The following is a 54,091-nucleotide window of genomic DNA, read 5'->3' as shown; positions in this document are numbered from 1 at the left end:
GCCGAAACCGGTTGACGCGCGCGGAGCCGGCGCTGTTGGGTCCTCTTGGGGAAGGCACCGGTCGTCGGAGGGGGCGAGGACGTGGCGAACGTCGTCGAGTTGCTGTACTACCCGGTCAAGGGATGCGCCGGGATCTCGGCGAGCGAGGCGGTGGTGACACCGGCCGGGCCGGCCCACGACCGGGCCTTCATGGTGGTGAGCGAGGACGGGGTCTTCCGCACGCAGCGCCGGCACCCCCGGCTGGCGCTGATCCTGCCCGGCCTCGACGCCGCCGGCGAGCGGCTGACGCTGCGGGCGCCGGACCACGGCGAGGTGGCCGTCGACGTCGACACCACCGGGGCCCGCCGGCCGGTCGACCTCTTCGGCAAGCCGTACCGGGGCATCGACCAGGGCGACACCGCGGCCGGGTGGCTCTCCGAGGTGCTCGGCGTGCCGAGCAGACTGGTGCGGGTGCCGCCGGACCACGACCGGGTGACCGACGGCAGGACCCCGGGCACCGCGGGCTGGGCCGACAGCGGCGCCCTGCACGTGCTGTCGCGGTCCAGCCTCGACCTGCTCAACGAGAGGATCGCCGAGCGCGGCGGGGAACCCCTGCCGATGAACCGGTTTCGCCCGAACATCGTGGTCGGCGGCTGGGACGTCCCCCACACCGAGGACCGGGCCCGGCGCGTCCTGGTCGGCGACGCCGAGCTGGCCTACGCCAAGCTCGCCGTCCGCTGCGCCGTGACTCTGGTCGACCAGGAGCGCGGCGCCAAGGCCGGCCCGGAGCCCATCCGCACGCTCGCCGGATACCGGCGCGGCGCTGTCGGCACCGTGTTCGGTGTGAAGTTCTCCGTGCTGCGGCAGGGCAAGGTGGCGGTCGGCGACGAGGTCGACGTCAGGGAGTGGGGCGAGTCCGAGGCGCGGTTCACGGCGCCGTGACCGGGGCGACCCCGGTCTGTCGGAGGGGCCGACCATAATGGAACGCCTCACCGACTCCACCTGGAGGTACCGTGTCCGGTTTCCGTTCCCCGAGCTCCGGGCTCCGCGCGCTGCGGCCCGCGGCCTTCGGTGTGGATCCGAGCGGTGAGCGCCTCGCGCGCATCCGTAGATCGCCGAACTTCAAGGACGGGGTCTTCCAGAACCCCGGCGGCGTGGCCCGGACCCGGCCGTCCGGCTCGATGGTGGAGTTCGCCAAGGTCTTCCTCGACAAGGACGAGCGGCCCCGCCGGTCCCCCGGAGGCCGGATCCCGGTGCACCCGACCACCCTCGCCGACATCGCCCGGCCGCCCGCCACCGGGCTGCGGCTGACCTGGATGGGCCACTCCAGCGTGCTCGCCGAGATCGACGGGCAGCGGGTGCTCTTCGACCCGGTCTGGGGCGAGCGCTGCTCCCCGCTCCCCTTCGCCGGCCCCAAGCGGCTCCACCCGGTGCCGCTCCCGCTGGCCGCGCTCGGCCCGGTGGACGTGGTCGTCATCTCCCACGACCACTACGACCACCTGGACATGCCCACGATCAAGGCGCTGGCCGACACGGACACCCTGTTCGCGGTGCCGCTCGGCGTCGGAGCCCACCTCGAGCACTGGGGCGTCCCCGCCGACCGGCTGCGCGAGCTGGACTGGCACGAGGCCACCAAGGTCGGTGGCCTCACCCTCACCGCCACCCCGGCCCGCCACTTCTGCGGTCGCGGCCTGCGCAACACCCAGCACACCCTCTGGGCCTCCTGGGTCGTCGCCGGCGAGGAGCACCGGATCTACCACAGCGGTGACACCGGGTACTTCGAGGGCTTCAAGGACATCGGCGCCCAGCACGGCCCCTTCGACGCCACGATGATCCAGATCGGCGCGTACAGCGACTTCTGGCCCGACATCCACATGACCCCCGACGAGGGCATGCGCGCCCACCTCGACCTCCAGGGCGGGCCCGCGGCCGGTCCGCTGCTGCCGATCCACTGGGCCACCTTCAACCTGGCCACGCACGCGTGGGCGGACCCGGGGGAGGGCACGCTCGCGGCGGCCCGCAGGGAAGGGGCCCGGGTCGCCCTGCCCCGGCCCGGCGAGCCCTTCGAGCCCACCGCCGAGACCGTGCCCGGCGAGCCGTGGTGGCGCGGGGTCGCGGCCGCCCCGGCGGGCGGGTGGCCCGCGGACGGCGTGGTCGCCGCGATGGCACCGCCGACCGACACGGCCCGTGACCTTCCCGGTGCCGCCACCGCGGGCACCGGGGACCCCGAGACGGTGCCCGCGGGCTGAGCGCGAGCCTCGCAACGGCCGACGTCGAGGGCCGGGGAGCAGGACGCTCCCCGGCCCTCGCCGTTTGTTCGTGACCGCTTCTGACCAGGTTCGATCGGAGTCCGGCCCTTACGGAACAGGTAGTCGCGGGGCTTATCGGGCTGTCGTACGAAGCCTCATACCAGAGCGGGACGCTCTCCGTACGAGTTTGTCAACTGCCCGCCGCACGTGATGCCGTGCCGACTACTGTGAGTGTCCGTCGAGCGACGCAGCGCCGAATTCCCGGCGCTCTCGACCGACGCCGCGATGGCGCATGCCCTGAGGGAGCGCCACGAGGATCAGACCGGATCAGACCGGATCAGGGAGCGGGGTCTGGTACGTGCAGCCGCGAGCCGGAGGAGGGAGTCGACGCGATGGGGAGCCCCCCAGCTCGACCGCAACCGGGCACCGGGGGAAGCCGGTGACCGACGACCGCGTCGGAGCGCGCCCCACCAGGAGCGAGCGCACCCGGCAACCGGCGGGAGCGCGCCCCGGGCCCAGGGAGCCCGGCCGCGGACACCCGAGCCCGCCCGGCGACCCGGCCCGACGGACCACCAGTACGAGGACACCGATGTCTCAGCTCCGCGCACCGGCGCCCCGCGCAGACCGCCGCGAGGGTGGCCGGCACGGAAGGCCGACCGCCCGGCCCGCACCCGCGCTGCCCGAGACCCACATACGGCCACAACTGCTGCGACTGGCCGTCCTGCCCCCCATCGCGGTCGCCCTCAGCGCCTCGGCAGCCGTCCTGTTCACGGTCCGCTCCACCGGCGCACAGCCCGGACTCACCCTGTGGGGCGTGCTCGCGGGCGCCTTCTCCGTCACCCTCGCGGGCATTCTCATCGCCGCCGTGGCCGCCGACCGCGCCGCCGGGGCGGTCAGCGACCGCATCGGCGCGCTCCGGCGCACCAGCGCGCGCGACGAGGCCGACCTCAAGGCCCTCGTCGAGGCACTGCGACGCGGCGAGGGCCCACCCGCGCGCAAGCCGCGCGGCGGCCCTCCCGAGGACGCCGACGACTTCGACCTGCTCGCCGCCGACCTGACCCGCGCCCACGACGGCGCCGTCACCGCGGTGGTCCAGGCCGCCCAACTCTCCAGCCAGGCGGGCAGCGAACAGAAACTCGAGGTCTTCCTCAACCTCGCCCGGCGTCTGCAGTCGCTGGTCCACCGCGAGATCTCCATCCTCGACGAACTCGAGAACGAGATCGAGGACCCCGACCTCCTCAAGGGCCTCTTCCACGTCGACCACCTCGCCACCCGCATCCGGCGGCACGCCGAGAACCTCGCCGTGCTCGGCGGCGCCGTCTCCCGCCGGCAGTGGAGCAACCCCGTCTCCATGACCGAGGTGCTGCGCTCCGCCATCGCCGAGGTCGAGCAGTACTCCCGCGTCAAGCTCGTCCCGCCCATCGACGGCACCCTGCGCGGGCACGCCGTCGCCGACGTCATCCACCTGCTCGCCGAACTCGTCGAGAACGCCACGGTGTTCTCCGCCCCGCACACCCAAGTCCTGCTGCGCGCCAACCTCGTGACCTCCGGGCTCGCCGTCGAGGTCGAGGACCGCGGCCTCGGCATGCCGGTCGGCGAGCAGAACAAGATGAACGCCCTGCTCGCCGACCCCGACCAGGTCAACGTCGGCAGCCTGCTCGCGGACGGCCGGATCGGCCTGTTCGTGGTCTCGCAGCTCGCCCGGCGGCACGGCATCAACGTCCGGCTCCAGACCAACATCTACGGCGGTGTGCAGGCCGTACTCATCGTGCCGCAGGCCCTGTTGGGCGCGGACCAGGATGTGCCGGGTGCCGTCCCGCGGTCACCGTCGCCGCCGCAGACGGGCACGGGGGCACCGGCGGGTCCGGTGGGCGGGGCGGGGACCGCCGTACCACCGCAGCAGTACCCGTATGCCGGAGCCGGAGCTCAGCCCGGAGCCGGGGCCGTCGGTGACACCGGGCCGCAGCGCGTCGTACCGTTCACGCCTCGCCGCCCGGCACAGGCCCCGCGGGCCACGGCCCCGGAGCGCGGTGACGGTGGTCCGGTGCCGCTCCCCGTCCGCGGCACCCACCAGGAGCGGCCCAACCCGGCGGAGGCCGTTCCCGGCATCCGCCCCGACGACCGGCAGCACGTCGCCGAGACGACCGCCGCACCGCCGAGCCCGCGCACCGGCACCGTGCGCGGCACCATGGGCAAGCCCCAGCTGCCCCGCCGCCGCGCCCAGGAGCACATCGCGCCCCAGCTGCGCGACGGCCCGGCGGCACCCCGCCCCGAGAGCGAGCACCTCGTCGGTCACGACCCGGGTCTGATGGCGGCCTTCCAGCGCGGCATCGGCCTCGCCGAGGCGCGGCAGCACCTGGAAACGGAGCACACCGGGTCGGTCCCGTCGGTCGGCGGCGGCCACCCCCCGCACCTGGAGGCGACCCGCTTCGACACGGACCGGACGCCCTCCTCGTACCTCGACGCGACGTACCCCGCCCCGGAACCCCCGGATGGCACGCAGCCGGACGCCCCCCGCCGGGACGCGCCGGCCCACGACGTCCCCGCCATGGACCCGGCCCGTGCGGCCGAGGTGCGCGGCGCGCACGACGGCCTGTCCGCGGCCCAGCCCGAACACACCCCCACCCGGCACGACGGGAGCGCGACAGCCGGATGACGACCCCCCTTTCCACCCCACCCCCCAGCGCTCCCGCAGACCTTCGTACCTCAAGGAGTCGATCCCCCATGGCGAGCGAAGCGCCGACCGGCCAGGTATCCGATCTCGACTGGCTGATGAGCGGCCTCGTGCAGCGCGTACCGCACACCACCAGCGCCGTACTCCTCTCCTGCGACGGGCTCGTGAAGTCGGTCCACGGCCTCGACACCGACAGCGCCGACCACATGGCCGCCCTGGCGTCCGGCCTGTACTCGCTCGGCCGCAGCGCGGGGGTCCGGTTCGCCGACGGCGGAGACGTCCGCCAGGTCGTCGTCGAACTGGACTCGACCCTGCTGTTCGTGACCACCGCCGGCTCCGGTACCTGTCTCGCCGTGCTCGCCGGCCGCGAGGCGGACGCCGCCGTCCTCGGCTACGAGATGGCGATGCTGGTCAAGAGCGTGCGCCCCTACCTGGTGACCGCACCCCGGCAGCACGCAGGCGAACCGACGGCGATGAGGCGTTGAGCGTGGCGGCGGCCGGTGACGGGCCCTGGCTCGACGACGCGGCCGGACGCCTGGTGCGCCCCTTCACGGTCAGCAACGGCCGCACCCGGCCCACCATCGCGCTCGACCTGCTGTCGCAGGTGATGGTCACCGGAGCCACCCCCCTCGGCTATCTCGGCCTCGAACACACCCAGGTGCTCGACCTGTGCCGGGCGCCTGTCTCGGTGGCCGAGATCGCCGCCCATCTGAAGCTGCCGGCAGCCGTCACCAAGGTGCTGCTGTCCGACCTCGTCGACTGCGGGGCGCTCACCACCAAGCCCCCCGAGTTCACCCACAACCCGACTGACCGGGCCCTTCTGGAGGCAGTGCTCGATGGACTACGACGACAGCTCTGATCCCTTCCCCACCGCACTGAAGATCCTGGTGGCGGGCGGGTTCGGGGTAGGCAAGACGACCTTCGTGGGCGCGGTCAGCGAGATCGCCCCGCTCAGCACGGAGGAACTCCTCACCACGGTCAGCGCCGCGACCGACAACCTCGAAGGGATCGAGAACAAGGTCGAGACGACCGTGGCCATGGACTTCGGCCGCATCACCCTCGACCCGGAACACGTCCTCTACCTGTTCGGCACGCCCGGACAGCAGCGGTTCTGGTTCATGTGGGACGAACTGTCCGAGGGCGCGCTCGGCGCGGTCATCCTCGCCGACACCCGGCGGCTGGAGGACTGCTTCGCCGCCGTCGACTTCTTCGAACAGCGCGGCCTCGGATTCATCGTCGCGATCAACGAGTTCGACGGCTCGTACCGCTACGACCCGGAGGAGGTCCGGGCCGCCATCGACCTCTCCCCGGAGGTCCCCATCGTGCGCTGCGACGCCCGGATCTCCAGCTCGGGCGTGCAGACCCTGCTGACCCTCGTACGCCATCTCATCGCCCATGCCCCCGCACCCGCGCCGAGCCATGGCGCCCACATGTGATGTCCGCACCCACCGCCACGGAGCCGCACATGACCGACACCCGCAGCGACGGAACCCGCCGATGAGGTACGACCCGGCGCGCCCGGCCGGTCGGCTGCTGCTCACGCCCGAGGACAAGGAGGCGCCCGCGCGGGCCCGTCGGCTGCACGGGCTGGGGCTCGGCGTGCGTCCGGAGCCCGTGCTCGACGACTTCGCGGACCGGCTCGCCGCGCGGACCGGGGCGCCGTACGCCATGGTCAACTTCATCGACGAGAACCGGCAGTTCTTCGCCGGCCTGCACACCCCGGACGCCCGGCCGGTGGTGACGGGCGAGAAGACCAAGCCGGAGCTCGGCCGCCATCTGGAGCGCGACCACGGCTTCTGTCCGCATGTGGTGGTCCGGCGCAAGGCACTGGTCCTGGAGGATGTCTGCGACTATCCGCGGTTCGCCGGCAACCCCGTCGTCGACGAGTTCGGCATCCGTTCCTATCTGGGCGCACCGCTCGTCGACAGCACCGGCATGGTGCTGGGCACGGTGTGCGTCGTCGACGTGGAGCCGCGGCCGTGGGGGAGAGGGGGCCTGGAGACCATCAAGTCGTCGGCTGCGGAACTGACCGCCAGGCTGGAGCGGATGGCGGCGGACGGCCTCCCGCTCTGAGGCCCCGGCCGTTGGGGCCCCAGCCGTTCGGGGGGCCTCAGACCCCGCCCCGCCAGATGTTGTCGAACGCGGAGTTCTCTATCGCCCGTCGCTGCCGCACGCCCTCCAGTTCCATCACCGCGTCCCCGACGGCCGCCAGCACCGCCGTGACGGTGTCGTCGGTGAGGTCGTCCGGAGCCTCCGCCGGCTCCTCCTGGAGCCCGGCGGCGGTGGCCAGTGCGGCGAGGACGGGCTCGGCGGAGGCCCTGCGCTCCTCCGCGCGGGTCCGCTCCGGGGAGTCGAGCAGCACGGTCCATCCGGTGCGCACCGGGATACGGCGGCCCCGGGCCCGGGTCGCCAGACCCTGCGACTCCAGGGCGGCGGCGTAGGCCGCGGACAGCCCCTCGCCCCGGCGCCACAGCCAGTCCTCGACCGACTCGTACGGCTCCTGTCGTACGAGAGTGGCGGCGGCCTCGTCCAGCAGGGCGTCCCCGGTCCGCGGCGGCGCCCCGGGCACGATCCGGTCGGAGTCGACGGTGAGCGCACCGGCCTCCACGAGGTCCAACAGCTCGGCACCCGCGAGCGCGAGCGAGACGTCACCCTGCTCGACCGGGGTGTCGGGCGCCGCCGCCAGGGCGAGTACTGCGAGATCACGTGCGGTGTTCATGTGCGGCTCCCCGTCGGTCCGGTGCGTCCCTGCGCATACCAACGGGCATCCCCCGTCCGGTGTTCCCGCCACGTGCGGCGGGCGTGAAGCGGAGCTGCGGCGCGGGTTAAGAAAACCTCGATGGACCCGGGGCGGTGCCGTACGGCAGATTGCTACGCGATCCCACCCTCTTCCCGGACGCGGGCCGCTTCGGCGTGCACGCGCGCGGGACCGCACCCACAGGAGCCGTAGCGTTGAAGGCGCTGGTCAAGGAGAAGGCGCAGCCCGGGCTGTGGCTCGCGGACGTCCCCGAACCCGTCGTCGGACCCGGCGACGTACTGATCAAGGTGCTGCGCACCGGGATCTGCGGCACCGACCTGCACATCCGGTCCTGGGACGGATGGGCGCAACAGACGATCAGTACCCCGCTGGTGCTCGGCCACGAGTTCGTCGGCGAGGTCGTGGAGACCGGGCGGGACGTCGCGGACATCGCCGTCGGGGACCGGGTCAGCGGCGAGGGCCACCTGGTGTGCGGCAAGTGCCGCAACTGTCAGGCCGGACGCCGCCATCTGTGCCGGGCGACCGTCGGGCTCGGCGTCGGCCGGGACGGTGCCTTCGCCGAGTACGTAGCGCTGCCCGCCGGCAACGTCTGGGTGCACCGCGTCCCCGTCGACCTCGACGTCGCCGCGATCTTCGACCCGTTCGGCAACGCCGTGCACACCGCGCTGTCGTACCCGCTGGTCGGCGAGGACGTGCTGATCACGGGCGCCGGGCCGATCGGGCTGATGGCGGCCGCGGTGGCCAAGCACGCCGGTGCCCGCAACGTGGTGGTCACGGACGTGAGCGAGGAGCGGCTGGAGCTCGCCCGCAAGATCGGCGTCAGCCTCGCCCTGAACGTCGCCGCATCCACGATCGCCGACGGTCAGCGCTCCCTCGGTCTGCGCGAGGGCTTCGACATCGGCCTGGAGATGTCCGGCAACCCCGTCGCGATGCGCGACATGATCGCCAACATGACGCACGGCGGCCGGATCGCCATGCTCGGCCTGCCCGCCGAGGAGTTCCCGGTCGACTGGGCCCGGATCGTCACCTCGATGATCACCATCAAGGGCATCTACGGCCGTGAGATGTTCGAGACCTGGTACGCGATGTCGGTGCTCCTGGAGGGCGGCCTCGACCTCGCCCCCGTGATCACCGGCCGCTACGACTACCGCGACTTCGAGGCCGCGTTCGCGGACGCCGCGAGCGGTCGCGGCGGCAAGGTCATCCTCGACTGGTCCGCTTGATTCTTCGGCTCACTCGCCCTTACGTCCCTCTTTGGAGCCCGAGATGTTCGATACCGTCCGCAACGACCTGCGCGCCACCCTCGACGAGATCCGCGCCGCCGGTCTGCACAAGCCCGAGCGCGTCATCGGCACCCCGCAGTCGGCGACCGTCGCCGTCACCGCGGGTGGCCGACCCGGCGAGGTCCTGAACTTCTGCGCCAACAACTACCTGGGTCTCGCCGACCACCCCGAGGTCGTCGCCGCCGCCCACGAGGCCCTGGACCGCTGGGGCTACGGCATGGCGTCCGTGCGCTTCATCTGCGGTACGCAGGAGGTGCACAAGGAGCTGGAGGCGCGGCTCTCGGCGTTCCTCGGGCAGGAGGACACGATCCTGTACTCCTCCTGCTTCGACGCCAACGGCGGTGTCTTCGAGACCCTCCTCGGCCCCGAGGACGCGGTGATCTCCGACGCCCTCAACCACGCCTCGATCATCGACGGCATCCGCCTGTCCAAGGCCCGCCGCCTGCGCTACGCCAACCGTGACATGGCCGACCTCGAAGCCCAGCTGAAGGACGCCTCCGACGCGCGCCGCCGGCTGATCGTCACCGACGGCGTGTTCTCGATGGACGGTTACGTGGCGCCGCTGCGCGAGATCTGCGACCTCGCCGACCGCTACGACGCCATGGTCATGGTCGACGACTCGCACGCCGTCGGTTTCGTCGGTCCCGGCGGCCGCGGCACCCCCGAACTGCACGGGGTGATGGACCGGGTGGACCTGGTCACCGGCACCCTCGGCAAGGCGCTCGGCGGTGCGTCCGGCGGCTATGTGGCCGCCCGCGCGGAGATCGTCGCCCTGCTGCGCCAGCGCTCCCGCCCGTACCTGTTCTCCAACACCCTCGCCCCGGTGATCGCGGCGGCCTCCCTGAAGGTCCTCGACCTGCTGGAGTCCGCGGACGACCTGCGCGTCCGCCTCGCCGAGAACACCGCCCTGTTCCGCCGCCGGATGACCGAGGAGGGCTTCGACATCCTCGCGGGCGACCACGCCATCGCGCCCGTGATGATCGGCGACGCGGCGAAGGCGGGCAGGATGGCGGAGCTGCTGCTGGAGCGCGGCGTGTACGTCATCGGCTTCTCGTACCCCGTCGTGCCGCAGGGCCAGGCACGCATCCGCGTCCAGCTGTCGGCCGCGCACTCCACGGACGACGTCAACCAGGCCGTGGACGCCTTCGTCGCCGCGCGGACGGAGCTGGACGCGGAGGCTGCGGCGGGGTCGGCGGGCTGAGCCGGAGTACACGGGGGCATTTGAGACAATCGATCTCATGATCGAAGCGCGGCGGCTCCACATCCTGCGTGCGGTGGCCGACCACCGCACGGTGACGGCGGCTGCCGCCGCGCTGTACCTCACCCCCTCCGCGGTCTCCCAGCAGCTGACGGCCCTGGAGCAGGAGACGGGACATCGTCTGGTCGAGCGCGGCGCGAAGGGCGTACGGCTCACCGCGGCCGGCGAGATCCTGCTCAGCCACACCAACGCCGTGCTGGCCCAGCTGGAGCGCGCGGAGGCCGAGCTCGCCGCGTACGGCTCGGGGGAGGCGGGCACGGTCACCGTCGCCTCCTTCGCGACCGGCATCGCCCTCGTCGTCGCGCCCGCGGTGTCCCGCCTCGCCGACACCGCGCCCGGCATCCGTATCCGGGTCCAGGACGCGGAGGGCGACGCCAGTCTGCCGATGGTGCTGGACCGGCAGGTCGACGTGGCGGTGGCGGTGGAGTACCGCGGGGCGCCCCCGGCCGACGACCCGCGCCTGGCCCATGTCCCGCTGTACGCCGAGCCCTTCGACGCGGTCGTGCCCGTACGGCACCGGCTGGCCGAGGCGGAGGAGGTGCCGCTCGCGGAGCTGGCCAAGGACCCGTGGATCGGCCCCTACCCGGGCAACCCCTGCCATGACGTGGTGGTCCTGGCCTGCGAGAGCGCCGGCTTCCAGCCCCGGTTGGAGCACTCCTCGGACGACTTCCGCGCGGTCGTCGCCCTGGCCTCGGCCGACGCGGGCGTCGCGCTGGTCCCGCGGTCGGCTCTGATCGGCATGGACCTGGCCGGTGTGGTCGTACGCCCCGTCGACGGGACCGCCCCCACCCGCCGGGTGTTCGCGGCGGTACGGCGGGGCGCCGAGGAGCACCCGCTGATCCGCCCGGTCCTGGAGGCGCTCGCCGAGGTCGCCCGGGCGTAGGGGGCCGCCCACCAGGGCGGGCGCCGGAGGGCGCCGGTCCGCGTCCGGCCGGCTTTCGGAGGACGGGAGCAGGCGGAGTCACAGCGAAGGGTATCTCGAATCTGGGATAGCATCCCGAATATGAAACAGGATGTGGTCGACACCGGACCCGACCCCGTCGACACCCGGCTCGGTGCCCGCCTCGCCGAGCTGCGGGCCGAACGGGGCTGGTCGCTGGGCGAGTTGGCGGAACGCAGCGGGGTGAGCAGGTCGACGCTGTCGCGGGCCGAGCGCGCCGAGATCAGCCCGACCGCCTCCCTCCTGAACCGCCTGTGCGGGGTCTACGGCCGGACCATGTCCCAGCTGCTCAGCGAGGTCGAGGCCGAACCCGCGCTGCTGGTACGGGCCGCCGAGCAACCGGTCTGGGAGGACCGGGCCTCCGGATTCGTACGCCGGTCCGTGTCACCGCCGCACGCCGGGCTGCGCGGCGAACTCGTCGAGGGCCGGCTCACGGCGGGCGCCGACATCGCCTACGACCGGCCGCCCGTGCCCGGTCTGGAACAGCACATCTGGGTCCTGGAAGGGGCACTTGAGGTGAGCGCGCAGGACACCGCGCACCAGCTGGAGGCCGGGGACTGTCTGCGACTGCGGGTGTGGGGGCCGACGCGGTTCCGGTGCGCCGGGCCGGAGCCGGTGCGGTACGTGCTGGCGGTGGTGCTGCCGTGACCGCGACCCTGACGCGCGTGAGCGCGACCGGCGTACTGGACCGGCTCGACGCGCTGGCCGACCTCATGGTCGACACCGTGGACGGGGGCGCCTCGATCGGTTTCCTCGCCCCCCTCGACCACGCCGGGGCCACCGCCTGGTGGAAGGAGCGGGCCGCCGGAGTGGCCGCCGGGACGCTCGCGATCTGGGCGGCGCACGCCGGTGACCGGACGGTCGGTAGCGTCAGCCTGGCATTCCCCGACAAGCCCAACAGCCGCCACCGCGCCGAACTGGTGAAGCTCATGGTCCACCGGGACGCCCGTGGTCAGGGTCTCGGTCGCGCGCTCCTGAGAACTGCCGAGGAGTCCGCAGCCGAGGCCGGCGTCACCCTCCTCCACCTCGACACCGAGACCGGCAGTCCGGCCGAGCACCTCTACGCGACGGCCGGCTGGACCCGTGCCGGAGTGATCCCGGACTACGCCGCCGACCCGGCCGGGGTGCTACGGCCGACCACCCTCTACTACAAGCAGCTTGGGACGAGCCCTCCCACCAGGTGATTGTCAGTGCGAGCGGCTACGGTGCCTGCCATGCCGGATGCCGAAGACGTACGCCGTATCGCCCTGTCCCTGCCGGACACCACCGAGAAGATCGCCTGGAGCATGCCCACCTTCCGGGTCGCGGGCAAGATGTTCGCCACGCTGCCCGAGGAGGAGACCTCCCTCGCGGTGCGCTGCCCGAAGGAGGAGCGGGACGAACTGGTGCTGGCCGAGCCGGAGAAGTTCTGGATCGCCGAGCACGAGGCGCAGTTCGCGTGGGTCCGCGCCCGGCTCGCTGCGATCGAGGACGAGGACGAACTGCGGGACATCCTCGCCGACTCCTGGCGCCAGGCCGCCCCGCCCCGACTGCTGGAGTCCTACCCGGAGTTGGGGCGGCCGGAGGCGGGCTGAGCGGAGCGGGGCGGCTCATGAAGCGGCTCGTGCGGCGGCTCATTGAGCGGCTCATGAGGCGGCTCCCGGGGGCTGGGAAAATCGCTCGGGGGTGATCGGTGGCCCATGGCATGATCCGGGCCGTGAAGCCGTGAAGCTGTGAACCCGTGAAGCGGTGAGGGCCGGGGGAGCCGCGGGTGCATGGGCGGGAGGAGCGCCTCGGCTGTCGCGGGCGCGTGCGGGGCGGGCGCAGGGGCGAGAGGCCGGGGTGGGCCGGCACGTGGGACTCATGGGGGCCGGCGTCGGCCGGGGAGGGCGTGAGAGGTGAGCGGTTCGTGACCGGGACGTCGTCGCGCGCCGACCGCGTGGTCGGCCGTCCGGGCCGGGAGGCGGTGCCGTCCGCCGTGTGGTCGCGGGACTTCGCCCTGTTCTTCGCCGCCCGGGCGGTCGCCGGACTCGGCGACACCATGCTCCCCGTCGCCCTCGCCGCGGGCCTGCTCCAGCACGGCCACGGCGCCGGTGCGGTGGGTCTGGCGATGGCCGCCACGGCGTCGGCCTTCGCGGGGCTCGTCGTCTTCGGCGGTGTCTTCGCGGACCGTTTCGACACCCGCCGACTGATGATCGGCGCCGACCTGGTGCGCGTGGGCACCCAGGCCCTGGCCGCCGCGCTCTTCTTCTCCGGGCATGTGGTGCTCTGGCAGATCTGCGCCATCGGCTTCGCCAACGGCGTGGCCGGCGCCCTGTTCCAGCCCGGCGTCGCGAGCACCGTGCGCAGCCTCGCCACCGACGTCCAGGGCGCGAACGGCGCGATACGTGTCGCCGAGGCCGGTGCCCAACTCGCCGGCCCCGCCCTCGCCGGGGTGCTCGTCGCCTTCGCCTCGCCCGGCGGTGTCTTCGCGGCCCACGCCACGACCTACGCCGTGAGCGCCCTGTGCCTCCTGCTGCTCCGGCTGCCCGCACGCGTCCCGGACGAGCGCCCGGTGCCCCGGGCGAGCAGCACCTACCGGGCCGATCTGGCCGAGGGCTGGCGGGAGTTCAGATCCCGCACCTGGCTCTGGGGTGTCATCGCCATCTGGGGCCTGTACATGATCGCCGTCTCGGGCCCGACCGTGCCGCTGGTCGCGACCGAGGTGATCCGGGAGCACGGGCCGCGCGTCTACGGCCTGGTGAACTCCGCCCTCGGCGCCGGCACGGTGATCGGCGGGCTGCTCGCCCTGCGGCTGCGCCCCCGCCGGATGCTCCGCGCCGGAGCCGTCGCCCTGGTCGGCTTCGGCGCCTTCCCGGCCAGCGTCGGCGCCGGACTCGGCGTACCGGCGATGATGGCCGGGGCCGCGGTCGCCGGGGCGGGGATGGCGTTCTGGAGCGTGATGTGGTCGACCAGCGTCCAGACCCAGGTCCCGGCCGACGCCCTCAACCGCATCCACGCCTACGACGTGGCGGGCTCCCTGGCCCTCATGCCGGTCGGCCAGGCCCTCGCCGGCCCGTCCGCCACGGTGCTCGGCGCCGACCGCGTCCTCCTCGTCGCCGGCGCGACCAGCCTCGTGGTCTGTGCCTGCCTCCTCTCGGTGCCCGCGATACGCGACCTCGTACGCGCCGACGCCGGGCCCCGGACCGTCGGCCCCCGCGGGCCCCGGACCGCCGACCCGAGCGAGCCCCGGACCGTCGCCCCCGAATAAAGGTGTGCGCGACCACCGACCCGAGTGCGGTATTGTTTCCCTGCACGTTCGGCCGGGGGAAACCCCAGGTCAGACGGACACCGGGACGTGGCGCAGCTTGGTAGCGCACTTGACTGGGGGTCAAGGGGTCGCAGGTTCAAATCCTGTCGTCCCGACGGTGTCGAAGGGTCTTCGCAGGCGAGAGCCTGTGGGGGCCCTTTTTCGTGTGCCCCGAACGCTTCCGTTCGGTGAGGTGAGAGTCGCCGCGCGCGCCCGGTCGCCTCGTCGGTGACACGGAGATCACCGACGAGGCCGTCCCGCGGAGGATCAGGAGGGGAGCCTCACGGGCTGGGGGTCGTCACTGCTGGGCCTTGCGGCGGCGTACGACCAGGATCGCGCCGGCGCCCACGGCGACGGCCGCCGCGGCCGCGCCCGCGAGGGGCAGTGTGGCGGAGGAGCCGGTGCTCGCCAGGTCCCCGTCGACGGTGGCGCCGGAGGTGCCGGTCGTGGCGGAACCGCCGGTCGAGGAGGTCGTGGAGCCGCCGCCGGTGGAGCCACCGTCCGTCGAGCCGTCACCACCGGTCGTGGAGCCGCCCCCGCTCGTCGAGCCGCCGCCATCGGTGGAGCCGCCCCCGCCGGTCGAGCCGCCGCCCCCGGTGACGTCGATCAGGATGTCGGCGCTGTCGTTGTCCTTGTTCTCGTCGAACGGACGGGCCTCGGTACCCAGCCGCACGGAGCCCTTCGCGCCCGCCACGGCCTTGTCGATCCGCAGCTTGAAGGTGTGGGTCTCGGTCCTGCCCGCCTCGATCCAGTCCTGGGAGGTGCCGCACTGGTAGACGCGCGTCTCGAGCTTCTTGCAGGAGGCGTCGCCGACCACGGTCGTCCCGGCGGGCATCGTCACGCGGATCTTGGTGACCGGGTTGTCGCGCTTGGCCTGGACCCAGGCGGGGCCGGCGTTGGTGAAGTCCACCTTCAGGGGGACCGTGGCCCCGACCCTGCCCGTCACCTTCGACGCGCTCGCCCGGAAGTCGGCCGTGTTCACCGACGTCACCGGCACCGTGGCGGCGTCCCACTCCTCGTGCTCCGCGCTGCCGGCCGGGGCGGGCGTGGCGTCCGGCCGCTGGACCAGCTTCACCGCGGGCGCGGTCCCCGGCACGGGCTCGCCGTAGTTGTCGCCGCCGCCGGAGTCGTACGCGGTGACCGACACCCGGAGCTCGTCGTAGAGGGCGCTGTCGAGGACGTCGACGCCCTGCGTCTTCTCCGGCGCGTAGACGACACCGGGCTCCACGGTCTGGTCGAACTTGCAGACGACCGAGGTGGAACGCGGCTCCTCGTCCATCGAGGAGACCTCGTACACGAGGCAGTTGGAGGGGACGTCGGCGACGCCCAGCCCCTGGGTGACGTCGTACGACAGATAGACCTTGTCGAGCGCCTGGGCGCCGGTGTTCGTGAAGGTCGCCGGCACGTCGAAGCTGTCACCCGGCTTCAGGCCGTCCACCGGCGCGAACCCGCTCAGCACCAACCCGGGCGCCGGGTCGTCGGCGGCGACCGCGGGCGCCGCCCCCAGCGCGAGGAGCGCGACGGCGCCCAACGCGCCGGTGGCCCGGCGGAGCGTGCTGGAGGTGGGGGGAGCCTGGAACATGCAAGTACCTCTGTGTGAATCGACGATGGCGGTCGGTCGAACCGCTCGGGAACGCGGAGTTCCCGGACATGAGACGTGTGCGGTGGCCGAAGAGTTGTACGCCGCGATGATCTTTCGTCGGGTTTCACGCATGCCGGGTACGCCGGCAGGTCGCCGGGCTCGCCGCGGGGTCCTCGCCGAGCAGTGCGCCGCGCTCAGACCGCGCAGCCCAGGTGCGCCAGCGCCTGCTTGAGCAGCACTCCGTGCCCGCCCGGCATCTCGCTCTGCACCGCCTCCGACACTGCCTCCTGCGGGCTGAACCAGACCAGGTCGAGGGCGTCCTGACGGGGACGGCAGTCACCGCTCACCGGCACGACATAGGCCAGCGACACCGCGTGCTGACGGGGGTCGTGGTACGGCGTGATGCCCTGCGTCGGGAAGTACTCGGCCACCGTGAAGGGCTGCGGGGCGGCCGGGATGCGGGGCAGCGCCACCGGACCGAGGTCCTTCTCCAGGTTCCGCATGAGGGCGTCGCGGACGCGCTCGTGGTGCAGTACACGGCCGGAGACCAGTGTCCGGCTGACCGTCCCGTCGGGGCCGATCCGCAGCAGCAGACCCACGCTGGTGACTTCGCCGCAGTCGTCGACCCGCACGGGCACGGCCTCGACGTACAGGATCGGCATCCGGGCCCGCGCCTGCTCCAGGTCGTCGGTCGTCAGCCAGCCGGGCGTGGTTTCGGTCATGTCAGACATTGCTTGATCATACTTTCAGGAGGGGCCGGGAAGGCGGTAGACCCGGCGCGCATTGTGTGCTCCTGCCCACTCGGCGAGCCGCAGGGCGTCGGACAGGCTCAGCTCGTCGGCGTCCACCCGGTCCTGGAGCAGCTCGCCCAGACCCCGGCGGAACGACAGCGCGCCGAGCGCGTAGAACTCCGCCAGACCGTACGCGTCGGAGCTGTACAGCAGTTTGCTGAACGGTGTGATCTCCAGCGCCTCCTCCAGCACCGCGCGCGCCCGCGCCGGGCCGACGTGGTGCAGGGTGAGGCCGACGTCCAGGTACACCTGCTCGAAGACCGCCGCCAGGTAGCCGGCCTGCCGCTGGTACGGCCAGCAGTGCAGCAGCATGACCGGGACGGTGCCGGCGGTCAGGTGCTGCCAGTCCGTGAGGTGCGTGGGGTCCACCCGGTGCAGCCGGATGTCGTTGTCGCCGAAGCCCGTGTGCAACTGGAGCGGCAGGCCGAGGTCGACCGCCGTCCACAGCAGATGACGGACCAGGACGGGGTCCTGAAGCCGTCCCACCGCCGCCACCCGGTCCCGCGCCGCCCGCTCGACCTCCGCCGCCGACGGACGGGCCGGGTCCAGGTCGAAGCCGGTGCGGTAGGCGGCCACGGACTTCACCCCGACGACCCCGGGCCGCCGCACCGCCGCGTGCGCCGCCGAACGGAACGCCTCTGCGTACGCGTCCGGCTCCACCCCCTCGGCCACCAGCGCCTCCTCCACGCTCTCCAGCCGGACGACCTCGTGCACGTCGTCAGCGGCCAGCTCGGCCGGACCGAAGCCGGTGTCGAGGCAGTACGTGCCGGTGCCCGCGGCGGCCAGGAAGCGCCGGTTGACCTCCCCGGGGCCCAACTCCGCGCGGCGCGCCAGTACACCTCCGCCGGGGCGTGCCGGTCCAGGTCGAGCAGGGGCGCGCAGTGGCGCCGTACGGCGACGCCGACCGGGGTGTCGAACGTGGAGACGCCCGGCCACCGGTCGCCCTCGGTCAGCAGCGACTCGAAGCCTGGCCGGTCCAGGGTGTCGGTCACCACACCGTGGCAGTGGTGGTCGACCAGGCTCAGGGCGGCCAGTGCCTCGTGGACCGCGCCCATGTCAGTACCTCCAGCGGTACGCCGCCGCGACCCGCTCGTCGTCCAGCCCGGCCACCGCCGCGATCTCACCCTCCCGTACGGCGATCACGGCGTCGGCGAGGACCGGGCCGAGGGCGTCGCGCAGCGTGGTGTCCGCGCGGAACTCCGCGACCGCCTCGGCAAGCGACGTGGGCAGTCGGCGTACGCCCCTGGGCCTCGCCTCCTCGGCCGGCAGCCGGGCCGGGTCGCCGGTGATCTCCTCCGGCAGCGGGGTGCCCGACGTGACACCGTCGAGGCCCGCCGCGATCACGCCCGCCAGCGCCAGATACGGGTTGGCGGCCAGGTCGACGGGCTTGACCTCCAGGTTGGCCGCCTGATCGCGCAGGCCCAGGGTGCCGGTGACGATCCGCACCGCCGCCTCGCGGGTCTCGCGGCCCCAGGCGGTGAACACCCCGGCCCACTGGGAGGGCCGGAGCCGCAGATAGCTCGCCGGGCTCGGGGCCGTCACCGCCGTGAGGGCCGGGAGGTGGGCGAGCACACCGGCCGCGAACGACTCCGCCTCGGCGGTCATGCCGTAGCGGCGATCGCCGCCCGAGTGGAGGTTGGTGCCGTCCCGCCAGGCGGACAGGTGGAGATGGCCGCCGTTGCCGACGCCCTCGGCGAGGACGGCCGGGGCGAACGACACCACGAACCCGTGCCGTTGGGCCACCGCGCGGATCGTCTGGCGCACCAGCACGCTCCGGTCGGCCGCCGCCACCGGGTCCAGCGCGCCCACCGACACCTCGAACTGCCCCGCCGCGTACTCGGGATGGAGCTGGTCGACGTCAACGCCCTGTGCGGCGAGGGCGGCGAGGAGGTCGGCCATGCAGTCGCCGAGCTCGATCTGACGGATCGCACCGTATGCGGGCCCGGACACGGCCGGGACGAACTCCCCGTCCGCCCTTGGCCCTTGACCGACCGCCCACTCGATCTCGACGGCCGCCTTGAACGTGATGCCGTGCCGCTGTTCCGCGTCCGCGACGATCCGGCGCAGCAGGGTGCGGGTGCAGCCCGGGTGCCGCTCGCCCTCCTGGGTGACGCGGTCGACGGGGGCCCAGGCCCAGCCCGGCTGCCCGGCCAGTACCACGAGCCGGCCGAGATCGGGGAAGAGGCGCAGGTCGCCGTCGGGGGAGCCGAGGACGTCCGTGGTGACGATGGAGTCGTTCGCCAGGAAGGTGTCGAACACCGGCAACATGCCCACGCCCCAGGCCGCGGCCGAGGCGAGCCTCGCCGTGGGGATCGTCTTCACCCGGCAGACGCCCGCCGTGTCGACGTACGACAGCACGACACCGTGCACGCCCTGGCCGGCCAGCTCGCCGCTCAGGGCGGTGGCACGGTCGACGTCACCGGGACGCCCACCGGGCACCGGGTCGGTGGGATCGGCAAGGCGGGTCATTCCTCCTCGACGGGCTGGGCCTCGGCGTCAGGGTTTCACGGCCACCGCGCCGAACTGCGGTACCGCGCCCGGGGAGCCGGAGTCGGGGCGCCACTGCGAGCAGGACACCAGGCCCGGCTCCACGAGGTCCAGTCCGTCGAAGAACGCGGCGATCTCCGTGCCGCTGCGCGCGGTGATCGGCGGGGTGGCGTTCTCGTTCCAGAACTTCATGGCCGGGATCTGGCCCGCGCCGCCGAGGGCGTCGTCGAAGGTGGGATGGGTCAGCACCAGGAAGCTGCCGGAGGGGAGCCGGGTCAGCACCTGGCGGACGATGCCGCGCGCCGCGTCGTGGTCGAGCACGAAGTTGAGGATGCCGAGCATCATCACCGCGACGGGCCGGGTGAAGTCCAGGGTGCGCGCGGCGCGTTCGAGGATCGCGTCGGGGTCGTGCACGTCGGCGTCGATGTAGTCCGTGACGCCCCCGGCGGTGCTGGTGAGCAGGGTGCGGGCATGGGCGAGGACGATCGGGTCGTTGTCCACGTAGACCACGCGGGCGTCCGGGGCGACCCGTTGGGCGATCTCGTGGGTGTTGTCGACCGTCGGCAGGCCGGTGCCGATGTCCAGGAACTGCCGCACCCCGCGCTCGGCGGCCAGGTACCGCACGGCCCGGCCGAGGAAGTCGCGGTCGGCGCGGGCGATCGCCCGGATGATCGGGAACATCCCGGCGACCTGCTCGCCGACCTGCTGGTCTATCTCGTAGTTGTCCTTGCCGCCGACCCAGTAGTTCCACACGCGCGCGTTGTGCGCGACGCTCGTGTCCAGCTTCGGCGTCCCACCCGACGGGGTGTCGCTCACGTGTCGTCCTCTCCTCGCCCCGACGGCCGCGGCGCCGCGGGCCGTCGCCGTCATTGTGCCGCCGGATGATCAAGCTGTCCCGGGAATCAGCCCAACTGGGGCGTGGAGAAGGGGAGATGGCCGGAACCGGGCTCAGCTCAGCGCGTCCTTCAGGCGCTTGGTGCCGGCGCGCACGGCGTCCGCCACCGAGTCGCCCTCGTCGCCGTCGAGACCGCCGGCCGTCACCGTGATCGCGTCCGCGCCGACCCGGACGGCGGCGACGTCCAGCGTGAGGGTGACCGGGTTGCCGCCGGACGTGCCCTGGACCGTCACCCGCACACCCTCACGGGCGTCGCCCTCCTCGGGCAGCGAGGTCTCGGTGACCTGGACCGTGCGCCGGTCGCCGGCGGAGTCCGTCGCGGTGAACCGGTCGCAGGTGACCGGCAGGGACTTCAGCCAGGCCAGCGAGGTGTCCAGGCCCGCCCGTCGGTAGGCGCCCACCTGGTACAGCAGCCGGGAGTCCGCCTCCTGGAAGCCGGTCAGCGCGGAGGCGCCGGACGGCTTGCCCAGCAACTCGTCGCTGTAGAGGCCGTCCAGGAGCCGTTGGCAGTCGGCGGCCTCCGCCTTCGCGGTGAGGAAGTCGGCCACGTCCACCTTCCCGACGAGCAGGCTGTCCCGCCAGGTCCCGGCGTCCTTCACCCGCGTCCAGTCGTCCTCGAGGTCCGCCTCGGTGATCAGCGCCCGCCGCGCCCCCGCCTCGGTGAGGCGGTCCACGGGAGTGGGGGATCCGGCGGCGACCGGGGAGGCGCCGATGGCCGAGGTGTCGGACCCCTTGTCGTCGTCCGAGCAGGCCGCACAGGTCAGCAGCACGGTCGCGGTCAGGGCCGGGGCGAGGACGCGGGCGGTGCGGGACGGACGACGGCTCATGGCGACTGCCTCCTGGGGGCGTGGGTGTGCCCTCAGCGCAGCACCGGCTCGTGCGGTCCACCAGTTCATCCGGACCGTTCGGGTGAGCCGTGGGGGAGGCGCGGGTGGTGCTCCCGGCGGGCGGACGACGGCGCAGGGCACCTCGAACGACCCGTCCGGCATGCCCGATCGCGGCGGGGCGCCGACACTGGCCCCAGGCCGGACCCGCACCGAAGGAGTCGTCATGCTGCCCGGATTCCTCACCAGGGCTGTCGACTTGCTGCTCGGGCGGGAGGGGCGCTCGCTCCATCTGAAGGCGGCGGGCGGTGCCACGGCCGTGCTGGGAGCGGTGATGGCCGTCGGCTCGTGGGCCGCGGTGGCCGCCGAGGGCGGGGCGAGGGGCGCCAACCTCACGTCGTACCCGAAGGCGTTGTGGTGGTCGATCGAGACGGCGACGACCGTCGGGTACGGCGACTTCTACCCGGTGACGCCCTGGGGCCGGGTCGTCGGCGCCGTGGTGATGGTCGTCGGCATCACCACGTACGGCATGGTCACCGCGGCCCTGGCCACCTGGTTCGTCGGCCGGGAGCACGAGCGCCGGCACCGGCTCGCCCAGGACACGGTCCGGGCCCTGCACGAACGCTTCGACCGGCTGGAGGAGTTGGTGACGGGCAAGGGCGGACCGCGCTGAACGCTACCGGCGAGTACCCCGCCGCTCGACGCGCCCGAGGCCTCGGGTAGGGTCCCGTGCGGTTCCGCCGCGGGCGGGTGTGGAAGGGGGCGGCAGCACGATGGAGTTCCACGTGGTCGAGGAGCAGGAGCCCACCTCGGGTGGTGCGCGGCTGGAGGACCTGGCCCCCGAACCCCTGCTGACCCGCGACTACGAGACGCGCCCCGGTCTCGTCTACGAGCGGCTGCGCGAACGCCACGGTCCGGTGGCCCCGGTCGACCTGCTGGGCGTGCCCGCCTGGCTGGTGCTCGGCTACCGCGAGTCGCTCCAGGTGCTCCAGGACGACGCCGGCTGGCCCAAGGGACTGGAGAACTGGCGGGCCCGCACCGAGGGCAGGGTGCCCACCGACTGGCCGCTCGGCCCGTCGCTGGAGGTCAATCATGTGCTGATCCAGGGCGGCCCCGGCTACCCGCGGCTGCGCGGCGCCTGGGACGCGGCCCTGCGGCCCTTCCAGGACCCGCGCAACCCGCAGGCCAAGCGCCTCAAGGCGGCCGTCACCGGCTACGCCGACGAGCTGATCAACCTGCTCGGCCAGGGCGGCCGGTCCGGGCTCGCCGACCTGTCGGCCCAGTTCTCCCGCCCGCTGCCCCTGATGGCGGCGAGCCATCTGCTGGGCTTCCCCGGCTCCCAGGGCGACGACGCCCTGATGGACATGTGGCGGGTGCTGGACGCCGGGCCGGACGCCGAACCCGCCCTCGCCCGGCTGCTGGTGACCCTCTCGGAGCTGGCCGCCGCCAAGACGAGGGAACCGGGCGACGACTTCCCCTCCCATCTGCTCGCCGCCCACCCCGACCTCACGGTCGACGAGCTGGCCCGCGAGCTGTTCATGCTGCTCGGCATGACCTCCGACCACGTCGGCATCCTCATCTCCAACACCGTCGTCGAGGTCATCTCCGGGGACAACGACGGCGGGGTGCGCCACACGCTGTCCGCCGGGATGGTGCGGGAGACCATGAACCGGGTCGTCATGCGCAAGCCGCCCCTGGTCAACTTCGTGCCGCGGTTCGCCGCCGCGGACACTCCGCTCGGCGCCTACACCATCCGGGCCGGCGACCCCGTGTGGGTCTCCGCCGCCGCCGCGCACGCCGACCCCCTGTTCGCCGGGCAGACCACGCCGGGCTCCTCCAGCATCAGCAGCCGGGCGCACCTGGCCTGGGGAGCGGGACCGCGCCAGTGCCCGGCGCGCGAGCTGGCGTTCACGATCGCGGCGGCCGGGGTGACCCGCATCGTCGAACGGTTCGGGCATCTGGAACTGGCCCTGCCCGTCGACCAACTCCCCTGGCGTTCCTCGCCGTTCATGCGAGGACTGCGCTCACTGCCGGTGCGCTACGAACTGACCGGGAACATCGGCTCGGGGCCGGTGCGGCCCGCCGCGCCCGAGGCGGACCCGGTGGGTCCGGTGGACGGGCCGGACCAGACGATCAAGCGGCGCTCGTCGCTGTGGCGGTATCTGACGGGACTGATCCGCTCCGGCGACTGAGAGATCGTCAGGAGCCCGGCTGTGCCCGGTGGTTCCGCCGGGCACGGACAGTGGAGGGCGGTGCGGCTCAACCGGTCGGTCGATGCGGTGAACTCGCCCTCAACGGCAGGTGGTTGCTCGGCCGAGCAGTAACTCCCCTGCAGCCGGGGGCCGTCAGTGCTTGAACCCGACCGCGCCGTACAGCGATACCGGGCCCTCGCCGTTCGGCGTCTCCCCGTCGGCGAGTTCGGGTCGCCAGTCCTTGACGGACACGATGCCCGGCTCGATCACGTCGAGTCCGCGGAAGAAGCGCCCGAACTCGTCCTTGGTGCGGGCGACCAGCGTCACCCCGCCCGCGGCGTAGGCGGCGATGCCCCGCTGGACGTTCTCCGGCTCGAAGTCGGCGGTCATCGCCGACAGCACCAGCGCGCTGCCCGGCGCCAGCGCGCCGACGAGGGTGTCGACGATGTCGTAGGCGCCGTCCTCGTCGGAGACGAAGTGCATGAGGGCGATGAGGGACAGGGCGACGGGGCGGTCGAGATCGAGGATCTGGCCGGCCTGTTCGAGGATCTTGCGCGGGTCGCGCGCGTCCGCCTCGATGTACTCCGTCACGCCCTCCTCGGTGCCGCGCAGCAGGGCACCGGCGTGGGCGAGGACGATCGGGTCGTTGTCGACGTAGACGACCCGGGCGTCCGGGGCCGTGGCCTGGGCGATCTGATGGAGGTTGGGCTCGGTGGGGATCCCGGTCCCGATGTCCAGGAACTGGCGGATCCCGGCCGCGCCCACGAGCCGGCGCGTGGCCCGCTGCATGAACCAGCGGTTGGCGCGCGCCGCCCGCGGGGCGTCACCGTTGAGACCGGCGATCCGCCGCCCGAGTTCCTCGTCGACCGGGTAGTTGTCCTTGCCGCCGAGGTACCAGTCGTACACCCGGGCCGGATGAGGCCTGGTCGTGTCGATCCGCACGGCGGTCGGCTCGGTCCCGGTCACGTGTGCTCCTCTGCTCGCTCGGCAGGACTGCGAGCAGTCTTTCACGATCATCCGAGGCCGGCGGAGTCGGTCTTCGGCCACCTGTTTCGCGTCAACTCGGCGCGAGGGCGGCGGTGTTACGGCCTCAGCGGATCATGTCCGAGCGACATGAGGCGCTGCCGGCGCCGGGTCTCCTCCGGCTCGGGCTCGTTCCCGGCGTCCGCTGTGTCGGAGACGGCGTCGACGACCTCGTACATCACCTGGACGTCGTCGTCGGTGAGATCCGTGCGCCGCTTCTGCAGGATCGCGAGGACATGCTGTCCGGTGGGCGATCCGGCGTGCTCCGGCAGCGGTTCCGTGTCCTCGCCGGCCTCGCTGACCCGCAGCCAGGCCGCGAGTTCCTGCGAGGTCATGTTCACCGCGCGGTGGAAGTCCTCCCACAGCGCGTCGAGTTCGAGGGCGTCGGCCATCGTGTGCACCTTCCGGCGTGCGTCGTACGTCGTGCGTCGCTGCGAGGCGGGTCAGTCCCGCGGCCAGCTCTCGGCGTCGAACATCCAGCGCTGCTTCTCCAGTTCGGCGGTGATGCCGATGAGCAGGTCCTGGGTGACCGGATCGGCCTTCTCGGTGGTCTCGATGCGCTCCCGCAGCCGTCCGATCGCCGCCTCCAGCGTCTCGACCATCAGGGAGACGACGTCGTTGTCACGCTGCCAGCCGTCCTTGGAGCCGGGCAGCGTGTACGCGGCGGCGATGGTCTCCGGACGGCCGTCCGGGGACACGCCGAGCGCCGCGGCGCGCTCCGCCACGGTGTCGGAGAACGCGCGTGCCGTCGACACGACCTCGTCCAGCTGCAGGTGGATGGAGCGGAAGCGCGGCCCGACGATGTTCCAGTGCGCCTGCTTGCCGACCAGCGACAGCCCGATCAGATCCACGAGCGTGCTCTGCAGGGCGTCCCCCGCGATCTTGCGGGCTTCCTCGGGAAGGGTGCTCCTCACCACGGTCATACGGTGCTCCTCCTTCTTGCCTGGTCCATGCCGTCACGGAGCAGTGCGACGCGTTCCTGTTCACAGGTGCCGCCCCAGACGCCCGAGGTCTGACCGCTGCCGAGCGCCCAGCCGAGACACTCGGCGATCACCGGGCAGCGGGCGCAGACGCGTTTGGCCGCCGCGGTGTCCCGCAGGGCCGGGCCCTGGGTGCCCACGGGGAAAACAACTCAGGGTCCTCACCCACGCAGGCGGCGCGCCGCAACCACTCCATGGGGGCGCGGGTGCCCAGGGCGAATCTGTGCAAACGCCGCGTCCGCCGACACCCGGGACCCTGTCGACCTCTCCGCCGGCCGCGCCGGACAAAGGTCCCCGGGGTCCTGTCGAGAGGGGCGGCACGAGATCTTCCCAGGGCCGGGCCGGAGGTCTATAGTCCGAAACTAGCAGTGCTAATTAATTCACCCGTGGAGTTCCCGTGCGTCCCGTCCACTTCGCGGCCGCCCGCCGCACCCCCATCGGCAAGCTGCGCGGCTCCCTGTCCGCCGTACGCCCCGACGACCTCGCGGCCGCCGTCATCCGCGCGCTGGTGGCCGACGTGCCCGCGCTCGACCCGGCGCGCGTCGATGACGTGTACTGGGGCGCCGCCAACCAGGCCGGTGAGGACAACCGCAACGTCGCCCGGATGGCGGCGCTGCTCGCCGGTCTGCCCGAGAGCGTGCCCGGTGCCACGGTGAACCGGCTGTGCGCCTCCGGCCTGGAGGCGGTGACGACGGCGGCCCGCACCATCGCCGCCGGCGAGGCCGACATCGTGCTGGCCGGCGGCTCCGAGTCGATGAGCCGCGCCCCCTTCGTCCTGCCCCGCCCCGACGAGGCGCTGCCGCACCGCATCGAGACGGTGGACACCCGGCTCGGCTGGCGCCTGGTCAACCCGGCGATGAAGGACCTGCACGGCCTGCTGTCCATGGGCGAGACCGCCGAGGAGGTCGCCGCCCGCCACGGGATCTCGCGTGAACGGCAGGACGCGTTCGCCCTGCGCAGCCACCAGCGGGCCGCCCTGGCCCGCAAGAACGGCCACTTCGACGACGAACTCCTGCCCGTCGAGCGCCCGGACGGCGTGGTCGTCGACGCCGACGAATGCGTCCGCGAGGACACCTCCTACGACAAGCTCGCACGGTTGAAGCCGGTGTTCCGGCAGGGCGGCACGGTCACGGCGGGCAACGCCTCACCCATGAACGACGGCGCGGCGGGCCTCCTCCTGGTCAGCGAGGAGGCGCTGAACGACCTCGGCCTGGAGTCCCTCGGCCGGTATGTCGCCGGCGCCTCGGCCGGCGTCCACCCCGACGTCATGGGCATCGGACCCGTCCCCGCCACGCAGAAGGTGCTGGCCCGCGCCCACTGGAGCGTCGGCGACATCCAGGAGGCCGAGTTCAACGAGGCCTTCGCCGCCCAGGCCCTGGCCTGCGTGGACCGTCTCGGCATCGACCCCGACCTCGTCAACCCGAGCGGCGGCGCGATCGCCCTGGGCCACCCGCTCGGCTGCTCGGGGGCGCGGATCCTCACGACGCTGCTGCACCGGATGCGGCGCACGGGCGCGCACCGGGGCCTGGCGACCATGTGCGTGGGGGTGGGGCAGGGGAGCGCGGTCCTGGTGGAGCGGCACTGACGCGGGACCGACCCGCGAGACGGCGCTTACGAACATTGGTTGACTGCACATAGCATCGGGTTCCGCATGAACACGATGACGCTCTGGCACCTGACCGGCTGGGAGTTCGCCGCCCTCGCCTTCGCGGCCCTTCTCGTCGGCTTCTCCAAGACCGCCGTGAGCGGGGCCAACACGGTCAGCCTCGCCATCTTCGCGGCCGTCCTGCCCGCCCGCGCCTCCACCGGCGTCCTGCTGCCGATCCTGATCGCCGGAGACGTGCTCGCCGTCCTCACCTACCGGCGCCACGCCCACTGGCCGACCCTGTGGAAGCTGTTCCCGGCGGTCGCGGCGGGCGTGGTCGCCGGCACCCTGTTCCTGGTGTGGGCGGACGACGACATGGTGCGCACGTCGATCGGCGCCATCCTGCTGCTGATGGCCGGCGTGACGATCTGGCGCCGCCGCGGCACCGACCAGGACGACGAACCGGACTCGGTCGCCACCAAGGCGGGCCGGATCAAGGCCCGCTCCTACGGCGTCCTCGGTGGGTTCACCACGATGGTCGCCAACGCCGGTGGCCCGGTGATGTCCCTGTACCTGCTGTCGGCGGGCTTCAGGAAACTCGGCTTCCTGGGCACCTCGGCCTTCTTCTTCCTGATCGTCAACACCTCCAAGGTGCCCTTCAGCGTGGGGCTCGGCCTGATCGACGGCCACTCGCTCCTGATCGACGCGGCCCTCGTGGCGTTCGTCGTGCCCGGCGCGCTCCTCGGCAAATGGGCCGTGAACCGGATCAACCAGCGGCTCTTCGAACAGCTGGTGATCGCCGCGACGATCGTCGGCGGCCTCCAGCTACTGCTGCGCTGACCAGGTCCGCGGCAGATCCGGCAGATCGGCGAAGGAGTCGATCACATGGTCCGGCGACCCGCTCGCGTCCCGGTGCGCCTTGGGCAGGTACGTGCCCGTCCTCACCAGCACACCCGCGATCCCCGCATCGCGGCGCACACCACGGCGGTGGCAGGGTCGCCAGTTCGATCAGCCCGGAGGCGACGAAGGCGGGGACGAGGTCGGCCGGCGCCCGGAACAGGGCGTCCTCACCGCTCGCGCGGTCTGTGCGCATCCGCCCCCCGAATCGCGTCGCCGAACCCCCTGTCCGCAGCCGCGCGCCCCCCTTTCGTACGCTCTACCCCATGTCCCCCCACGTCCTCATCCTCGGTGGCACCACCGAGGCCCGCGAACTCGCCGCCGCGCTCACCGCGTTGCCCACGGTCCGCGTCACCACCTCGCTGGCGGGACGCGTGAGCCGGCCCGGGGCCGTCACCGGGGACGTGAGGATCGGGGGGTTCGGCGGGGCGGAAGGGCTCGCCGACTGGCTGCGCGAGCAGAAGGTGGACGCCCTCGTCGACGCCACGCACCCGTTCGCCGAGACCATCACCGCCCACGCGGCACGCGCCGCCGCGGCGACCGGCGTACCGGCGGTGGTACTGCGCCGCCCGGGCTGGCGGCCGGGCCCCGACGACCGCTGGTACCCGGTCGGTTCACTGGCCGAGGCCGCCGGTCTGCTGCCCCTGCTCGGGCCGCGCGTGTTCCTCACCACCGGCCGGCTGGGCCTCGCGGCCTTCGCCCGTCTCACCGAACTCCACTTCGTCGTACGCTCCGTGGAACTGCCCGACCCTCCCATGCCGCCACGCACCGAAGTCCTGCTGGCCCGGGGGCCGTTCACCGTCGAGGAGGAGACCGCGCTGCTCGCCGCGCACTGCGTCGACGTCGTGGTGACGAAGGACAGCGGGGGAGCGGCGACGGCCGCCAAGCTCACCGCCGCCCGCCGACTGGCGCTGCCCGTCGTGGTCGTACGACGTCCCCCGCTCCCGGCGGGCGTGGCGGTGGTGCCCGATGTCGACGGGGCCCTGAACTGGCTGAGCCTCAGCCCGAGATGACCGAGGCCCGCATACGGTCGATGGCGCGCAGCACCTCGGCGCGGTTCTTGGCGCTCTTGATCCAGGCGGGGAGTCGGCCGATGTACGTCATCTTGCGCCCGTGCTCGTACCAGGGGGCCCGCTCGCGCAGGTCCGCGGCCACGAACCGCCGGAGCAGGTCGAGGTGTTCGAGGTTGTACGCCGTCAGCGTGCCGTGCCGGGTCTCGGCGCGCAGCCACAACCGCGGCCATGCGCACCGGTTCACCGCCCGGCACAGGCCGCAGGACCGGCAGATCACCCGAGGCTCCGGGGGCGCACTCCGCTCGAAGTGCGCGATCCGGTCACAGCGCGGACAGCGCACCAGCATCGAGCCGCTGAAGTGGACGGCGTCGAGACCGGGATCGTGGAAGCGGGCGGGTGCGGCCATGCCGGAAGTATGACGGCCGCCCGACCCGTGCCGCGCGCGGGTTTCAGTGCACGGCGGTCAGGTTGGTGCCCTAACCGTCCTGGGGGTTGCGGCGCAGTAGGTACGTGTCCATGATCCAGCCCTTGCGCTCCCGGGCCTCGGCTCGCAGCCGTTCGATACGGGGCGCGGTCTCGGCGATCGGGCCCGAGGCGAGGATCTCGTCCGGGGTGCCGAGGTAGGCGCCCCAGTAGATGTCGATGTCCTCGTCGGCGAAGTTCCGGAAGGTCTGGTGCGCGTCCAGCATGACGACCACGTCGTCGACCCCCTCCGGGAAGCCCTCGGCGAGCCGTCGCCCGGTGGTGATCTGCACGGGACGCGCGACCCGGTTCAGGCCGGTCCGGTGCCGGGCGACCAGCGTCGAGACGCTGCTGATGCCGGGTACGACGTCGTACGTGAAGTCCACGGCACCCCGCTCCAGGATCTCCTCCAGGATGCCGAGCGTGCTGTCGTACAGCGCGGGGTCGCCCCACACCAGGAACGCGCCGCTCTCGTCCGCACCGAGCTCCTCGGCGATCAGCCGCTCGTAGATGACCGCCCGGGCACTGCGCCAGTCCCCGACGGCCGGGGAGTAGGCGGCGCCGCCCGCCTTACGGTCCCGGTCCGGATCCCGCGCCTCCACGACCCGGTAGGTGCCCTCCGGTATGTGCGTGCGCAGGATCTCCCGGCGCAGGTCCGTCAGGTCGCTCTTCACCTCGCCCTTGTCCAGGACGAAGAACACGTCCGTGCTCCGCAGCGCCCTGACCGCCTGGAGGGTGAGTTGGTCGGGGTCGCCCGCGCCGATACCGATGACATGAATCTTTCGCACGCCCCGAGTCTGCCGTACGCCACTGACAGTGACGGCACCGCGTCCGGGGAGCGGCGGGGCCTTCGGCGGTCCTCGGGAGTCGGGGCCTGCGGCGTGGGTCGGCGGCTTCCCGGCGTCGGGGTCCTCGGCATGATGACTTCGGGGGCCTCCCGGCGTCAGGGCCTTGGGTGTCCTGGCCTTCGGGGGCTACCCGGCGTCAGGCCCTCCGGCGTCAGGCCCTCCGGTGTCAGGCCCTCCGGTGTCAGGCCCTCCGGCGTGGGACCACCGGTGTTACGCCCCTGCCAGGCGGGACGCTCGGCGTGTGGACCCAGGGCGCCACGCCCCCGCCACCGCGGCCTCCGGCGTCAGGAATTCGGCAGCCCGGGCCTCGGCAGCCCGGGCCTCGGCAGCCCGGGCCTCGGCAGCCCGGCCCTCGGCGGCCCCGGCGTCACGCCCCCGGTCGCGTCACCGCCATCGCCGCGTCAGAGCCCCGTCCCGCCCCCGCCATCGCCGCGTCAGAGCCGCCGACGCAACCGTGGCGCCCGCGCCTCCGCGTCGATCGGCCCGGCGCCGTGTTCCACGTCCGTCGCGAGTTCGCGCGCCCATTGGGCGAGGCTGGTCAGGTCCATGCCGTACGGCTGCTGCCGCTGTGGGCCGGCCGCCCAGTCCTCGACCGCCGCGGCCCCGCGCAGGAGCAGCCGCGCCCCGCCCGTGACGTTGCCCCGGGCCGCGTGGGTGAGACCCACCGCGAGCTGGGCGAGACCGCGCCACAGTGGCCGCTCCTCCTCGGGGCCGGACTTCCAGGCGTCCTCGAAGACCTCGTGCGCGTGGAAGGGCTTCCCCGCGTCCAGCAGTTCCTGCGCTTCCGCCACGCTCTGCTCGGGAGTCCGTACGACCCCCTCCGGCTGGCGTTCCACCCCGGCCGCGCCGTAGGGGAGGGGCCGGCCGAGCCCGTCGCGCGGGCGGGCGTTGCGTGCCCGCCCCTCGTCGTCGCGGTCCCGGGCGCCGACCGGTCGTCCTGAGGATGTACTGCTCATGAGTCGATTGTCCCGCGCCGCCCCGGCCGCCTTCGAGGCGGCCCGGCAGGTGGGGTAAAGTGCTCTTCGCGCGATCACGCGGTTCACCGCACGAGAACGCACCGGGACGTGGCGCAGCTTGGTAGCGCACTTGACTGGGGGTCAAGGGGTCGCAGGTTCAAATCCTGTCGTCCCGACGGTGTCGACCAGCGGGTCTGTCGGAAACGGCAGGCCCGCTGGTCGTTTTCGCGTGCCCCCGGGCGCCCGCCCGTAGCCGTCGTCTCGCGTGCCCCTGGGCTCCCGTCGGCCACCGTCGTCCCGCGCGCCCCCAGGCCCCCGCCCACCGCCCCCTACCTACCCCGATAGCGCGCCGCGACGTCCCCCAGATACCCCCGCAGCATCACCTTCGCCTCGTCCAGCAGTGCCGCGTCCCCCGCCCGGTTCCGCCGGAACGCCTCCTGGGCCAGGGCGTCGGCCGCGAGCATCGCGGCGTGGCAGGTGCGGTCCAGGTCGTCGTCGTCCTCGGCGAGGTCGAGGGCGAGGAGGATGCGGCGGATGCCGTCGGCCATGCGTCGCTTGTGCTCGCGGTCGGCGGCGCGGGTCTGCTCGGTCAGGCCGCTGCCGAACCACAGGGCGCGGAAGCCGTGCTCGGTGCGGTAGATCGCGGCGAACGCGTCGATGAGGACGCCCACCGGGTCCGGCCAGCGCTCGGCGGCCGCCGCCCGCACCAGGTCGTCCATCGCCGCTTCCAGCTTGGCGAAGTACCCGGCCGCGAGGGCCTCGATGATGGCGCCCCGGTCGGGCAGGTACTGGTAGAGCGAGCCGACCGACACCCGCGCCTCGGCGGCGATCCGGGTCGTGGTGAGCGCCTCGACGCCCTCCTCGATCAGCACCCGCTCGGCGGACTCGAGGACCCGGGCGAGCCGGGCCTTGCTGCGGGCCTGCTGGGGAGTGCGGCGCAGGGAGGCGACCCCCGCCGCCCAGCCGGCGTCCGCGGTGGGCTCACCCACGTGACCACCTCCGAACGTGAACGTGACTTTGTTTCATGTTTAGGTTACCGTCGCGCGCATGACCGACTCAAGCGCGGGCATGACCGACGCCCCTTCGGCGTGGCGCGAGGAACGGGCCGCGGTCGCCGACGCCTGCCGCCGACTGGGCGCCGAGGGACTGCTCATCGGCACGGCCGGGAACGTGAGCGTGCGCGTGGACGACCGGGTCGCGATCACCGCCACCGGCGCGGTCCTCGCCGACCTCACCCCGGACCAGGTGACCGTCGTCGATCTCGACGGAGAGATCGTGTCCGGCACCCTGCGACCGACCTCGGAACTGGACCTGCACCTCGGTGTCTACCGCCGCTACGGCACCGGTGCCGTCGTGCACACCCACGCGCCCATGGCCACCGCCCTCTCCCTGGTCCTCGACGAACTGCCCTGTATCCACTATCAGTTGCTGGCCCTCGGTGGCACCGTACGGGTGGCGCCGTACGCCACCTTCGGCACCCCCGAACTCGCCGAGTCGGTCCTGAGCGCCCTGGAGGGCCGGGGCGGGGCCCTGATGGCCAACCACGGGGCCGTGACCCACGCGCCCACGCTCGACAAGGCGGTCGAACACGCCCTCCTGCTGGAGTGGGCCTGCGGGGTGTACCAGCACGCGGCGGCCCTCGGCACGCCCCGTGTCCTCGACGAACAGCAGCAACTCGCGGTCATCGAGGCCGCCCTCTCTCGTAACTACGGCACCACGCAGTCCGTACCACCCGTTCAGGAGGGAAACAGATGAAGGTCGTCACGATGGGCGTGCACGTACTGGACGTGCTGGTGCGGCCGGTCGAGGCCATACCCGAGGGCCAGGGCGCCACCCTGGTCGAGGACATCCGCATGACCGCCGCCGGTACGGCCGCCGGCACCGCCCTCACCCTCGCCAAGCTCGGCGCGCGGGTGCGCACCGCCGGTGCGATCGGCACCGACCCGACCGGCGACCTGCTCCTGGGGTTGCTGGAGAAGGCCGGGATCGACACCGGGCTGATCGTCCGCCGCGTCGACACCTCCACCTCCGCGACCGTCCTGCCCATCCGGCCCAACGGCGACCGCCCCACTCTGCACCTCCTCGGCGCCAACATCACCTACGGCCTCGACGACGTCCCCTGGGACGCGGTCGCCGAGGCGACCCATCTCCACCTGGGCGGACCGGAGTTGATCGGCGCCGACGTCGCCGCGCGGATCCTCGCGCACGCCAAGGAGCACGACGACGTCACCTCCGTGGACCTTTTGGCCCCCGGCGAGCTCGGCACCTTCGACCAGATCGAACCGCTGCTCCCGTACGTCGACCACCTGCTGCCCAACGACGACCAGGTCCTCGGGTTCAGCGGCGAGGCGGACCTCGTGGCCGGTGCGAAGAAGCTCGTCGCCGCCGGCGCCGGACTCGTGGCGGTCACCCGCGGCGCCGAGGGCGCGCTGCTCGTGACCGCCGAGGGCACCGAGTCGGTCCCCGCCTTCGACGTCGACGTCGTCGACACGACCGGCTGCGGCGACGCCTTCTCGGCCGGCTTCCTGCGCGGCATCAGCCTGAACCGTACGCCCCGTGAGGCGGCCATCCTGGGCTGCGCGTCGGCGGCCCTGGTGGCGCAGGGGCTCGGCAGCGACCACGGTGACTTCGACCTCGCCGAGGCCGACGAGTTCTCCATGACCGGCAAGGTCCGCGGATGAGGTGACGGCGGTCGGGGTGATAGACAGCGGGCATGACCCACTCGCACTTCCGTCCGGCCGGCGACCGATGACCGCCGGCATCGACACCCCCGACCGCCGTGGCCGCACCGGCCTCGACCGCACCGGTCTCGACCTGACCGGCAATCCCCGCGTGAAGGTCCGCGAGGTGAGACTCCTCTCCAGCCACTGGTACGTCGAGCGCGCCACGACCTTCGACCTCCAGCTCGCCGACGGCAGTTGGAGCACCCAGCAGCGCGAGACCCACGACCGCGGCAACGGCGCCACCATGCTGCTCTACGACGCCGCACGCGAAACCGTCCTGCTCACCCGGCAGTTCCGCTTCCCGGTCTACGTCAACGGGCATCCGGACGGCATGCTGGTCGAGACCCCGGGCGGGTTGCTCGACGACGATGACGAGCACCCGGAGATCGCGGTGCGCCGCGAGGTGGTGGAGGAGACCGGGCACACCATCGGCGAGGTCCGGCACGTCTTCGACGTCTACATGAGCCCGGGGTCCGTGACCGAGCGGGTCAGTTTCTACGCCGCCGAGTACGGACCCTCGACCCACACCCACGCGGGCGGCGGCCTCGACGAGGAGGGCGAGGACATCGAGATCCTCGAACTGCCCTTCCGCCGAGCCCTGGAGATGATCCGTACCGGGGAGATCGCCGACGCCAAGACCATCATGTTGCTGCAATGGGCCGCGCTGGAGGGGCCGTTCGCGCCGCCGGGGTCAATTACCTTGCGTTGAAGCGCACTTCAAGAGGCAGACTCCCGTTCACGCACCCCGAGCGTGGGCGCGTGAACGGGAGAGGACCACCATGAAGTACCGCACCATCGGCACCGATCCGGCCACCCGCCGCGAGGTCAGCGTGCTCGCCCTCGGCACGATGCTGTTCGGCTCGCGCACCGACGAGGAGACCGCCTTCGCCCTGCTCGACCGCTATGTCGAGGCCGGCGGCACCTTCATCGACACCTCCGACAACTACGCCTTCTGGGCCGACGGCGGCCAGGGCGGCCAGAGCGAGGAACTCCTCGGCCGCTGGCGGCGCAGCCGTGGCATCGGCGACGAGATCGTCATCGCCACCAAGCTCGGCGCCCGCCCGCTCGCCCCCGGGACGAGCTATGTCGACAACGCCGAGGGCCTGTCGGCGAAGGTGATCCGCGAGGCCGCCGAGCGCAGCCGGGAACGGCTCGGCGTGGAGAAACTGGACCTGCTCTACGCGCACATCGAGGACCACGCCGTACCCCTGCGGGAGACCGTCGAGGGCTTCGCCGAACTGGTCGCCGAGGGCACGGTCGGACTGCTCGGCGTCAGCAACCACGCCGTGTGGCGCGTCGAGCGGGCCCGCGCCATCGCCGCCGCGGCCGGACTGCCGGGTTACGAGGTCCTCCAGTACGCCCACAGTCATCTGCGGCCCCGCTACGACGTCCCCGAGGACCTGTTCCCCGACGGCAGCCTCGGCCACGCCGGACCCGACCTGCTCGGCTATCTGCGCGAGGAGACCGGTCTGACCCTGGTGGCCTACTCGCCCCTGCTCAAGGGCGCCTACACCCACCCCGACCGGCTCCCCGCCGACTTCGACCACCCGGGCACGCCGTCCCGGCTGCGCGTCCTGCGGGAGGTGGCCCGGGAGACCGGCGCGACCGTCAACCAGGTGGTCCTGGCCTGGCAGATCGGTGGAGCGCTGCCGATCCTGCCGCTGGCCGGGGTGTCCTCGGTGGCGCAGTTGGACGAGAACCTGGCCGCGGTCGACCTGGAGCTGACCGAGGAGCAGCGGGCCCGGCTGGACGCGGCGCACTGAACGTCCCGCGGTGGAAGGACGGGGACAGCCCCGCGGGCCTAGGCTCGTGAGAGAGCGGAAGGAGCCCCGGCCATGACCTCACATCCGTGCGCACGCGCCCTCCGCACCACCCCCGAAGGCCTCCTCTGGGAGCCCGGTGAGCGCTGGGTGCGTGGGTACAAGGGGGATGTCGCCGTCGTCGACAGCCGTCACCCCGTTCTCGTCTGGGAACCCGACGTCCCCGTGCCGCTGTACGCGTTCCCCCGGGACGAGGTCCGCACCGACCTGCTGCGCCCGGCCAAGAACCCGCGCACCGGCGCCCACACCGGCTCGCGGCTCTTCTACGACCTCGAGGTCGGCGGCGAGCTCGTGGAGAACGCGGCGTGGACCTTCCCCGCCGACGACCTCGCCGGGCACATCGCCTTCGAGTGGTTCCGGCACTGGGACAGCGGCCTCGACCACTGGTACGAGGAGGAGGAAGAGATCTTCGTCCACCCCCGCGACCCGCACAAACGGGTGGACGCCCTGCCCAGCAGCCGTCACGTGGTCGTCGAGATCGCCGGGCGGGTCGTCGCCGACACCCGGCGTCCGGTGCTGCTCTTCGAGACCGCGCTGCCGACCCGGTACTACCTTCCCCGCGAGGACGTCCGCCTCGACCTGTTCGAGCCGACGGACCACCGCACCGGCTGCCCGTACAAGGGCACCGCCGAGTACTGGACCTGGCGCGGCGACGAGGACGTGCCCCGGCACGTCCTGTGGAGCTACCCGGACCCGCTGCCCGCGGTGGCCCCGGTCAAGGGGCTCCTCGCCTTCTACAACGAGGCTGTCGACCTCACCGTGGACGGTGAGCGCCGCCGGCGGCCGGTGACGCCGTTCACCGCGGGTCTCAGGACCTGACCAGCAACTGGAAGTCGAACGCGTACCGGGACGCGCGGTAGATGTGCGTCCCGTACTCGACCGGCCGGCCGGTGTCGTCGTACGCCGTGCGCTGCATCGTCAGCAGCGCCGCCCCCGGCGCCTCGTCCAGGCGCCTGGCCTCCTCGGTGGTGGCGCACCGGGCGCCTATGGTCTGGCGGGCGCTGTGCAGGGTGATGCCCGCCGAGCGCATCAGCCGGTACAGGCCCGTCGACTCCAGCCGGGCGGAGTCGAGTTCGAGCAGGGTCGCGGGCAGGTAGTTGCAGAGGATCGCCACAGGCCGGCCGTGCGTGCAGCGCAGCCGTTCCAGGACGATCACGTCGCCGCCCTCGGGGAGACCGAGCGCCGCGGCCACGTCGGCGGTGGCGGGGACGTGCTCGTGGCGCACCACCCGCGTGGTCGGCCCCTGTCCGGCCGCCTCCAGGTCGTCGTAGAGACTGCTCAGTTCCAGGCCGCGCCTGACCTGGCTGTGCACGACCTGCGTGCCGACCCCGCGCCGGCGGACGAGCAGCCCCTTGTCGACCAGGGACTGGATCGCCTGGCGGACGGTCGGCCGGGACAGGCCGAGGCGTACGGAGAGGTCTATCTCGTTGCCCAGGAGGTTTCCCGGGGCGAGCACCCCGTGCTCGATCGCCGCCTCCAGCTGCTGCGCCAGCTGGTAGTAGAGCGGCACCGGACTGCCCCGGTCCAGGGCGAAGTCCAGAGCGTCGAGCGCGGGGGCGGCAGCGGCACGTGAGGAGCCGCCGGTCTTCGCCATGGAACGTCCCTCCCTCGGATGCGGGTTCACAGGTGGCGGCGGTCGGTCACCCGGCGGGTGGCGCGGGCCCCTGCGGGATCGGGGCGGGCGGGTCTCGGTCGGGCACGGCGGCGGGGTGGCCGGGCCGGGCGGTCGCGACCGAGAGGCTGGCTGCCGAACCACCGGGAGACTTTCCGAACTTCTGCACATCGCCCGGTGGCACGCCCGACCGGAGTGCGTAAACATCGACTTCAATACGGCCGATCGTGATGAAGTCGAAGGGCTGGGATGAATCGGCCATATGGACGCTCCTCGAGTCCCAGGGGGCCTGTCGCCTCCCAGGTGTAGGGCCCGAGGGGTGGCCCTGTCAATACTTTGTACTTACATTCGGACCTGATTGTGAAATGATGTCTTAACAAAGTATTGACACCAGGCTCGGGAGGGGATGGAATCCCGTCCCAGTACAACCGCCGTATTTGCGGCACGCGACTCGGACATGCCAAGATCCCGGGCCTCGGAATCCCCCGAGATCTCTCTCCCTTTCCCCCGTAAGCACAGTGAGGTGCAGGAAAGATGGACCGCTCTTCGCACTCCCGTTCCCGTCGATTCGCCCCCGTGGTGGCGATCGCCGCGGCGGCAGCCCTGACCCTCGCCGGCTGTTCCAGCAGCTCCGGGGGCAAGAAGTCCGACGAGAGCGCGGACGGCGCCTCCGCGGGCAAGGCGAACACTCCGCGCATGACGGTCGCCCTGGTCACTCACCAGTCGCAGGGCGACACCTTCTGGGACATCGTCCGCAAGGGCGCCGAGGCCGCCGCCGCCAAGGACAACATCAAGCTCATCTACTCCAACGACCCGAGCGCGGGCGCCCAGGCCAACCTGGTGCAGAACGCCATCGACCAGAAGGTCGACGGCATCGCCGTCACCCTGGCCAAGCCGGACGCCATGAAGGACGTCATCGCCAAGGCGAAGGCGCAGAACATACCCGTCGTCGGCCTCAACTCCGGTGTCAGCGAGTGGCAGAAGCTCGGGCTGATGGAGTTCTTCGGGCAGGACGAGACCGTCGCCGGTGAGGCGCTCGGCAAGCGGCTGAACGAGGCCGGCGCCAAGAACGCCGTCTGTGTCATCCAGGAGCAGGGCAACATCGGCCTGACCCAGCGCTGCGACGGCGTCGACAAGACCTTCGACGGCAAGCTCCAGACCCTGAACGTCAACGGCACCGACATGCCGTCCGTGAAGTCGACGATCACCGCCAAGCTCAGCCAGGACAAGTCCATCGACTACGTCGTCACCCTCGGCGCGCCCTTCGCGCTGACCTCGGTGCAGTCGGTGGCGGACGCGGGCAGCAAGGCCAAGATCGCCACCTTCGACCTCAACAAGGACCTGACGGGCGCCATCAACAAGGGCACCATCGAGTTCGCGGTCGACCAGCAGCCCTACCTCCAGGGCTACCTGGCGATCGACTCGCTGTGGCTGTACAAGAACAACGGCAACTACATGGGCGGCGGTGAGCAGCCGGTGCTGACCGGCCCGGCCTTCGTCGACAAGTCCAACGTCGACAAGGTGGCCGAGTTCGCCTCGAAGGGCACCCGGTGATGGGTATGACCCAGCACGCCGAGCCGGCGGTGACCACACCGCCGGCCCCCGGCCGGAAGGAGACCGACGGCCGGACCGCTCAACGCCCGCTGGCCCTGCGGTTGTTGGCCCGCCCGGAGATCGGTGTCTTCCTCGGCGCCGTGGCGGTGTGGGTGTTCTTCCTGATCTCCGCCCCGCCGGTGCGCGAGGGCAGCGCGATGGCGAACATCCTCTACCAGTCGTCCACCATCGGGATCATGGCTCTGCCGGTCGCGCTGCTGATGATCGGCGGCGAGTTCGACCTGTCGTCCGGCGTCGCGGTCATCACCTCGGCGCTCACCGCGAGCATGCTCGCCTACCAGCTCACCCTGAACGTGTGGGCGGGTGTCGTCGCCGCCCTCGTGGTGTCGCTCGCGATCGGGTTCCTCAACGGCTGGCTGGTGGTCAGGACCGGTCTGCCGAGCTTCCTGATCACCCTGGGCACCTTCCTGATCCTTCAGGGCGTGAACCTCGCGGTCACCAAGTTGGTCACCGGCAACGTCGCCACCGACGACATCAGCGACATGGACGGCTTCTCCGGCGCGAAGAAGGTCTTCGCCTCCTCCTTCGAGGTCGGCGGCGTCCAGATCAAGATCACCATCGTGTACTGGCTGGTCTTCGCGGCCCTGGCCACCTGGATGCTGCTGCGCACCAGGTACGGCAACTGGATCTTCGCCGTCGGCGGCAACAAGGACTCCGCCCGAGCCGTCGGTGTGCCCGTGACGTTCACGAAGATCTCGCTGTTCATGCTGGTCGGCCTCGGCGCCTGGTTCGTCGGCATGCACAACCTGTTCTCCTTCAACACCGTGCAGTCCGGCGAGGGCGTGGGCCAGGAGCTCATCTACATCTCCGCGGCCGTCATCGGCGGCTGCCTGCTGACCGGCGGCGCCGGCTCGGCGATCGGCCCGGTCTTCGGGGCGTTCATGTTCGGCATGGTCCAGCAGGGCATCGTCTACGCCGGCTGGAACCCGGACTGGTTCAAGGCCTTCCTCGGCGTGATGCTCCTCGGCGCCGTCATGATCAATCTGTGGGTCAGCCGCACGGCGACCCGGAGGTGACCGCAATGACTCCCACCAACGAAGCCGGCACCCACGGCGCCGTCCTCGCCGACGACGCCCCCGCCACCGACGGGGCCGTCGTCGAACTCCGCAATGCGGGCAAGGCGTACGGCAACATCCGTGCCCTGCACGGCGTGGACCTGAAGGTCTTCCCCAGCCAGGTCACCTGCGTCCTCGGCGACAACGGCGCCGGCAAGTCCACGCTGATCAAAATCATCTCCGGGCTGCACCAGCACACCGAGGGCGAGTTCCTCGTCGACGGCGCCCCGGTCCGCTTCAGCACCCCCCGCGAGGCTCTGGACAAGGGCATCGCCACCGTCTACCAGGACCTCGCCGTGGTCCCCCTGATGCCGGTCTGGCGCAACTTCTTCCTCGGCTCCGAGCTGACCAAGGGCCCCTGGCCCGTCCGTCGCCTGGACATCGAGAGGATGAAGAGGACGGCCGACGAGGAACTGCGCAACATGGGCATCGTCCTGGACGACATGGAACAGCCCATCGGCACCCTCTCCGGCGGCCAGCGCCAGTGCGTGGCCATCGCCCGCGCCGTCCACTTCGGCGCCCGCGTCCTCATCCTGGACGAACCCACCGCCGCCCTCGGCGTCAAGCAGTCCGGTGTGGTGCTCAAGTACATCGCCGCCGCCCGCGACCGCGGCCTCGGCGTCATCTTCATCACCCACAACCCGCACCACGCCTACATGGTCGGCGACCACTTCAGCGTCCTGCGCCTGGGCACCATGGAACTCAACGCCTCCCGCGAGGAGGTGAGCCTGGAGGAACTCACCAACCACATGGCCGGCGGTTCCGAACTCGCCGCCCTCAAGCACGAGTTGTCCCAGGTGCGCGGTGTCGACGTCGAAGGGCTCCCCGAGGCGCAGGACCTCAGGGCACCCGTCGCCACCACCAAGGACGACGCCTCGTGACCGCCCTGGACCGCATCCGGGTCGGCTCCGCCCCCGACTCCTGGGGCGTCTGGTTCCCCGACGACCCCCAGCAGGTCCCCTGGGAACGCTTCCTGGACGAGGTCGCCGAAGCGGGCTACTCCTGGATCGAGCTGGGCCCCTACGGCTACCTCCCCACCGACCCGGCGCGCCTCACCGACGAGGTGGGCCGGCGCGGCCTGAAGGTGTCGGCCGGCACCGTCTTCACCGGGCTGCACCGCGGCCCCGCCGTGTGGGAGTCGACCTGGGAGCACGTCAGCCAGGTCGCCGCCCTCACCCAGGCCATGGGCGCCCGGCACCTCGTCGTCATCCCCTCCTTCTGGCGCGACGACAAGACCGCCGAACTCCTCGAACCGCCGGAGCTGACCCACGAGCAGTGGGCGTACCTGACCAAGGGCATGGAGCGGCTCGGTCACGAGGTGAAGGAGGCGTACGGGCTCGACATCGTCGTCCACCCGCACGCCGACACCCACATCGACACCGAGGACCACGTCGAGCGCTTCCTCGACTCGACCGACTCCGAGCTGGTCAACCTCTGCCTGGACACCGGGCATTACGCCTACTGCGGCGGCGACAGCGTCAAGCTGATCGAGACCTACGGCGAGCGCATCGGCTACCTCCACCTCAAGCAGGTCGACCCGGCGGTCCTCGCCGACGTGGTGGCCGGCGGGGTGCCGTTCGGTCCGGCGGTGCGGCGCGGAGTGATGTGTGAACCGCCGTCCGGCGTACCGGAGTTGGAGCCGGTGCTGGTGGCGGCGCAGAAGCTCGGCGTGGAGCTGTTCGCCATCGTCGAGCAGGACATGTACCCGTGCGAGCCGGACAAGCCGCTGCCGATCGCCGTACGTACCCGCAGGTTCCTGAGGTCCTGCGGAGCCTGAGAGGACGGACATGGCCCAGCGTGCACCGCTCCGCGTCGCGGTCATCGGTACGGGAAAGATGGGCGCCGACCATGTGCGCCGCATCGAGGAGGTCGTCAGCGGGGCCCGGGTGAGCGCCGTCGTGGACGTCGACGCGGAGCGGGCCAAGGACGTCGCGGCCCGCGTCGACGGCTGCACCGCGTACACCGACCCGGCGACGGCGCTGGCGGCGCGGGACGTCGACGCCGTACTGATCGCGTCGTCCGGTCCGGCCCACGAGGCGGCACTCCTCGCCGCCCTGGAGCGCGACCTCCCGGTGCTGTGCGAGAAGCCGCTCACCCCGGACCCGGCGTCGGCGCTGCGTGTCCTGGAAGCCGAGCGGGCGTTGGGGCACCGCCGTATCCAGGTCGGCTTCATGCGGCGCTACGACGCCGAGTACATGAGACTCAAGTCCCTGCTGGAGACGGGCCAGTTGGGCCGTCCGCTGATGCTGCACAACCGGCATCGCAACGCGGCCAGCCCGCCCTTCTTCACCAGCGACATGCTCGTCAGCGACTCGGTGGCGCACGAGACGGACGTGACCCGCTGGCTGCTCGGCCAGGAGATCACGGCCGTCACCGTGCTGCGGCCCCGGCCGACCGCGAGCGCGCCGGAGGGCCTCCAGGACCCGCAGTTCGTGGTGTTCGAGACGGACGGCGGCGCGGTCGTCGACGTCGAGATCTTCGTCAACTGCGGCTTCGGCTACCAGGTCCAGGCCGAGGTGGTCTGCGAACGCGGCACCGCCCGCGTCGGCGACGGCCACTCCCTGGTCACCAACATGGCGGGACGTTGGGGCGGCACCATCGCCCAGGACTTCCTCGACCGCTTCGCCGACGCCTACGACCGCGAGCTCCAGGCCTGGGTGGACGCGACCCGCCGGGGCGAGGTCACCGGGCCCAGCACCTGGGACGGATACGCGGCGGCCGCCGTGTGCGAGGCGGGGGTGCGGGCGCTGAACGACGGCGGTCGCGTGGAGGTGGAGCTGGTGGAACGGCCGCCGCTGTACTGATCCCCCGCCTCCCGGCCGGACCGGGACCGGCGTGGACGAGCCGCGAGGGGCCGCGCGCCGGCTCGGTCACGGTGCTGCGGGGAGAGCGCGCGTGAAGACGACCATCGGCTGACCGGGCCCGTTGTACGCGTCCTCGACGCGAGCGTCGAAACCGAGGCTGTGGTGGAAGGCGACCGAACCCTCGTTGGTGACCGACGTGATCGCTTTCAGGCGGACCGCACCCTGTCCGCGGGCGGCCTCGATGAACGCGGCGTACAGATCGCGGCCGACACCGGTGCCCCGGGTGTCGGAGCGGGTGGCGATCAGATGGACGTACCCCGTGCCGTCCGGGGTCACGAAGCCGATGAGGTAGCCGCGGATGCCGTCCTCGGCACGGGCGATGAGACACGTCGAGCCGAACTCCTGGACCAGGGCGGGGAGATGGAGCGAGCGGAGGTCACGGTCGCCCCAGTAGAGCGAGTGGTCCGCCAGTACCTCGTGGAGATCGGTGACTTGGGCGGGAACGATGTGGACGGCCATGCGCCCGATCATGACAGCCGGGCCATCGGGGCGTGGCGCCGGACGTCCTGGGGCGAGGGCGACGGACACCCCCGGCCGCCGCCCCGCTCACGCTCCTCCTACCGGTCCACGACCGACTACCCGTTCACGACCGACCGCGGCCGCGGCTCGAACCCCGCCGCGCGGTAACTCGCGTCGATCAGCTCCATCGTCGCCACCGCGTCGTCCGCGTCGAGCGGGACCGGCGTGCCCTCGCGCACCCGCGCCGCGAAGGCCTCCAGCTGGTACGTGTACGACGACCGCGTGCCGAGCCGTTCGGTCCGCTCGCCCTCGGCCGTGCGCACCACGACCCGGTCGTCCAGGTGCGGCAGCACGAAGTTCGGCGCGCTCACCTCGCCACGGCTGCCGGTGATCCGGATGCTCATCTTGAGGCCGTCGTACGCCATGTGACAGCGCGCGGCCCCCGTGGCACCGCCGGGAAACTCCAGCTCGGCGTCCAGCCACTCGTCGACGCCCGGCGCGCCCCGACGCTCTCCGCCCCGCGCGGTGACCAGCCTCGGGGCGCCGCCCGCGAACGGGGCGAGCATGCGCAGGGCGTGCAGGCTGTAGCAGCCCAGGTCCATCACCGCGCCCCCGGCCAGCGGCAGCGACCAGCGCGGGTCGGTGTCCGGCGGGGCGGCGATCGCCACCATGGCCTCCACCCGCCGCAGGTCGCCGATCTCGCCGCTGCCCAGGATCTCGTGCAGGCGCCGGGTGACCGGGTGGAAGAGGTAGTGGAACGCCTCCATGAACACGGTCCCGGACTTCTCCGCCGCCGCCCGCACCTCGGCGGCCTCCTCGGCGTTGCTCGCCGACGGCTTCTCGCTCAGCACGTGCTTGCCCGCCGCGAGGGCGGCGAGGTTCCACGGCCCGTGCAGGCCGTTGGCGAGGGGGTTGTAGACGACGTCGACCTCGGGGTCGGCGAGCAGGTCCGCGTAGGAGCCCACGACCCGCTCCACGCCGTGCTCGGCCGCGAACGCCTCGGCACGGGACCTCTCGCGGGCGGCCACCGCGACCAGGCGGTGGCCGGTGGCCCGGGCCGGGGCGACGAGGGAGCTCGCGGTGATGCGCGCGGCTCCCAGTACTCCGATACGCAACTGTTCCCGGCCCGGCTCGCTCATGCCTGCCGTACCTCCTCGATGGTGACGGGGCGGTGCTCGTTGAGGGACAGTGTGCACGCCTCGGCGATCCAGCCCGCCTCCAGGGCGTCCTGGACCGTGCACGGCGAGGGCCGCCGGCCCGCGACGACCTCGGTGAACGCGGTGAGTTCGGCGCGGTAGGCCTCGGTGAAGCGGTCCATGAAGAAGTCGTGCGGGGTGCCCGCCGGGAAGGTCACACCGGGCTCCACCGAGCGCAACGGCAGCTTGTCCTCCAGACCCACCGCGATGGAGTCGGTGAAGCCGTGGATCTCCATCCGGACGTCGTAACCCCGGGCGTTGTGGCGGGAGTTGGAGATCACCGCGATGGTGCCGTCGTCCAGGGTGAGGAGCGCGCCGGTGGTGTCGGCGTCACCCGCCGCCTTGATGTAGTCGGCGCCCCGGTTGCCGCCGACGGCGTACACCTCGACGACCTCGCGGCCGGTCACCCAGCGAATGATGTCGAAGTCGTGCACCGAGCAGTCCCGGAAGATGCCTCCGGAGGCGGCGACGTACGCGGCAGGCGGCGGGGCCGGGTCCAGGGTGGTGGACCGTACGGTGTGCAGCTTGCCCAGCTCTCCCGACTGCACGGCGGCGCGCGCGGCGACGAAACCGGCGTCGAAGCGGCGGTTGTAGCCGATCTGGATCGGCACGTCCTTGCCCTGGATCGCCCTGAGCACCTCGACGCCCGCGCTCATGTGCTTGGCGACGGGCTTCTCGCAGAAGACGGGGATACCGGCCTCGACGCCGGCCAGGATCAGCGCGGGGTGCGCGTCGGTCGCGGCCGCGACGACGATGCCGTCCACGCCGGCGGCCAGCAGGGCCTCGGGCGAGTCCACGACCTCGCCGCCGAACTTCTCCGCGGCGGCCTTGGCGGCGTCCGCGAACGGGTCGGTGAGCACGAGCGACTCGACCGCGTCGAGTCCGGACAGGGTCTCGGCGTGGAAGGCGCCGATGCGGCCGAGGCCGAGGATTCCGATGCGCATGGGGGTGACTCCTTGAGACGGGGGTGCGCCCCGAAGGGGGCGCGGGGAACTGCGCGACCAGCCACGAACAACCCGCGGCCGACCACCGACGAACCGCGGCAAATCCTCAGTCGAGACCCCCCAGCACGTTCTGATCCCAGTCGATCACGGACCCGGTGACCACGCCCGACCGGTCCGACAGCAGCAGCACCACGAAGTCGGCGATCTCGTCCGGCTGGCCGAGCTTGCCCATCGGCAGCTTCGCCGCGGCCTGCTCCCGCCAGTCGTCCCCGGCGCCGTGGAACGCCTTCTGCGTGGCGTCCTCGCCCTCGGTCGCCGTCCAGCCGATGTTCAGGCCGTTGATCCGCACCCGGTCCCACCGGTGGGCGTGCGCGGCGTTGCGGGTCAGGCCGATCAGACCGGCCTTCGCGGCGACGTAGGGGGCGAGGAAGGGCTGCCCGCCGTGCGCCGAGGACGTGATGATGTTGACGATCGTGCCGGGCGCCTCGCGGCCCACCATGTCGGCGACCGCGGCCTGCATCGCGAAGAACGGCGCCTTGAGGTTGATCGCGATGTGCTCATCGAACAGCTCGGGCGTGGTGTCCAGGAGCGTGCCCCGCGACGTCAGCCCCGCCGAGTTCACCAGACAGTCGATCCGGCCGTACGCGGCGACCACCTCGGCCACGGACGCCCTGGCCTGTTCGGCGTCCGCGAGGTCGGCGCGGACGAACATCGCCTTGCCGCCGGCGGCCGTCAGCTCGGCGACCAGCGCCTCACCCGGCTCCGGCCGCCGCCCGGACACGGCCACCACCGCGCCCTCGCGCACCGCCGCCCGCGCGATCGCGGCGCCCACGCCCTGGCTGCCGCCATTGACGAGGACGATTCTGTCGTCGAGAAGTCCCATGGAACGCATGTCCTTTCGGTGACCGTCCGCCTGTCGCGGCACTAGCTCTCGCGCCGCTCGGCGGACGCCCGCAGCTCGTCCCGCAGTGTCCGCGGTGTCCATCGCTCGCGCAGCGCCCTGCGGACCAGGTCCGCCTGCGAGGGCGGGGCGAGCCCGTCCACCGGCGGGTCGCTGTCGAGGTTGGTGGGGAAGGGGTAGCCCTCGGCGCCGGCGGCGATCACGTTCTCCAGCCACTGCTCGTCGGCCCCCTCCGAGGCGCGCCGCAGCAGCACGGGGTAGACCGCGTTCGTCACCGTCTCCCGGTCGACGGTCTCCATGGCGCGCCCGAACGCCGAGGACACCTGGAGCAGGTTGGCCACCCGCCGTACGTCCGTGGTCCGGTTGGTCCCGGCGGCGTGCAGCACCGCCGGGTTGAAGAACGCGGCGTCGCCCTTGGCGAGCGGCAGCTGGACGTGGTTCTCCTTGAAGTACGCCGTGAACTCGGGCCGCCGCCACGCCAGATAGCCCGCCTCGAAGGTCTGCGAGTACGGCAGGTACAGCGTCGGCCCGGACTCCACCGGCATGTCGCAGTGGGCGACCGCGCCCTGGAGCGTGAGGACGGGGGAGAGGCGGTGGACGTGCGCGGGGTAGGCCGCGGCGGCGTCGTCGGAGAGGAACCCGAGGTGGTAGTCACGGTGGGCGCTCTGCGCGAGGCCGCCCGGGTTGACCACGTTGACCTGGGAGGTGACCTGGTAGCCGGGGCCGAGCCAGGCCTCGCTGACCAGGGCCAGGACCGGGTTCGCGTAGTAGTCGGCGAAGGCCGAGGGGTCGTAGAGGGCCGCCTTCTCCAGGGCGTTCCACAGCCGCTCGTTGTCGCCGGGCCTGGCGAAGTGGTCGCCGGCGGTGGCACCGGCCGCCTTCTGCTCGCGGATCAGGGCCTCGAACACCTCGCTCGCCCGGTCCACGACACCCGGGTCGGGGAAGGCGCCCCGGAAGACCACGACCCCGGGGCCGTCGCTCAGAGCCCGTACGAGCTCCTCCTGGACCTCCCGGCGGTTCCCGGCGGCAGCGACACGTGCGCTGTCGTACACCAGGACGCTCCGTTCCGCGGAGTCGGCGTACGGGTAGTCGGCGGGGTCGGTGGTCCGCTCGACGAGGGTGCGCAAGGCCGCGAGGTCGCAGTCCTGGTCGGACAGCCACGCACGGCGGTGTACGGAGGTGAAGGACATCGACGTCCTCTCGGTGACAGGGGCGACGCAGCGCTGTCATTCTTGTCAGTACAAACCCGTCGAACAACCGGCACGGGTCCATCAAAAACCCCTCAAGGAGCCGAGGCATGGGCCACCCCTTCCCGATCCGGGAGATCGCACGTCAGGCGGGTCTGAGCGAGGCCACCGTCGACCGCGTCCTGAACGGCAGGGGAGGGGTCCGCGAGAGCACCGCGCGCGAGGTCCGGCAGGCCATCGCCGACCTGGACCGCCAGCGCACCCAGGTTCGGCTCGTCGGCCGCACCTTCATGATCGACATCGTGATGCAGACCCCGGAGCGCTTCTCGACCGCCGTCCGAGCCGCCCTGGAGGCCGAGCTGCCCGCCCTCCACCCGGCGGTCGTCCGCTCCCGCTTCCACTTCCGCGAGACCGGACCGGTCCAGGAACTGGTGAGAACCCTGGACCGGATAGCGCGGCGCGGCTCCCAGGGCGTCATCCTCAAGGCGCCGGACGTCCCCGAGGTCGCCGCTGCCGTCGGCCGTCTCGCCCAGGCGGGCATCCCCGTGGTCACCCTGGTCACCGACCTGCCCAGCACCCCGCGGCTCGCCTATGTCGGCATCGACAACCGGGCCGCCGGCGCGACCGCCGCCTACCTCATGGGGCAGTGGCTGGGCGACCGGCCCGGCAATGTGCTGACCAGCCTCAGCAGCGGCTTCTTCCGCAACGAGGAGGAGCGCGAGATGGGCTTCCGCAGCGCCATGCGCGCCCGCCACCCGCACCGCGCCCTGGTCGAGATCGCCGAGGGGCAGGGCCTGGACGCCACCCAGTACGACCTCGTCCGGGCCGCCCTGGAACGCGATCCGCAGATCCGCGCGGTCTACTCGATCGGCGGCGGCAACATCGCCACCCTGCGGGCCTTCACGGACCTCGGCCGCGCGTGCGCGGTGTTCATCGCGCACGACCTCGACCACGACAACGAGCGGCTGCTGCGCGAGCGGCGGCTGTCCGCCGTCCTCCACCACGACCTGCGCCAGGACCTGCGCGAGGCCTGCCATCTCGTGATGCGCGAACACGGCGCGCTACCGCCCGCGGGCCCGACCCTGCCGTCCGCGATCCAGGTGGTCACGCCCTACAACATGCCGACGACGCTCACAGGTTGACCCAGGCGCCGCTCCGCGCCGACCGCGCCATCGCGTCGAGCACGACGGCACTGTGCACGGCGTCCGCGAGCGTCGCCCCGTACGAGGTGCCCTCCGCGATCGAGCGCAGGAAGCGATGGCACTCGACCACCTTGAGGTCGTCGTAGCCCATGGCGTTCGCGGCGCCCGGCTGGAACGCCCCGAACTCGCCGTCGCCGGGCCCGACATGGACCGTGCTGACGGGCTGGTCCTGGTAGCTGGTGCCGAGGCTGACCCCCAACTCGTTCATCCTGCGGAAGTCCCAGAACAGCGCGCCCTTCGTGCCGTGCACCTCGAAGCCGTAGTTGTTCTGCTCGCCGACCGAGACCCGGCAGGCCTCCAGCACGCCGCGGGCGCCGGAGGCGAAGCGCAGCAGGCAGTTGACGTAGTCCTCGTTCTCGACCGGGCCCAACTCGCCGCCGGCGGCCCGGGAATGACCCGCGGTGGCCCCGGTCGGCCGGGCCCGTTCCGGCACGAAGATCGCCGAGTCGGCGGTGAGGGAGGCGATGTCGCCGAGCAGGTACCGGGCGAGGTCCGCGCCGTGCGAGGCGAGGTCGCCCAGCACTCCGCTGCCGCCCCGCTCCCTCTCGTACCGCCAGGTCAACGCGCCCTCGGGATGGGCCGCGTAGTCGCTGAAGAGCCGGACGCGGACATGCGTGACCGTGCCGATCCCGCCGGAGGCGATCAGCTCCCGGGCCTTCTCCACCGCGGGCGCGTTGCGGTAGTTGAAGCCGACCGCGCTGTGGACGCCCGCCTTGCCCACGGCTTCGGCGACCTCCCGCGCGTCCTCGGCGCTCAGGCCCACCGGCTTCTCGATCCAGATGTGCTTGCCCGCCTCCGCCATCGCGACACCGATCTCCCGGTGCAGGAAGTTGGGCGCGGTGATGCTGACGGCCTGGACACGCGGATCGGCGGCCACCTCCCGCCAGTCGCGGCTCGTCGAGGCGAACCCGAACTGCGCGGCGGCCGCCTCGGCCCGGCCCGGCACCTCCTCGGCGACGGACACCAGCACGGGACGCAGGCCGAGTTGCGGATAGTGGTGCAGGACCCGGGCGTACGCCTGGGTGTGCACCCGGCCCATCCAGCCGAACCCGACGACGGCCACCCCGAGCGAATCCACCATCACAGCCCCTTTTCGGACCGGTCCACGATCTTTCCAGGCCACCTTGGGCGGGGTTCCGGCAGGTGTCAACCCTTTGACAGGACATACGGTCTCATGGAACGGTCCACTGCACCGGACCGCCGACGATCCGCGACGTCGCCGACCGGGCCGGTGTCTCCAGGTCCACCCTCGACAGCGGCGGCCACGAGGTCGGCCGGCGCGCGGCCCGCTGCCTCCTGGGCCGCTGGGAGGGCGGCGGGGGAGCGGAGCGGGTGCGCCTGGCGTCACCCACGCTGGAGATCCGCGGCACCACGGCGCCTACAGGTTGATCGCGTACACCTTGCGCAGCGTCTCGTGCACCGTCCATGTCGTACGGTCGCCCTCGCGCAGGACGGCCATGTCGCCGGGCCCGACCTCCAGCGTCGGCCCGCCCTCGACCTCGACGGTCGCCGAGCCGCTGAGCACCACGAACAGCTCGTCCGCCTCGGTGTCGGTGACCACCCCGGGCGTGATCTGCCAGATCCCCCGGACCTGCTTGCCGTCCGCCGACTCCCAGACCACCTTCCCCCGTACCTCGGGTGTGCCGGAGACGATCTGCTCCGGGTCGAGGGGCTCGGGTTCGAGCTCGGCGTCGGGGACGTGGACAACGAAACTGTGGGTCATGAAAGGACCCTAACCACCGGGCGCCGGTCCTCGCCGTGGACAGGATGTGCGGTAGCGGCCCAGGTGGGAGGACACTTCGTCGCGGACTGGCGAGGCGCCGGGGCCCGGGTGATCGTGGAGGGCATGGCGGAGACCAGGGCTGCGGCGCCCGAGGGGCGCGCGCACGACACGCGCGAGAGTCTGGTGTTCGGCGGCGTCTACGGCGCGGTCCTGGCCTGCTCCATGGTCGCCGCGCTCACCCAGTACGGCCACACCGACCAGGAGAGCCGCCGCTACGACGCCGCGTGGCTGCTGGTCACGGCCTGCGCCTCCGCCCTCGCCCACGGCTACGCCCACTACATCGCCGAACGCACCCCGCACCGCCGCGGCGACGCCCTGCGCACCCTCGCCGACGAGTGGCCCCTGGTCACGGCCGTCCTGCCCACCGTGTTCATCCTGGCCGGCGCGGGTTGGGGGTGGTGGCCGGCGAAGGGCGTGGAGTACCCGGCGTTCGCCCTGAACATCACCCTGCTGTTCGCCCTGGGCGTCGGCACGGCCCGCTGGTCCCACCGCTCCTGGCCCTACGCGCTGCTGATCGGTGTCGTCGACGCGCTGCTCGGCGTGGGCGTGGTGGTGGCGAACGCGGTCATCAAGTGAGACCGGGTGGGCCGGCGCCGCGGGCCCCGGGGCCGGAAGCTGTACCCGGGCGTCCGGTTCGGGTGGCCGGTGGACCGGGGAAGGAGCGGACATGACCGACGTCACCGACGAGGCGATCCACAGCCTGCGCACCACCGCCGACCCCCGCCTCCGCGACCTGCTCACCTCCCTCGTCCGCCATCTGCACGCCTTCGCGGACGAGACCCGGCTGACCAGGGCCGAGTGGGAGGCCGCGATCGACTTCCTCACCGCGACCGGGCAGACCTGCACCGACACCCGGCAGGAGTTCATCCTGCTGTCGGACGTCCTCGGACTGTCGATGCTGCTGGAGACGATCCACGGCGGGCACACGCCCGGAACCACCGAGTCGACGGTGCGCGGCCCCTTCCATCTGACCGCCTCCCCGGCCCGAGCCCTCGGCGACACGATCGACCTGGTGGGCGGCGGCGAGCCGTGCGTGGTCAGCGGGCGGGTGCTGTCGGCCGACGGCACCCCGCTGCCGGGCGCGCGCCTCGACGTCTGGCAGGCCGACGGCCACGGCTTCTACGACGTCCAGCGCCCGGACGTCCAGCCGCCGGGCAACGGGCGCGGTCTGTTCACGGCGGACACCGAGGGCGCCTTCCGGTTCCGCACCTGTGTGCCGAGCTCCTACCCCATCCCCACCGACGGCCCCGTGGGCGACCTCCTGCGGGCCACCGGACGGCACCCCTACCGCCCCGCGCACATCCACTTCATCGCCTCGGCCGACGGACACCGGCCCGTCACCACGCACGTCTTCGTGGCAGGCGATCCCTATCTGGACTCCGACGCGGTGTTCGCCGTCAAGCAGAGCCTCGTACGCGACTTCACCCCCGTCGACGACCCCACGCCGGCCGAGGAGTTGGGCGTCCCGAACCCCTTCCGGCACGCGCGGATCGACCTCGTGCTGGAGCGTTCATGAGGGAGTTCGTCCACGAGTTCCCGGCCACGAGAGTCGTCCTGCGCCCCGGCGCCGCGACCACGGCGACCCCCGAGGAGGCCCGACGCCTCGGCCTGCGGCGCGTGTTGGTGGTCTGCGGCGCCCGCGGCGCGGACACCGCGCGGACGGTCGCCGACGCCCTCGGCCCAGCGTGCGCGGGACTGCACGCCGGAGCCCGGATGCACGTCCCCGTGGAGGTCGCCGACCAGGCCGTCGAGGTGGCGCGGGACACCGGTGCCGACGGGTGCGTCGCGGTCGGCGGTGGCTCGGCCATCGGCCTCGGCAAGGCGATCGCCCTGCGCACCGGCCTGCCGCTGATCGCCGTACCCACCACGTACTCCGGCTCCGAGGCGACCCCCGTCTGGGGCCTGACCGGGCACGGCGCCAAACGCACCGGCCGCGACCCGTCGGTCCTGCCCCGCGCCATCGTCTACGACCCCGAACTCACCCTCGCCCTCCCCGTACCGCTCTCCGTGACCAGCGGCGTCAACGCGATCGCGCACGGCGTCGAAGCGCTGTACGCCCCGGACGCCTCGCCGCTGATCGCCCTCATGGCCGAGGAGGGCGTGCGGACGATGGCCCGCGCCCTGACCGACGTGGCCGCCCACCCGGCCTCCCCGGACGCCCGGGGCCGGGCGCTGTACGGCGCCTGGCTGTGCGGCTCCTGTCTCGGGGCCACCACCATGGGCCTGCACCACAAGCTGTGCCACGTCCTCGGCGGCACCTTCGGGCTGCCCCACGCCGAGACCCACACCGTGGTGCTGCCCCACGTCCTCGCGTACAACGCGTCCGCGGCACCCGACGCGGCGGCCACCGTGGCGCGCGCCCTGGACACGGACGACGCCCCGCGCACCCTGTGGCGACTGGCCGCCGACCTCGGCGCGCCCCGCTCGCTCGCCGAACTCGGCCTGAAAAAGGCCGACTTGGCGGTGGCGGCCGCCGGTGTCACGGCCCAGCCCTACGTCAACCCGCGCCCGGTCACGGCGGACGGAGTGCTCACGCTGCTGCGGGCCGCGTACGAGGGCGCGGCGCCTTCGCCGTCGTAGCCGGGCGGACCGGACAGGGGCAGGGGGACGCGGTGGCCGAAGGCGGCCCGCCGCCCCGTCGCGTCCGCGATATGGCGGACAAAATTGTTGACAATGTTGTTTGGCTGGATTTACGTTCGACAGGCACTCACTCAGGGAGGGCGCGATGCCGAAGGAAGCCCGTCCGAGCACCGGGGAGCAGGCCAAGCAGCATGCGCTCGCACAGCTGCGGCAGGCGATCGCGCACGGCGAGATGGCACCGGCGCAGCGGCTGGTGGAGAACGAGCTCGCCGAGCAGTTCGGTGTGACACGGGCCAGCATCCGCGCGGCACTCATCGATCTGGAGTCCCAGGGACTCGTGGAGCGGATCCGCAACCGTGGCTCACGGGTGCGGGTGGTGACCGTGGACGAAGCGGTCGCCATCACCGAGTGCCGCATGGCCCTCGAAGGGCTGTGCGCGGCGAAGGCGGCGGTCGCGGCGAGCGACGAGCAACTGCTCCAGCTCACCGACCTCGGTACGGCCATGTCCAAGGCCGTCGCCGACGGCGAGCCGGTCACCTACTCCGAGCTCAACCACGAACTGCACGTCCGTGTCCGGGAGTTCTCCGGCCAGCAGACCGCGCAGCAGCTGCTGGAGCGGCTCAACGCCCAACTGGTGCGGCACCGTTTCCAGTTGGCCCTGCGCCCGGGGCGCCCGCAGCAATCCCTGAACGAGCATCTGACCATGATCGAGGCGATCAGGGCCAGGGACCCGCAGGCGGCCGAGACGGCCGTCCGCGCCCACCTCACCAGCGTGATCGAGGCGCTGCGCGACTGATCGAGACGCTGCGCGACCGATCGCGGTGGTGCGGGGTGGGCGCACACCTGTCACCGAGGAGATTTCTGCAATGACAGAGGCCAACGCGCCCGCCGGCCCACGATCGACACTCGTCATCACCGCGCACGCCGGCGACTTCGTCTGGCGTGCGGCTGGTGCCATCGCCCTGGCAGCCGCCCGCGGCGAGAAGGTCACCATCGCCTGTCTGACCTTCGGCGAGCGCGGCGAGTCCGCCAAGGCCTGGCGCGAGGGCAGGAAGCTGGAGGAGATCAAGGCGATACGCCGGGACGAGGCCGAGCGGGCCGCCGCCACCCTCGGCGCCGACGTCCGCTTCCTCGACGCCGGCGACTACCCGCTGCCGGTCACCCCCGAACTGACCGACCGGCTCGTCGCGGTCTACCGCGACACCCA

Annotated in this window: 58 protein-coding genes, 2 tRNA genes and 3 pseudogenes (1 of these 63 only partly in view); 38 read left to right on the top strand and 25 right to left on the bottom strand. The window is 72.4% G+C overall.

Going from position 1 to position 54,091, the window contains the following annotated elements; translation table 11 throughout:
* The first annotated feature begins 81 nt into the window (after positions 1–81).
* The 7 genes from ACZ56U_RS19525 to ACZ56U_RS19495 all read left to right on the top strand — a co-directional run bounded on the left by ACZ56U_RS19525 (position 82) and on the right by ACZ56U_RS19495 (position 6,975).
* A complete protein-coding gene (locus ACZ56U_RS19525) occupies positions 82–921 on the top strand; it encodes an MOSC domain-containing protein (protein WP_469085237.1) in 840 nt (279 codons plus the stop codon).
* A gap of 71 nt (positions 922–992) precedes the next feature.
* The gene (locus ACZ56U_RS19520; RefSeq protein ID WP_469085236.1) at positions 993–2,228 is read left to right on the top strand and encodes an MBL fold metallo-hydrolase; all 1,236 of its coding nucleotides are present in this window, start codon (positions 993–995) and stop codon (positions 2,226–2,228) included.
* 589 nt (positions 2,229–2,817) lie between these two features.
* Complete coding sequence (locus tag ACZ56U_RS19515) at positions 2,818–4,884, top strand: sensor histidine kinase (RefSeq protein ID WP_469085235.1); 2,067 nt, start codon at positions 2,818–2,820, stop codon at positions 4,882–4,884.
* A gap of 68 nt (positions 4,885–4,952) precedes the next feature.
* Entirely contained in the window at positions 4,953–5,387 is a 435-nt protein-coding gene (locus ACZ56U_RS19510) for a roadblock/LC7 domain-containing protein (RefSeq protein ID WP_469085234.1), read from the top strand.
* A 2-nt stretch (positions 5,388–5,389) separates the two neighbouring features.
* Positions 5,390–5,761 carry a DUF742 domain-containing protein gene (locus tag ACZ56U_RS19505; protein ID WP_398835358.1) on the top strand — a complete coding sequence of 124 codons (372 nt, stop codon included), beginning with the start codon at positions 5,390–5,392 and terminating at the stop codon, positions 5,759–5,761.
* Positions 5,739–6,338 (top strand): GTP-binding protein, encoded by a 600-nt coding sequence (locus tag ACZ56U_RS19500; RefSeq protein ID WP_469085233.1) that lies wholly within the window; start codon positions 5,739–5,741, stop codon positions 6,336–6,338. Before ACZ56U_RS19505 ends, ACZ56U_RS19500 begins: the two co-directional genes overlap by 23 nt.
* A gap of 61 nt (positions 6,339–6,399) precedes the next feature.
* Positions 6,400–6,975: a GAF domain-containing protein gene (locus tag ACZ56U_RS19495; protein WP_469085232.1), complete on the top strand. Its 576-nt coding sequence runs from the start codon at positions 6,400–6,402 to the stop codon at positions 6,973–6,975.
* 37 nt (positions 6,976–7,012) lie between these two features.
* On the opposite strand, the gene ACZ56U_RS19490 is transcribed toward ACZ56U_RS19495, so the two are convergent.
* Positions 7,013–7,621 (bottom strand): GOLPH3/VPS74 family protein, encoded by a 609-nt coding sequence (locus tag ACZ56U_RS19490; protein WP_469085231.1) that lies wholly within the window; start codon positions 7,619–7,621, stop codon positions 7,013–7,015.
* A 233-nt stretch (positions 7,622–7,854) separates the two neighbouring features.
* On the opposite strand from ACZ56U_RS19490, the gene tdh reads away from it, so the two are divergent.
* The 8 genes from tdh to ACZ56U_RS19450 all read left to right on the top strand — a co-directional run bounded on the left by tdh (position 7,855) and on the right by ACZ56U_RS19450 (position 14,525).
* The gene (tdh, locus tag ACZ56U_RS19485) at positions 7,855–8,883 is read left to right on the top strand and encodes an L-threonine 3-dehydrogenase (protein ID WP_469085448.1); all 1,029 of its coding nucleotides are present in this window, start codon (positions 7,855–7,857) and stop codon (positions 8,881–8,883) included.
* 43 nt (positions 8,884–8,926) lie between these two features.
* Positions 8,927–10,144 carry a glycine C-acetyltransferase gene (locus tag ACZ56U_RS19480; RefSeq protein WP_469085230.1) on the top strand — a complete coding sequence of 406 codons (1,218 nt, stop codon included), beginning with the start codon at positions 8,927–8,929 and terminating at the stop codon, positions 10,142–10,144.
* Positions 10,145–10,181: 37 nt separating this feature from the next.
* Positions 10,182–11,084, top strand: coding sequence for a LysR family transcriptional regulator (locus tag ACZ56U_RS19475; RefSeq protein WP_469085229.1), 903 nt, complete (start codon positions 10,182–10,184; stop codon positions 11,082–11,084).
* A gap of 120 nt (positions 11,085–11,204) precedes the next feature.
* Positions 11,205–11,789: a helix-turn-helix domain-containing protein gene (locus ACZ56U_RS19470; protein WP_469085228.1), complete on the top strand. Its 585-nt coding sequence runs from the start codon at positions 11,205–11,207 to the stop codon at positions 11,787–11,789.
* 65 nt (positions 11,790–11,854) lie between these two features.
* On the top strand, positions 11,855–12,325 hold the full coding sequence (locus tag ACZ56U_RS19465; protein WP_469085447.1) for a GNAT family N-acetyltransferase: 471 nt from the start codon (positions 11,855–11,857) through the stop codon (positions 12,323–12,325).
* Between the two features lie 30 nt (positions 12,326–12,355).
* Positions 12,356–12,715, top strand: coding sequence for an MmcQ/YjbR family DNA-binding protein (locus ACZ56U_RS19460; protein ID WP_469085227.1), 360 nt, complete (start codon positions 12,356–12,358; stop codon positions 12,713–12,715).
* 314 nt (positions 12,716–13,029) lie between these two features.
* Positions 13,030–14,370 (top strand): MFS transporter, encoded by a 1,341-nt coding sequence (locus ACZ56U_RS19455; protein ID WP_469085226.1) that lies wholly within the window; start codon positions 13,030–13,032, stop codon positions 14,368–14,370.
* Between the two features lie 81 nt (positions 14,371–14,451).
* A tRNA-Pro gene (locus ACZ56U_RS19450) sits at positions 14,452–14,525 on the top strand.
* A gap of 182 nt (positions 14,526–14,707) precedes the next feature.
* Here ACZ56U_RS19450 and ACZ56U_RS19445 read toward each other — a convergent pair.
* From ACZ56U_RS19445 to ACZ56U_RS19420, 6 genes and pseudogenes are all read right to left on the bottom strand, one after another.
* Entirely contained in the window at positions 14,708–15,991 is a 1,284-nt protein-coding gene (locus ACZ56U_RS19445) for a hypothetical protein (RefSeq protein WP_469085225.1), read from the bottom strand.
* Positions 15,992–16,185: 194 nt separating this feature from the next.
* The gene (locus tag ACZ56U_RS19440; protein WP_391235113.1) at positions 16,186–16,722 is read right to left on the bottom strand and encodes an NUDIX hydrolase family protein; all 537 of its coding nucleotides are present in this window, start codon (positions 16,720–16,722) and stop codon (positions 16,186–16,188) included.
* A gap of 15 nt (positions 16,723–16,737) precedes the next feature.
* A pseudogene (locus tag ACZ56U_RS19435) lies at positions 16,738–17,837 on the bottom strand (amidohydrolase family protein).
* A gap of 1 nt (position 17,838) precedes the next feature.
* Positions 17,839–19,251, bottom strand: coding sequence for a glutamine synthetase family protein (locus ACZ56U_RS19430; RefSeq protein ID WP_469085224.1), 1,413 nt, complete (start codon positions 19,249–19,251; stop codon positions 17,839–17,841).
* Positions 19,252–19,278: 27 nt separating this feature from the next.
* Positions 19,279–20,139 carry an SAM-dependent methyltransferase gene (locus ACZ56U_RS19425; RefSeq protein ID WP_469085223.1) on the bottom strand — a complete coding sequence of 287 codons (861 nt, stop codon included), beginning with the start codon at positions 20,137–20,139 and terminating at the stop codon, positions 19,279–19,281.
* A 78-nt stretch (positions 20,140–20,217) separates the two neighbouring features.
* The gene (locus ACZ56U_RS19420) at positions 20,218–20,991 is read right to left on the bottom strand and encodes a hypothetical protein (protein ID WP_469085222.1); all 774 of its coding nucleotides are present in this window, start codon (positions 20,989–20,991) and stop codon (positions 20,218–20,220) included.
* A 223-nt stretch (positions 20,992–21,214) separates the two neighbouring features.
* Here ACZ56U_RS19420 and ACZ56U_RS19415 point away from each other — a divergent pair, with 223 nt between their 5' ends.
* Positions 21,215–21,661 (top strand): potassium channel family protein, encoded by a 447-nt coding sequence (locus tag ACZ56U_RS19415; protein ID WP_469085221.1) that lies wholly within the window; start codon positions 21,215–21,217, stop codon positions 21,659–21,661.
* Positions 21,662–21,761: 100 nt separating this feature from the next.
* Positions 21,762–23,180, top strand: a complete 1,419-nt coding sequence (locus tag ACZ56U_RS19410) for a cytochrome P450 (RefSeq protein ID WP_469085220.1) — start codon at positions 21,762–21,764, stop codon at positions 23,178–23,180.
* Positions 23,181–23,333: 153 nt separating this feature from the next.
* On the opposite strand, the gene ACZ56U_RS19405 is transcribed toward ACZ56U_RS19410, so the two are convergent.
* The 4 genes from ACZ56U_RS19405 to ACZ56U_RS19390 all read right to left on the bottom strand — a co-directional run bounded on the left by ACZ56U_RS19405 (position 23,334) and on the right by ACZ56U_RS19390 (position 25,323).
* Positions 23,334–24,146, bottom strand: a complete 813-nt coding sequence (locus ACZ56U_RS19405; protein WP_469085219.1) for an SAM-dependent methyltransferase — start codon at positions 24,144–24,146, stop codon at positions 23,334–23,336.
* A 116-nt stretch (positions 24,147–24,262) separates the two neighbouring features.
* Positions 24,263–24,595 (bottom strand): DUF3140 domain-containing protein, encoded by a 333-nt coding sequence (locus ACZ56U_RS19400; protein WP_469085218.1) that lies wholly within the window; start codon positions 24,593–24,595, stop codon positions 24,263–24,265.
* Positions 24,596–24,646: 51 nt separating this feature from the next.
* Positions 24,647–25,126 (bottom strand): Dps family protein, encoded by a 480-nt coding sequence (locus ACZ56U_RS19395; protein ID WP_469085217.1) that lies wholly within the window; start codon positions 25,124–25,126, stop codon positions 24,647–24,649.
* Positions 25,123–25,323 carry a WhiB family transcriptional regulator gene (locus ACZ56U_RS19390; protein WP_469085216.1) on the bottom strand — a complete coding sequence of 67 codons (201 nt, stop codon included), beginning with the start codon at positions 25,321–25,323 and terminating at the stop codon, positions 25,123–25,125. Before ACZ56U_RS19390 ends, ACZ56U_RS19395 begins: the two co-directional genes overlap by 4 nt.
* 257 nt (positions 25,324–25,580) lie before the next feature.
* On the opposite strand from ACZ56U_RS19390, the gene ACZ56U_RS19385 reads away from it, so the two are divergent.
* Both ACZ56U_RS19385 and ACZ56U_RS19380 read left to right on the top strand, forming a co-directional pair.
* Entirely contained in the window at positions 25,581–26,768 is a 1,188-nt protein-coding gene (locus ACZ56U_RS19385) for a thiolase family protein (RefSeq protein ID WP_469085215.1), read from the top strand.
* Positions 26,769–26,834: 66 nt separating this feature from the next.
* Positions 26,835–27,608, top strand: coding sequence for a sulfite exporter TauE/SafE family protein (locus ACZ56U_RS19380; protein ID WP_469085214.1), 774 nt, complete (start codon positions 26,835–26,837; stop codon positions 27,606–27,608).
* On the opposite strand, the pseudogene ACZ56U_RS19375 reads toward ACZ56U_RS19380, so the two are convergent.
* Positions 27,594–27,734, bottom strand: a pseudogene (locus ACZ56U_RS19375) (HAD hydrolase-like protein); the annotation flags it as partial. The gene ACZ56U_RS19380 and the pseudogene ACZ56U_RS19375 sit on opposite strands and share 15 nt — an antisense overlap.
* Positions 27,735–27,931: 197 nt before the next feature.
* On the opposite strand from ACZ56U_RS19375, the gene ACZ56U_RS19370 reads away from it, so the two are divergent.
* The gene (locus ACZ56U_RS19370) at positions 27,932–28,678 is read left to right on the top strand and encodes a cobalt-precorrin-6A reductase (RefSeq protein ID WP_469085213.1); all 747 of its coding nucleotides are present in this window, start codon (positions 27,932–27,934) and stop codon (positions 28,676–28,678) included.
* Here the strand turns inward: ACZ56U_RS19370 and ACZ56U_RS19365 are convergent.
* The 3 genes from ACZ56U_RS19365 to ACZ56U_RS19355 all read right to left on the bottom strand — a co-directional run bounded on the left by ACZ56U_RS19365 (position 28,665) and on the right by ACZ56U_RS19355 (position 30,944).
* The gene (locus tag ACZ56U_RS19365) at positions 28,665–29,084 is read right to left on the bottom strand and encodes a hypothetical protein (RefSeq protein ID WP_469085212.1); all 420 of its coding nucleotides are present in this window, start codon (positions 29,082–29,084) and stop codon (positions 28,665–28,667) included. The two genes, ACZ56U_RS19370 and ACZ56U_RS19365, sit on opposite strands and share 14 nt — an antisense overlap.
* 70 nt (positions 29,085–29,154) lie before the next feature.
* Positions 29,155–29,928, bottom strand: a complete 774-nt coding sequence (cobF, locus tag ACZ56U_RS19360; RefSeq protein WP_469085211.1) for a precorrin-6A synthase (deacetylating) — start codon at positions 29,926–29,928, stop codon at positions 29,155–29,157.
* 494 nt (positions 29,929–30,422) lie between these two features.
* Entirely contained in the window at positions 30,423–30,944 is a 522-nt protein-coding gene (locus ACZ56U_RS19355; protein ID WP_469085210.1) for a DUF309 domain-containing protein, read from the bottom strand.
* Positions 30,945–31,046: 102 nt separating this feature from the next.
* Here ACZ56U_RS19355 and ACZ56U_RS19350 point away from each other — a divergent pair.
* Positions 31,047–31,120 (top strand) — tRNA-Pro (locus ACZ56U_RS19350).
* Between the two features lie 153 nt (positions 31,121–31,273).
* On the opposite strand, the gene ACZ56U_RS19345 is transcribed toward ACZ56U_RS19350, so the two are convergent.
* Positions 31,274–31,933, bottom strand: a complete 660-nt coding sequence (locus ACZ56U_RS19345) for a TetR/AcrR family transcriptional regulator (protein WP_469085209.1) — start codon at positions 31,931–31,933, stop codon at positions 31,274–31,276.
* A 58-nt stretch (positions 31,934–31,991) separates the two neighbouring features.
* Between ACZ56U_RS19345 and ACZ56U_RS19340 the strand changes: the two genes are divergently transcribed.
* The 5 genes from ACZ56U_RS19340 (at position 31,992) to ACZ56U_RS19320 (ending at position 36,306) form a co-directional block, all read left to right on the top strand.
* Entirely contained in the window at positions 31,992–32,699 is a 708-nt protein-coding gene (locus ACZ56U_RS19340; protein WP_469085208.1) for a class II aldolase/adducin family protein, read from the top strand.
* Positions 32,696–33,625, top strand: a complete 930-nt coding sequence (locus ACZ56U_RS19335) for a carbohydrate kinase family protein (RefSeq protein WP_469085207.1) — start codon at positions 32,696–32,698, stop codon at positions 33,623–33,625. Before ACZ56U_RS19340 ends, ACZ56U_RS19335 begins: the two co-directional genes overlap by 4 nt.
* Positions 33,626–33,692: 67 nt before the next feature.
* Complete coding sequence (locus ACZ56U_RS19330; protein WP_469085206.1) at positions 33,693–34,376, top strand: NUDIX domain-containing protein; 684 nt, start codon at positions 33,693–33,695, stop codon at positions 34,374–34,376.
* Between the two features lie 70 nt (positions 34,377–34,446).
* The gene (locus ACZ56U_RS19325) at positions 34,447–35,430 is read left to right on the top strand and encodes an aldo/keto reductase (protein WP_469085205.1); all 984 of its coding nucleotides are present in this window, start codon (positions 34,447–34,449) and stop codon (positions 35,428–35,430) included.
* Between the two features lie 72 nt (positions 35,431–35,502).
* Positions 35,503–36,306 (top strand): DUF427 domain-containing protein, encoded by an 804-nt coding sequence (locus ACZ56U_RS19320; protein WP_469085204.1) that lies wholly within the window; start codon positions 35,503–35,505, stop codon positions 36,304–36,306.
* Here the strand turns inward: ACZ56U_RS19320 and ACZ56U_RS19315 are convergent.
* Positions 36,296–37,081 (bottom strand): GntR family transcriptional regulator, encoded by a 786-nt coding sequence (locus ACZ56U_RS19315; protein WP_469085203.1) that lies wholly within the window; start codon positions 37,079–37,081, stop codon positions 36,296–36,298. The two genes, ACZ56U_RS19320 and ACZ56U_RS19315, sit on opposite strands and share 11 nt — an antisense overlap.
* A gap of 46 nt (positions 37,082–37,127) precedes the next feature.
* The gene (locus ACZ56U_RS19310) at positions 37,128–37,361 is read right to left on the bottom strand and encodes a hypothetical protein (protein WP_469085202.1); all 234 of its coding nucleotides are present in this window, start codon (positions 37,359–37,361) and stop codon (positions 37,128–37,130) included.
* A 272-nt stretch (positions 37,362–37,633) separates the two neighbouring features.
* Between ACZ56U_RS19310 and ACZ56U_RS19305 the strand changes: the two genes are divergently transcribed.
* From ACZ56U_RS19305 to ACZ56U_RS19285, 5 genes are read left to right on the top strand one after another with little or no spacing between them, the layout of a single operon-like run.
* A complete protein-coding gene (locus tag ACZ56U_RS19305) occupies positions 37,634–38,653 on the top strand; it encodes a sugar ABC transporter substrate-binding protein (RefSeq protein WP_469085201.1) in 1,020 nt (339 codons plus the stop codon).
* Positions 38,653–39,729 carry an ABC transporter permease gene (locus ACZ56U_RS19300; RefSeq protein WP_469085200.1) on the top strand — a complete coding sequence of 359 codons (1,077 nt, stop codon included), beginning with the start codon at positions 38,653–38,655 and terminating at the stop codon, positions 39,727–39,729. The genes ACZ56U_RS19305 and ACZ56U_RS19300 overlap by 1 nt, the downstream gene beginning before the upstream one ends.
* 5 nt (positions 39,730–39,734) lie before the next feature.
* Positions 39,735–40,649 (top strand): ATP-binding cassette domain-containing protein, encoded by a 915-nt coding sequence (locus ACZ56U_RS19295; RefSeq protein ID WP_391235059.1) that lies wholly within the window; start codon positions 39,735–39,737, stop codon positions 40,647–40,649.
* Positions 40,646–41,545, top strand: coding sequence for a sugar phosphate isomerase/epimerase family protein (locus ACZ56U_RS19290; protein ID WP_469085199.1), 900 nt, complete (start codon positions 40,646–40,648; stop codon positions 41,543–41,545). Before ACZ56U_RS19295 ends, ACZ56U_RS19290 begins: the two co-directional genes overlap by 4 nt.
* A gap of 10 nt (positions 41,546–41,555) precedes the next feature.
* Positions 41,556–42,572, top strand: a complete 1,017-nt coding sequence (locus ACZ56U_RS19285; protein ID WP_469085198.1) for a Gfo/Idh/MocA family protein — start codon at positions 41,556–41,558, stop codon at positions 42,570–42,572.
* A 66-nt stretch (positions 42,573–42,638) separates the two neighbouring features.
* Here the strand turns inward: ACZ56U_RS19285 and ACZ56U_RS19280 are convergent, their stop codons facing one another.
* The 5 genes from ACZ56U_RS19280 to ACZ56U_RS19260 form a co-directional block, all read right to left on the bottom strand.
* Entirely contained in the window at positions 42,639–43,091 is a 453-nt protein-coding gene (locus ACZ56U_RS19280) for a GNAT family N-acetyltransferase (RefSeq protein ID WP_469085197.1), read from the bottom strand.
* Positions 43,092–43,207: 116 nt separating this feature from the next.
* On the bottom strand, positions 43,208–44,230 hold the full coding sequence (locus ACZ56U_RS19275; protein ID WP_469085196.1) for a Gfo/Idh/MocA family protein: 1,023 nt from the start codon (positions 44,228–44,230) through the stop codon (positions 43,208–43,210).
* Positions 44,227–45,231, bottom strand: a complete 1,005-nt coding sequence (locus ACZ56U_RS19270; RefSeq protein ID WP_469085195.1) for a Gfo/Idh/MocA family protein — start codon at positions 45,229–45,231, stop codon at positions 44,227–44,229. Before ACZ56U_RS19270 ends, ACZ56U_RS19275 begins: the two co-directional genes overlap by 4 nt.
* Before the next feature lie 106 nt (positions 45,232–45,337).
* On the bottom strand, positions 45,338–46,114 hold the full coding sequence (locus ACZ56U_RS19265; protein WP_469085194.1) for an SDR family oxidoreductase: 777 nt from the start codon (positions 46,112–46,114) through the stop codon (positions 45,338–45,340).
* 41 nt (positions 46,115–46,155) lie between these two features.
* The gene (locus tag ACZ56U_RS19260) at positions 46,156–47,322 is read right to left on the bottom strand and encodes a phytanoyl-CoA dioxygenase family protein (RefSeq protein WP_469085193.1); all 1,167 of its coding nucleotides are present in this window, start codon (positions 47,320–47,322) and stop codon (positions 46,156–46,158) included.
* A 107-nt stretch (positions 47,323–47,429) separates the two neighbouring features.
* Here ACZ56U_RS19260 and ACZ56U_RS19255 point away from each other — a divergent pair, with 107 nt between their 5' ends.
* Positions 47,430–48,461 (top strand): LacI family DNA-binding transcriptional regulator, encoded by a 1,032-nt coding sequence (locus ACZ56U_RS19255; protein WP_469085192.1) that lies wholly within the window; start codon positions 47,430–47,432, stop codon positions 48,459–48,461.
* Here ACZ56U_RS19255 and ACZ56U_RS19250 read toward each other — a convergent pair.
* Positions 48,451–49,602 (bottom strand): Gfo/Idh/MocA family protein, encoded by a 1,152-nt coding sequence (locus tag ACZ56U_RS19250; protein ID WP_469085191.1) that lies wholly within the window; start codon positions 49,600–49,602, stop codon positions 48,451–48,453. The genes ACZ56U_RS19255 and ACZ56U_RS19250 overlap by 11 nt on opposite strands.
* A gap of 170 nt (positions 49,603–49,772) precedes the next feature.
* Between ACZ56U_RS19250 and ACZ56U_RS19245 the strand changes: the two are divergent.
* Positions 49,773–49,910, top strand: a pseudogene (locus tag ACZ56U_RS19245) (LacI family DNA-binding transcriptional regulator); the annotation flags it as partial.
* On the opposite strand, the gene ACZ56U_RS19240 reads toward ACZ56U_RS19245, so the two are convergent.
* Positions 49,900–50,244: a cupin domain-containing protein gene (locus ACZ56U_RS19240; RefSeq protein WP_469085190.1), complete on the bottom strand. Its 345-nt coding sequence runs from the start codon at positions 50,242–50,244 to the stop codon at positions 49,900–49,902. The pseudogene ACZ56U_RS19245 and the gene ACZ56U_RS19240 sit on opposite strands and share 11 nt — an antisense overlap.
* A gap of 123 nt (positions 50,245–50,367) precedes the next feature.
* Between ACZ56U_RS19240 and ACZ56U_RS19235 the strand changes: the two genes are divergently transcribed.
* The 5 genes from ACZ56U_RS19235 to ACZ56U_RS19215 all read left to right on the top strand — a co-directional run.
* Positions 50,368–50,880 (top strand): hypothetical protein, encoded by a 513-nt coding sequence (locus ACZ56U_RS19235; protein WP_469085189.1) that lies wholly within the window; start codon positions 50,368–50,370, stop codon positions 50,878–50,880.
* 91 nt (positions 50,881–50,971) lie between these two features.
* The gene (locus tag ACZ56U_RS19230; RefSeq protein ID WP_469085188.1) at positions 50,972–51,820 is read left to right on the top strand and encodes a dioxygenase family protein; all 849 of its coding nucleotides are present in this window, start codon (positions 50,972–50,974) and stop codon (positions 51,818–51,820) included.
* On the top strand, positions 51,817–52,884 hold the full coding sequence (locus ACZ56U_RS19225; RefSeq protein WP_469085187.1) for a maleylacetate reductase: 1,068 nt from the start codon (positions 51,817–51,819) through the stop codon (positions 52,882–52,884). The genes ACZ56U_RS19230 and ACZ56U_RS19225 overlap by 4 nt, the downstream gene beginning before the upstream one ends.
* A gap of 145 nt (positions 52,885–53,029) precedes the next feature.
* Complete coding sequence (locus tag ACZ56U_RS19220) at positions 53,030–53,680, top strand: GntR family transcriptional regulator (protein WP_469085186.1); 651 nt, start codon at positions 53,030–53,032, stop codon at positions 53,678–53,680.
* Positions 53,681–53,750: 70 nt separating this feature from the next.
* On the top strand, positions 53,751–54,091 hold the start of the coding sequence (locus ACZ56U_RS19215; protein ID WP_469085185.1) for a PIG-L deacetylase family protein. 409 nt of this gene lie beyond the right edge of the window; only the first 341 of its 750 coding nucleotides appear in the window; the start codon lies at positions 53,751–53,753; the stop codon falls past the right edge of the window.

It is taken from the genome of Streptomyces sp. NPDC034103 (assembly GCF_055575395.1).
Note: the sequence above shows the minus strand (reverse complement) of the source record. Positions and strands in the feature narration are given on the sequence as shown.

Coding starts and splice junctions, on each gene's coding strand:
- ACZ56U_RS19515 (WP_469085235.1), top strand. CDS start 2,818: ATGTCTCAGCTCCGCGCACCGGCGCCCCGCGCAGACCGCCGCGAGGGT.
- ACZ56U_RS19510 (WP_469085234.1), top strand. CDS start 4,953: ATGGCGAGCGAAGCGCCGACCGGCCAGGTATCCGATCTCGACTGGCTG.
- ACZ56U_RS19500 (WP_469085233.1), top strand. CDS start 5,739: ATGGACTACGACGACAGCTCTGATCCCTTCCCCACCGCACTGAAGATC.
- ACZ56U_RS19495 (WP_469085232.1), top strand. CDS start 6,400: ATGAGGTACGACCCGGCGCGCCCGGCCGGTCGGCTGCTGCTCACGCCC.
- ACZ56U_RS19490 (WP_469085231.1), bottom strand. CDS start 7,621: ATGAACACCGCACGTGATCTCGCAGTACTCGCCCTGGCGGCGGCGCCC.
- ACZ56U_RS19480 (WP_469085230.1), top strand. CDS start 8,927: ATGTTCGATACCGTCCGCAACGACCTGCGCGCCACCCTCGACGAGATC.
- ACZ56U_RS19475 (WP_469085229.1), top strand. CDS start 10,182: ATGATCGAAGCGCGGCGGCTCCACATCCTGCGTGCGGTGGCCGACCAC.
- ACZ56U_RS19470 (WP_469085228.1), top strand. CDS start 11,205: ATGAAACAGGATGTGGTCGACACCGGACCCGACCCCGTCGACACCCGG.
- ACZ56U_RS19465 (WP_469085447.1), top strand. CDS start 11,855: ATGGTCGACACCGTGGACGGGGGCGCCTCGATCGGTTTCCTCGCCCCC.
- ACZ56U_RS19460 (WP_469085227.1), top strand. CDS start 12,356: ATGCCGGATGCCGAAGACGTACGCCGTATCGCCCTGTCCCTGCCGGAC.
- ACZ56U_RS19445 (WP_469085225.1), bottom strand. CDS start 15,991: ATGTTCCAGGCTCCCCCCACCTCCAGCACGCTCCGCCGGGCCACCGGC.
- ACZ56U_RS19440 (WP_391235113.1), bottom strand. CDS start 16,722: ATGTCTGACATGACCGAAACCACGCCCGGCTGGCTGACGACCGACGAC.
- ACZ56U_RS19430 (WP_469085224.1), bottom strand. CDS start 19,251: ATGACCCGCCTTGCCGATCCCACCGACCCGGTGCCCGGTGGGCGTCCC.
- ACZ56U_RS19425 (WP_469085223.1), bottom strand. CDS start 20,139: ATGACGGCGACGGCCCGCGGCGCCGCGGCCGTCGGGGCGAGGAGAGGA.
- ACZ56U_RS19420 (WP_469085222.1), bottom strand. CDS start 20,991: ATGAGCCGTCGTCCGTCCCGCACCGCCCGCGTCCTCGCCCCGGCCCTG.
- ACZ56U_RS19415 (WP_469085221.1), top strand. CDS start 21,215: ATGCTGCCCGGATTCCTCACCAGGGCTGTCGACTTGCTGCTCGGGCGG.
- ACZ56U_RS19410 (WP_469085220.1), top strand. CDS start 21,762: ATGGAGTTCCACGTGGTCGAGGAGCAGGAGCCCACCTCGGGTGGTGCG.
- ACZ56U_RS19400 (WP_469085218.1), bottom strand. CDS start 24,595: ATGGCCGACGCCCTCGAACTCGACGCGCTGTGGGAGGACTTCCACCGC.
- ACZ56U_RS19395 (WP_469085217.1), bottom strand. CDS start 25,126: ATGACCGTGGTGAGGAGCACCCTTCCCGAGGAAGCCCGCAAGATCGCG.
- ACZ56U_RS19380 (WP_469085214.1), top strand. CDS start 26,835: ATGAACACGATGACGCTCTGGCACCTGACCGGCTGGGAGTTCGCCGCC.
- ACZ56U_RS19370 (WP_469085213.1), top strand. CDS start 27,932: ATGTCCCCCCACGTCCTCATCCTCGGTGGCACCACCGAGGCCCGCGAA.
- ACZ56U_RS19365 (WP_469085212.1), bottom strand. CDS start 29,084: ATGGCCGCACCCGCCCGCTTCCACGATCCCGGTCTCGACGCCGTCCAC.
- ACZ56U_RS19355 (WP_469085210.1), bottom strand. CDS start 30,944: ATGAGCAGTACATCCTCAGGACGACCGGTCGGCGCCCGGGACCGCGAC.
- ACZ56U_RS19340 (WP_469085208.1), top strand. CDS start 31,992: ATGACCGACTCAAGCGCGGGCATGACCGACGCCCCTTCGGCGTGGCGC.
- ACZ56U_RS19335 (WP_469085207.1), top strand. CDS start 32,696: ATGAAGGTCGTCACGATGGGCGTGCACGTACTGGACGTGCTGGTGCGG.
- ACZ56U_RS19330 (WP_469085206.1), top strand. CDS start 33,693: ATGACCGCCGGCATCGACACCCCCGACCGCCGTGGCCGCACCGGCCTC.
- ACZ56U_RS19325 (WP_469085205.1), top strand. CDS start 34,447: ATGAAGTACCGCACCATCGGCACCGATCCGGCCACCCGCCGCGAGGTC.
- ACZ56U_RS19320 (WP_469085204.1), top strand. CDS start 35,503: ATGACCTCACATCCGTGCGCACGCGCCCTCCGCACCACCCCCGAAGGC.
- ACZ56U_RS19315 (WP_469085203.1), bottom strand. CDS start 37,081: ATGGCGAAGACCGGCGGCTCCTCACGTGCCGCTGCCGCCCCCGCGCTC.
- ACZ56U_RS19310 (WP_469085202.1), bottom strand. CDS start 37,361: ATGGCCGATTCATCCCAGCCCTTCGACTTCATCACGATCGGCCGTATT.
- ACZ56U_RS19305 (WP_469085201.1), top strand. CDS start 37,634: ATGGACCGCTCTTCGCACTCCCGTTCCCGTCGATTCGCCCCCGTGGTG.
- ACZ56U_RS19300 (WP_469085200.1), top strand. CDS start 38,653: ATGGGTATGACCCAGCACGCCGAGCCGGCGGTGACCACACCGCCGGCC.
- ACZ56U_RS19295 (WP_391235059.1), top strand. CDS start 39,735: ATGACTCCCACCAACGAAGCCGGCACCCACGGCGCCGTCCTCGCCGAC.
- ACZ56U_RS19285 (WP_469085198.1), top strand. CDS start 41,556: ATGGCCCAGCGTGCACCGCTCCGCGTCGCGGTCATCGGTACGGGAAAG.
- ACZ56U_RS19280 (WP_469085197.1), bottom strand. CDS start 43,091: ATGGCCGTCCACATCGTTCCCGCCCAAGTCACCGATCTCCACGAGGTA.
- ACZ56U_RS19275 (WP_469085196.1), bottom strand. CDS start 44,230: ATGAGCGAGCCGGGCCGGGAACAGTTGCGTATCGGAGTACTGGGAGCC.
- ACZ56U_RS19270 (WP_469085195.1), bottom strand. CDS start 45,231: ATGCGCATCGGAATCCTCGGCCTCGGCCGCATCGGCGCCTTCCACGCC.
- ACZ56U_RS19265 (WP_469085194.1), bottom strand. CDS start 46,114: ATGGGACTTCTCGACGACAGAATCGTCCTCGTCAATGGCGGCAGCCAG.
- ACZ56U_RS19260 (WP_469085193.1), bottom strand. CDS start 47,322: ATGTCCTTCACCTCCGTACACCGCCGTGCGTGGCTGTCCGACCAGGAC.
- ACZ56U_RS19255 (WP_469085192.1), top strand. CDS start 47,430: ATGGGCCACCCCTTCCCGATCCGGGAGATCGCACGTCAGGCGGGTCTG.
- ACZ56U_RS19250 (WP_469085191.1), bottom strand. CDS start 49,602: ATGGTGGATTCGCTCGGGGTGGCCGTCGTCGGGTTCGGCTGGATGGGC.
- ACZ56U_RS19240 (WP_469085190.1), bottom strand. CDS start 50,244: ATGACCCACAGTTTCGTTGTCCACGTCCCCGACGCCGAGCTCGAACCC.
- ACZ56U_RS19235 (WP_469085189.1), top strand. CDS start 50,368: ATGGCGGAGACCAGGGCTGCGGCGCCCGAGGGGCGCGCGCACGACACG.
- ACZ56U_RS19230 (WP_469085188.1), top strand. CDS start 50,972: ATGACCGACGTCACCGACGAGGCGATCCACAGCCTGCGCACCACCGCC.
- ACZ56U_RS19225 (WP_469085187.1), top strand. CDS start 51,817: ATGAGGGAGTTCGTCCACGAGTTCCCGGCCACGAGAGTCGTCCTGCGC.
- ACZ56U_RS19220 (WP_469085186.1), top strand. CDS start 53,030: ATGCCGAAGGAAGCCCGTCCGAGCACCGGGGAGCAGGCCAAGCAGCAT.